The sequence below is a fragment of the uncultured Castellaniella sp. genome (assembly GCF_937988725.1).
Taxonomy (GTDB): domain Bacteria; phylum Pseudomonadota; class Gammaproteobacteria; order Burkholderiales; family Burkholderiaceae_B; genus Castellaniella.
The window spans coordinates 1355035-1410614 of sequence record NZ_CALKHS010000010.1 but is presented as its reverse complement, the minus strand read 5'-3'; the positions used below and the strand labels follow the sequence as shown (position 1 = coordinate 1410614).

Here is a 55580-nt window from a genome sequence, read left to right as displayed (position 1 = left end):
CCGCCGTCCCGGCGACGATGCTCAGCAGAGTCTGGCGGGTGCGCCACTGCAGCAGCGCGACGAGCGCCACGGCGAAGATCTCCTGCCACGGCCCGTAAGGGTTGCCGCGCGCCTGGCCGGCCACGGTGTCGACCAGCAGCAGCACCATGATGGACAGCGGCAAGGTGTCGCCCAGCTTGTGCACCAGCGGATGGCGGCGCAGCCAGTGCCCGCCGATGAAGGGCAGCGCCCGCAGGCCCGCGGTGATGGCGGCCATGACGCCGATGACGGTCAGGACGTAACCGGTATCGGTCATGATGCGTCCTGCCTGCTTGAAGCTGCCGGGGGAGCCGCCCGTGCGGGGCGCAGGGCCGCCGCCAGCAGGCTCAGGGCGATGGCCAGCGCCAGCGCCTGAGCGGGCAGCGCCAGCAGCGCCGCAGCGTAGGCGGCCAGGGCGATCCAGATGGGCAGCACGTCGCGTCGCGCCCGCCATTGTTCGACGGCCAGCACGGCGAACAGGGCGGCCAGCACGAAATCCAGCCCCGTCAGGCCGATCTGGACCTGGGCGCCCAGCGCGACCCCCAGCACCGTCCCCAGCACCCACCAGCCCTGGTTCAGGGCGCAGACCAGCGCCAGGCGCCGGGCGCGGGCCTGGGCGGGCAGGGCGGTCAGCACGGAATAGCTTTCGTCGGTCAGGGCGAAGATGCCGTACCAGCGCTGCCAGCGGGAGGCCGGCATGTGGTTCAGCAGAGAGAGCCCGTAGAACACGTGGCGCAGGTTCAGCACCAGGGTGGCCAGGGCGATGGCGCCGACGGGCAGCCCGGCCGCCAGCATGGGCACCATCATGAATTGCGCGGCGCCCGCGTAGATCAGCAGGCTGGAGGCGATGGCCAGCCAGGCGTCGCCGCCCGCCTGGACGAACAGGAAACCGAAGACCGCGCCCAGCGGGATGTAGCCCATGGCGACCGGCGCGGTGAGGCTGGGGATGGAAAGCGAGGCGGACGTGGAAGACTGTGGCATGAAGGGCGTCGTGGCGGCCTGCGCCGCTGCGCAGGTCCGCTCATTATACGAATCGAAAACCCGCGTCCGGGGCCGCTCAGGCCAGGCGCAGCAGCGCGGCCCCCAGCACCAGGATGCCGGCGCCCAGCAGGCGCTGGCGCGTCAGCTTCTCGTGCAGCACCAGCCCCGAAATCAGCATGCCGAACAGGATGGACGTTTCCCGCAGCGCGGCCACGACGGGAATGGGCGCCAGGGTCATGGCCCAGAGGGCAGTGCCGTACGAGATCAGCGATCCCGCCCCGCCCAGCAGGCCGGATCCCCAGCGGGCCGGCAGCGCGCGCAGCAGGCCGGGGCCGCGCGCGGACAGGCCCAGGCCAACCATGACCAGCCCCTGCGTGACGAATATCCACAGGGTATAGGCGGCGGGCGCCTGGGACAGCCGCACGCCGAAGCCGTCCACCAGGGTGTAGCTGGCGATGACAGCGGCGTTCAGCAGGGCCAGTTTCAAGCCGCCCGCGCCGGCCGCCTGCTGCGTCAGGCGGCGCGCGGGCAGGCCGATGCAGAGAATGCCGGCGCAGATGGCAAGGATGCCGCCCAGCGCCCAGGGTCCCAGGTCTTCGTGCAGGAACAGCACGGACACCGTGGCGACCAGCAGCGGCGCGGTGCCGCGCATGACGGGGTAGCCGACGCTCATGTCGGTCACCTTGTAGACGCGGGCCACCAGCCGCATGTAGCTCACCTGCAACACCAGCGACGTCAGGAGGAAGGGCCAGCTGGCGGCGTCGGGCTGCGGCAGCCAGGGCAATATGCAGACGGCCAGGATGCCGGACCAGGCCGTGATGTTAATGGCGCTCAGCCAGGTGTCGTCGCTGCCTTTGACCAGGGCGTTCCAGACCGCGTGCATCAGGGCGCCGGCCAGGACGGCGGCGTAGACCAGGTCAAAGTGGATGTTCATGGGGGAAATGTGGCTGGGATGTGCTCAAGCCCTATATCATAGTGACTTGATACAGATTGTGAGTGTTGGCGTGTGACGCTTTGCCGTGACTTGCCTGCAATTCTTGAAAGGGCGAGTCTCTGATGGTGAATTTCGATCCGCGGACTATGCTGGTTGTCGCGGCCTTCGTCCTGTTTCTGACCGGCGGCCTGACCTTCCTGGCCGCGTTCCAGGTGAAGCGCGACCGGACCCTGCTGTGGACGGCTGCGGGGATGTGGCTGGCGTGCCTGGGGTTCCTGCTGGGCGTGACGCGCGGGCATGCGGATCTGCTGGTCTTGTCCGTCATCTTCGCCAACATGCTCATGATCACCGGGCACGCCTGCCTGTGGACCAGCTTGCGCGTCTTCGCCGGCCGGCCCGTGTCCTGGCGCTGGCTGGCGGCCGGGGCCGCCGTCTGGCTGATGCTGGCCCAGTGGCCCAGGTTCATGGCCGATGCCGATCTGCGCGTGGCGATCTATTCGGTCCTGTGTCTGGGCTACATCGGCGCGGCGCTGACGGAAATCTGGGCCGAATGGCGGCAGTACCCCAGGGCGGCGTCTCCCCTGATGGCGTTCCTGATCATCCATGGCCTGTTCTATGCGTACCGGATTCCGCCGGCGCCTCCTAAGCAGGTCGTGTGGCAGCACTGGCCGGATTTCGCGCTCGTCATGTTCGAGGGCCTGTTCTTCGCGATCTGCCTGTCCTTCGGCGTTCTGATGATGGTGCGGGCGCGGGCCGAGCAGAATTACCGCCATGCCGCCTTGCATGACGCCCTGACAGGCCTGCCCAATCGCAGGGCGCTGTTCGAGCGGGGCCAGGCCCTGCTGGCGCAGGCGCGCGCGTCGGGGGCCGATATCGCCGTGCTGATGTGCGATCTGGACTGGTTCAAGCAGGTCAACGACCGCTTCGGCCATGAAGCCGGCGACCGTGTGCTGGTGTGCTTCGCCCAGGTCCTGCGGCAGGTGGCCGGCGAGCAGACCCTGCATGCCCGCCTGGGCGGCGAGGAATTCGTCGTCGTGGCCGCCAACCTGGGGCCCCTGGGGGCGCAGGCCCTGGCGGCTCGTCTGCGCAGCCACCTGTCCGCTCAGGCCGGCGTCCTGCCCTGCCGGCTGACGGTCAGTGTCGGCGTCGCCTGCTCGCGCCACGTCGGCTACGACCTGGACCGTCTGCTGGCGCGGGCCGACCAGGCCCTGTATGCGGCCAAGACCGCGGGGCGCGACTGCATCCGCGTGTGGCCGGCGGCCGGAACGGAATCCGGATCTTCAGCCGCCATATCCCGCAGCGGCCGCAGGGGACTTGGCGAGCATCCAGTCGATGCCTGATTCCCCCTGGGACTGCAGCCATTCGTTGGCCTGCCGGAAATGGCCGCAACCGATGAAGGGGCGCGGCGGGCGCAGGGCCGACAAAGGCGACGGGTGATTGGACATCAGCACCTGGACGGGGCCCGCGGGGGCCTGCAGTTCCAGCAGCTGGCGGCGGGCCTGGGCGTGCGAACCCCACAACAGCAGCACCTTGGGGCGCGGTTCGCGCAGCACCCGCATGATCAGGGCGTCCGTGATGTGCTCCCAGCCTTTCTTCGCGTGGGACGCGGGCTGGTGCGCCTCCACCGTCAGCGATGTGTTCAGCAGCAGCGTTCCTTGCCGCGCCCAGCGCACCAGGCTGTTGCGCGGCGGCTGGTCGGGCGTCCCGTATTCCAGGGACAGTTCCTTGAACATGTTGCGCAGGCTGGGCGGCGTGGGACAGAAGTCCGGCACGGAGAAGGCCAGGCCCTGGGCCTGGTTGGGGCCGTGGTAGGGGTCCTGCCCCACGATGACCACCTGCACGGCTTCCGGAGGAACTTCGATCAGGGCGCGAAACGGCCGCAGGGGAAAGATCTGCGCGCCGGCCGCCAGCCGTTCGGCCAGCATGGCGTCCAGCCGCGCCAGGATGCCCTGCAGGTGCGGGGTTTCCAGCGTGGAGCGCCAGGCGGGCGGCAGGGCTTCGACCTGCGCGCGCAGGGTGCCCGTGAAAGCGTTGAGGACTTCGGTGGAATGCGGATCGTTCATGGTCGATATGGCCGTGGCATGAAAGAAGGAGGTTCGGCGATGTCCGCAGTATGCGCCATGCGCCCGGCCTGATCCATCAGGGCCGTCAGCAGGCCGGGCAGGCGGGGGTCGTCCATCTGCGACACATTGAAGCGCAGCATGTCGGCCGCGGTCTGGGACCGGCTGAAGACGTTGCCGGGCGCCAGGACCAGGCCCTGCTGCAGGCCCAGCGACGCCAGCCGGGTGCCGTCCAGGCCGTCGGGCAGGCGGCACCACAGGAACATGCCGCCGGGCGGCACGTGCCAGGGCTCCAGCCCCAGGCCTTGCAGCAGCGGCGCGGCGCGGCCCATGGCCTGGGCCAGGCGCTGGCGCAGCAGGCCGATGTGGCGGGGCCAGGCGGGGTCGCGCAGCACGTGGCTGACGATGGCCTGGGTCAGCCACGCGCCGGAGAAAGTCGTGGCCGTGCGCAGATCGGCCAGCGCGTCGATCCAGTCCGCGCGCACCACCAGGTAGCCGCAGCGCAGGCTGGCCGACAGCGTCTTGGAGAAGCTGCCGATCTGGATCACGCGGTCCAGCCCGTCCAGGCCGGCCAGATGCGCGGACGGCGCCGGTTCGAAGGCGCTGAAGATGTCGTCTTCCACCAGGATCAGGTCATGGGCCCGGGCCAGCTCCAGGATCCGCTGCGCCTTGTGGCGCGACAGGCTGGCGCCGGTGGGGTTGTGCAGGCCGGAATTGGTCAGGTACAGCCGGGGCCGGTGCTGGCTCAGTGTGTGCTGGAAGCTGTCCATGTCCGGGCCGTCCGGCTGGTAGGGGACGCTGACGATGCGGGCCTGGTGGGCGCGCAGCAGGGCCAGGAAGTTGTAATAGCAGGGATCGTCCACCAGGACGGTGTCTCCCGGGCGGATCAGGAAGCGGCACAGCAGATCGATGGCCTGGGTGCCCGAATCCGTCACCAGCACCTGCCGGGGATCCGCCGCCTGGCCGCGCTGCGACAGTTGCTGCGCGATGGCGGTCCGCAGCGCGGGCAGGCCCAGGGCGGCCGCGTAGTCCGTCAGCAGCGCGTCCGGTTCCCGCGCGGCCTGCCGCAAGGCGTTGCGGATGAGCTGCGTGGGCATCCAGTCGGCGGGCAGCCAGCCGCAGCCGGGCTTCAGCGCCTGGGCGCCCATGTCCAGCGACTGCCGGGCGACCCAGAGCGGATCGACCTGCCGGTCCAGGCGCGGGCCGATTTCCGCCAGCGACAGAGGCGCCAGCGGGCCGGCGACGTAGAAGCCCGATCCGGCCTGCGGGCGGATCGCGCCGTTGGCCACCAGCCGTTCGTAGGCTTCGACGACTGTGGATTTGGACACCCCCTGGTGGCGGGCCATGGACCGCAGGGACGGCAGGCGCGTGCCGGGCTGCCATTCGCGGGCCGCGATGCGCTGGCGCACATATTGCACGACGTGGGCGGTGCGGCCGGGCTTGGCGGTGGGAAGGGGCATGTCGGATAAAACCAGTACAGTTCCGCGATACTGTACCAGACTGTATCTGGCGAGGACAAGGCGCGGCCGGCATAGTGTCCGCTCGGTGGACACACATTGAAGAAGCGGGACGTTTCATGCAGGCAAGCACACGGGGATGGATCAACGGCGCGATCGGCGTGGCGATTTTCAGCGGTTCGCTGCCGGCCACGCGGGTGGCGGTGCTGGGGCTGGACCCCCTGTTCGTCACGGCGGGGCGCTCCGCCCTGGCTGGGCTGCTGGCGCTGGCCCTGATCCTGGCCGGACGCGACCGGCGTCCCGCCGGCGCCGAATGGCGCACGCTCGTCCTGGTGGCGCTGGGCGTGGTGCTCGGCTTTCCGTTGTGCACCGCGCTGGCGCTGCGCACCATCACCTCGGCGCACTCGCTGGTCTTCATCGGCTTGCTGCCGCTGGCGACGGCTCTCTTTGGCACCTGGCTGGGCAACGAGCGCCCGTCCCGCGCCTTCTGGGCGTTCGCCGTGCTGGGCGCCGCGTCCGTGGCGGGATTCGCCTTCAGCCAGGACGGCTCCGGGTCCCTGGGCGCCGACGCCCTGATGATGGCGGCGGTGCTGTCGTGCGGCTACGGCTACGCCGAGGGCGGGCGCCTGGCCCGCAGCCTGGGGGGCTGGCAGGTGATCTGCTGGGTGCTGGTCCTGTCATTGCCGCTCAGCCTGCCGCTGATGGCGCTGCTGTGGCCGGCCGATGCGGCGGGAGTGTCCCTGTCCGCCTGGCTGGGCCTGGCCTACGTCGCCATCTTCAGCATGCTGGTGGGATTCATCTTCTGGTATCGGGGGCTGGCCCTGGGCGGCATCGCGGCCGTGGGCCAGCTGCAGCTGCTGCAGCCCTTCCTGGGCCTGCTGCTGTCGGCCTGGCTGCTGGGCGAATCCGTCACGACGACGATGATCGCCGTCACCGCCTTCGTGGTGGCCTGCGTGGCGGGCGCCAAATACACGGCGGCGGCTCCGGCGCCCGCGACGGGGGCGTCTTCCTGACCCGCCGGTTCGCGTTCGTCGCGGATCGCGCGATCCTGACGGCCGCGCGGCGCCGGACGCCGATGGCGCATCGGACGATGCGGTTCAGCCCTGCAGCGTGACCACGAAGCGCTGCGTCCTGGGGTCCTTCGGGTGCTGGAACAGGTCTTGCGACGGCCCCGACTCGACGACGGCGCCGTCTTCCAGGAATACCGTCTGCCGGGCGATCTGGGCGGCCAGCCGCAGGTCGTGGGTGGCCATCAGCATGGTCATGCCTTCATGGGCCAGGGCGCCCAGCACGGCCACGACTTCCGCCGCCAGTCCCGGATCCAGGGCGGACGTCGGTTCGTCGCACAGCAGCACGCGCGGTTCGGGCGCCAGGGCGCGGGCGATGGCCACGCGTTGCTGCTGCCCGCCCGACAGGCTGGCGGGCCAGGCATCGGCCTTGTCGCGCAGGCCGACCTTGGTCAGCAATTCGCAGGCGCGCGCATAGGCCCGGTCGCGCGACCAGCGCTTGACGGTGATCAGGCCTTCCATCACGTTCTGGATGGCCGTCTGGTGCGGAAACAGCTGGAAGTTCTGGAACACCATGCCGGTCTGCTGGCGGATGCGCTGCACGGCGGGCCGGTCCGGGTGCTGTCCGGGCTGGAAGCGGATGGTTTCCGCGCCGATGGCGAGCGCGCCTTCGTCAGGCGTTTCCAGCAGGTTCACGCAGCGCAGCAGCGTGCTCTTGCCGCTGCCCGACGGGCCGATCAGCGCCGTGACCTGGCCTTCGGGGATGGCGACGCTGACGGTCTTCAGGACTTCGTGTCCGCCGAAGGATTTGCGGATGCCTTGCAGCTGGATCATCGCTGGCCCTCGGAAAAGATGGCGTGCTGGCCGAAATGGCGTTCCAGGCGCGTCTGCGCGGCCGACAGGAAAGTGCACAGCACCAGATAGATCAGGGCGGCTTCCGTGTACAGGATCAGCGGTTCGTAGGTGACGGACGCGATGCGCTGCGCCGCCTGGAAGATTTCCGGCACCGTGATGACGGCCGCCAGGGACGTGTCCTTGACCAGCGCGATGAAGGAATTGGACAGCGGCGGCACGGCCACCCGGGCGGCCTGCGGCAGGATCGTGCGGCGCAGCGCCTGGGCGCGGGTCATGCTCAGGGAATAGGCGGCGTCCCACTGGCCCCGGGGAATGGCTTCGATGGCCCCCCGGATGACTTCCGCGTTGTAGGCGCCGACGTTCAGCGAGAAGCCGATCAGCGCGGCCGGTAGCGGATCCAGGACGAAGCCGATGCTGGGCAGGCCGTAGAAGATCACGAAGAGCTGCACCAGCAGGGGCGTGCCCCGGATCAGCCAGATGTAGAAGCGCACCAGGGCGACCAGCGGCGCGGGTCCGAACAGCCGCGCGATGGCCGCCAGGAACGCCAGCGCCAGCCCTATCAGGAAGGACAGGATCGCCAGCGGCACGGTGAATTGAATCCCCCCGACCAGCAGCGGCCAGAGGGAATTTGCCATCAGATGCAACCAGTCCGGCACGTTCGGGAGCTCCTTGCAGATCGTGTCGCAGTATAGAACACCGGTCCTACTTCACCCGGGAAGACAGGTCGGCGCCGAAGTAGCGTTCCGAGATGGCCTTGTACGTGCCGTCGGCTCGGATCGCGTCCAGCGCCTTGTCCACGGCGGCCTTCAGGGCCGGCTGATCCTTGCGCAGCAGCACGCCCGACTGGCTGAATTCCGTGCTGGTGTCCGTGGCCACGACCTTGACCTTGGCGGCGGGCTGCTGCTTCTTGAAGTCCAGGAAGGACAGTTCGTCGTTGACCGTGGCGTCCACGCGGCCGGAGGTCAGCAGCGCGATGGCGTCGTTGAAGCCCTGCACCGGCACGACTTCCGCTCCGTGTTGCTGGGCCAGCTTGCCGAAATTGCTGGTGATGGTGTTGGCCGAGCGCTTGCCCTTCAGGTCTTTGAAGGCATGGATCGAGGTGTTGTCGTCCCGCACGATCAGGGCGGCGGCGGAGGAAATGTACGGCTTGGAGAAATCGTACTTGGCCTGGCGTTCCGGCGTGATGCCGACCTGGTTGATGACCGCGTCGTAGCGGTTGACGTTCAGCCCGGCGATCAGGCCGTCCCATTTGCCCTCGACGAATTCCGCCTTGACGCCCAGTTGCTTGGCGATGGCGCGGCCGATGTCCACGTCAAAACCGACCAGCGCGTTGTCCTTGCGGTCGTGGAAGGAGAACGGGGCGTAGGTGCCCTCGGTGCCGATACGGATGACGCCGGCCTTCTGGATGGCGGCCAGATCGTCGGTCGCCGCCTGGGCGGCGGGCGCCGCCGATAGCAGGGGCAGGGCGAAAGCCAGGACGAGCGCGGAAAGTTTTTTCATGAACAGGCCTCGATAGTAGAAACCCCGCCGCCCGGAAGGATGGGACGGCGGGGGTTTAATCAGTGCCGTTATATCAACGGCATTCCTTATGGGTTTTAATTCTATCCAGGCCGATTGGCCGCTGCAAAGCTTTTCAGTCTTTAAGCATATGGCAAGGGGTTATTTGAGTTCTTCGGCGGGCAGGACCACGACCCGGTTGTTGGCGAACAGGTAGTAGAGGATGCCGGCCAGCGGCGCGCCGATGAACCAGCCGAAGTCCTTGATTTCGGAGAAGGCCGGCAGCAGCGCCACGCTCAGCGACACGATGGCCGACGGAATCAGGGCGTACAGGGCGTAGCGGCTGACCCCCTTGTTGAAGTAGTAGATCGATTCCGGCTTGGGCAGGTACATGTGGCGGATGCTGAATTTCTGCTTGCGGACCAGGTAGTAGTCCACGGCCAGGATGCCGAAGAAGGGGCCGAGCAGGGCGCCCAGGCTGCCCAGGAAGTAGCCCACGATCACCGGGTTGTTGAAGTAGTTCCAGGGGGTGACGATGATCGAGACGATGGCGGTGATCAGGCCGCCCGTGCGGAAGCTGATCCGGCGCGGGTTGATGTTGGAAATGTCGAAGGCCGCCGAGACGAAATTGGCCACGATGTTGACGCCGATGGTGGCGAAGACGAAGGCCGTCGTGAAGACGTAGAACATGACGGAATTGTCCACGTGTTCCAGCAGGATGCCGGGGTCCTTGATCTGGCTGATGTCGGCGTTCAGGACCTGCGCGGCGGCGGCCGTCGTCACCACGGAGGTGATGGCGAAGGCCGTCCAGTTGATCGGCAGGCCCCAGGCGCAGCCCGCCACGATGGATTTCCGGTCGGGGGAATACCGGGCGAAGTCCGAGAAGTTCAGCATCAGGGTCGCCAGCGTCCCGACGGTCTGCGCCATGGTGATCATGATGTTGCGCATCTGCGCGTCACCCGAGACCTTGGTGCCGTTGGGGCCGGTGAACCAGTCGAACGACCAGTTCGCCTTGGACAGGAAGTAGAACATCAGGACCAGCATGACGACCCAGATCACGGGGCCGGCCAGGCCCTGGAAGTGGCGGACGGCCTCCATGCCCTTGCGCACGATGACCAGCTGGATGATGGAGAGCGCCAGGAAGCAGATCCAGCCGCCGAGGGACAGGTTCAGGAAGCTGGCGGACGTGTCCAGGCTGAGTTCCCGGAAGCCCGGGATGGCCCGGGACAGCAGGGCGTTCAGGGCGATGGAGGCCAGGTAGGTCTGCACGCCGTACCAGGCGATGGCCACGATGCCCCGCACGACGGCCGGGATGTTGGCGCCCCAGATCCCCCAGGTGATGCGGCTGATGACCGGGTAGGGGGTGCCGGTGGCCTGGCCCATGAAACCCGACAGGCAGCAGCCGGCCAGGATGATCAGGGAGCCCAGGAAGATGCCCAGGGTGATGTCGAAGGCCGACATGCCCAGGCCGACGAACAGGCCGGCCGCCCAGGTGTAGTTCCCGGCGTTGTGGGCGTCGTTCATCCACAGGGAAAAGAGCTGGTAGCCGTTCCATTTGCGGTGGGTCGGGTGGGCCGGGGCGAGGTCCTCGTTATAGAGCCGGCCGGTGGGATCCTGCGCGGCCAGTTCCTCGTTGGAGACGGTGTGTGCGATTTGCTGGGACATGGTGGCGTTCTCGCTGGTTTGTCCGGTCCGAGGGGGAGGCGGTCCGGGTTTTCGAATGGGCGGGCCCGCTTCGGCCGGGCGCCGCCCAGGAAATCATGGAAGGGGCCAGCCGGCGATCTTCTTGGGACGCGCCGGCGCGTAGGTGCGGATCTTGGAGGTGCTCAGCTTCATGCGCACGAGCCCTTCGGCCAGCGTGACGGCGGACGCGACCCCGTCGACGACCGGGGCGCCGGTCGCGGCCGCGACGGCCTCGTCCAGGCCGGCCATGCCGCCGCAACCCAGGCAGATGACTTCCACGCCATGGTTCGCGACGATGTCCTTCGCCTTGGCGACGATGGCCGCCACGGTCCGGTCATGATCTTCTTCGAGTTCCAGCACGCTCATGCCGCTGGCGACGACGGCGGCGCAGCGGCGGTCCAGGCCCGCCAGCAGCAGTCGGTCTTCGATGAGCGGGACGGTGCGGTCCAGCGTGGTGACCACGCCGAATTTGTGGCCCAGCAGGCCGGCCATGACGGCCGCCGCTTCCGTGATGTCCACGACCGGCACGTCCAGCGCTTCCTGCAGGCCTTCGCGGCCATGCTCGCCGAATCCGGCCTGGATCACGGCGTCGAAGGGGTGCGGATATTTCAGGACCTGGTCGAGCACGCCGATGGCGGCGAGATAGCTTTCCACGTTGCCTTCGCAGGAGTCGGCGCCGAAGGTCGGCGTCAGGCCGACGATCTCGGTTCCGGGGGATGCGGCGGCCCGGGCCGAGGCCGCGATCGAGGCCGTCATGGAGGCCGTGGTATTGACGTTGACGACGAGAATGCGCATTGCTGTTCCTGAGTGAGAAGAGTCGGTCTTTTCGCGGAAGGCAGCCGGGCTTGCCGAGTCGTGTCGGCCATACACCCGTAACTTAGGCCGGTTCAGCGAAAGATGCCAGAAATTTCAATTGACATTTCACTATATATTCAAGTTGATATTTTTCGTATAATATATCCGCATAAAACCAGAGAAAACATGGGACTTACCCTGCATCCCCATTCGCGACAAGGAGCGAGACAATGAAGAAGTTCTGCGGTTCATTATTCGGGCAGGTGGTCATCGCCCTCATCCTCGGGATCGGCGTCGGGGTCTTCTGGCCCGACTTCGCCGTGTCGCTGAAACCGTTCGGCGACGGCTTCATCAAGCTGATCAAGATGATCATCGCCCCGCTGGTGTTCTGCGTGGTGGTGCACGGCATCTGCGGGACCAGCGACATCCGCAAGGTGGGTCGCGTGGGGGTCAAGGCGCTGGTCTACTTCGAGGTCGTGACGACCTTCGCCCTGGCGCTGGGGATCGCGCTGGCCTATCTGTTCACGCCGGGACACGGCATGCACGTGGATCCCAGTTCGCTGGATGCCAGCGCGCTGTCCGCCTACACGTCCAGGGTCGGCGGCGCGACGGACACGGTCGGGTTCCTGATGCGCATCATCCCCACAACCTTCGTGGATGCCTTCGCGTCGGGCGACATCCTGCAGGTCCTGCTGATCTCCATCCTGTTCGGCGTGGCGGTGGCGCTGATGGGCGAACGGGGCAAGCCGGTGGCGAAGCTGGTCGACGGCCTGTCCCACGTTTTCTTCAAGATCATCGGCTTCATCGTCAAGCTGGCGCCGCTGGGCGTGCTGGGCGCCATCGCCTTCACGGTGGGCAAGTACGGCGTGGGCACCCTGGGGTCGCTGGGCCTGCTGGTGGCGCTGTTCTACGTCACCTGCTTTATCTTCGTGCTGGTCGTGCTGGGCATCATCCTGCGCCTGGCGGGCTTCAACATCTTCAAGCTGCTGCGCTACCTGCGTGAAGAGCTGCTGGTGGTCCTGGGCACGGCCTCGTCCGATGCCGTGCTGCCGCAGGTCATGCGCAAGCTGGAACTGATGGGGGTCCGGGGCTCGACGGTCGGCCTGGTGGTGCCCACCGGGTATTCCTTCAACCTGGACGGTTTTTCCATCTATCTGACCCTGGCGGCCATCTTCATCGCCCAGGCGACCGACACGCCGCTCGAATTCTCGCACCTGCTGCTGATCCTGGGCGTGTCCCTGCTGACCTCCAAGGGGGCCCATGGCGTGCCGGGCTCGGCGATCGTCATCCTGGCCGCGACCCTCAGCGTCATTCCGGACATTCCCGCCATCGGCCTGGTGCTGGTGCTGTCCGTCGACTGGTTCATGGGCATGGCGCGCGCGCTGACGAACATGATCGGCAATTGCGTCGGGACGGTGGTGGTCGGGGCCTGGGAAGGCGACGTGGACCGCCAGCGCGCCCGCGACGTGCTGGACGGCCGCATCCAGGTCGACTTGAGCGACGAGGCGGCGAACGCCGCCGCGGAGGGCGTCTGACCATGACGGACATGCTGCTTGCCGATCAGGCCTTCGGGGCATTGAAGGGCTTGCTGTTCGACGGGGCCGTGCGCGCGGGCCAGATGGTGTCGATCGCCGAACTGGTCGAGCGGTCCGGCTTTCCCCTGGCGCCGGTGCGCGAGGCCGTCAAGCGCGCCGAGGTGGTCGGCCTGGTGCAGATCCTGCCCAAGCGCGGGGTGCTGGTCATCGAACCGACGCCGGATACGATCCAGGCCTGCTTCCATCTGCGCTGCCTGATGGATCAGGAAGGCGCCCGGGTGCTGGCGGCCCGGGCGGGGCGGGACGGGCTGGACGCCTTGCGCGACGAGCACGCGGAAGTCCGCCTCCAGGCCGGCCGGGGCATCACCCCGGAACTGCAGCGGCGGGCGATGGAGGTCGACTGGAAGCTGCATCTGGCCATGGCCGGCGCCCTGGGCAATCCCCTGGCGGCCCGCGTCTATGCCAGCAATCATGACCGCATCACCGTGCTGCAGCTGTCGCGCCGCCTGCTGCCGGAACGCATCATTCCGGCGATGGACGAACATCTGCAGATCCTGGATGCCATCCTGCAGGGGCGGGAAGACGCCGCCATGCTGGCGGTCCGCCAGCATCTGGCGGGCACACTGCGCTGGTGGGGCGTGGACCTGCCGGAACTCTCGGCGGTCTGAAGCTCCGGCGCGCAGGCGGCATGAAAACGGCGATGGCCTCCTGGCGGGGCCATTGCCGTTTTCGCGGGCGCGGGGAAGGTCAGGCGGCGCGCGCGTAGGGATGCTTCATGGCGGGGAGTCTGCAGAGCGCCAGATAGACGCCCGCGCCGATGATGACGCCGAAGAACCAGCCGTAGATGCCCCACCAGGACGGCAGCCAGTCGGTCAGGTGGGGCAGGATGCTGGAGAACAGCCCGCCGATCACCGTGGCGATCACGGCGGCGATGTTCCAGCCCTTGTGGAACTGATAGCGGCCGTTTTCCCGATACAGGTCGGCGACGTCGATCCGGCCTTTCGCGATCAGGTAGTAGTCTGCCACGATGATGCCCAGCAGCGGTCCCATGACCGCGCCGATGGCGCCCACGAAGGTCGCGGCGTTGCCGTCCCACGGAGAGAACGGATACAGGCACAGGGCGATCACCGCGGTGATGTAGCCGCCGCCCTTGAAGCTGATCTTGTGGGGAAATGCGTTGGAAATGTCGAAGGCCGGGGAGACGAAGTTGGCGACCACGTTGATGCCCAGCGTCGCCACGGCGAAGGTGAGGGCGGCCAGCAGGGCCAGGAACCAGCTGTCGAACTTGGCGGAGATCTGTTCCGGGTGCAGCAGGACTTCGCCGTACACCTGGAAGGCGGCGATGGTGGTGACGCCGGCCACCAGCGAGAACAGGATCAGGTTGATCGGCAGTCCCCAGACATTGCCCTTGCGCACCACGGACTTGTCCGGGGCGTAGCGGGCGAAGTCGCAGAAGTTCAGGTACAGCGCGGCGAAATAGGTGATCCAGGTGGCGGCGACGGCCATCAGGGCCGAGAGCGAACCGGGCTCTCCGGGCACCCCCGCGTCGCGGGTCTTTTCCAGCAGGACGTCCAGGGGGATTCCGTGCTCCAGGGAGAAGCCGCCGGCCTTGATCGTCAGGCCCACCGCCAGCACCAGCATGGCGATCCAGACGGCGGGGCCCGCCCAGTCCTGGAACCGGCGCACGGTTTCCATGCCGTTCTGGATGATCAGCAGCTGCAGGGCCCAGACCACGACGAAGCAGATCACTTCCAGGCCGGAGTGGCCGAACAGATGCGTCGTCTGGTGGAAGTGCATCAGCGCCTCGTTGCGCGTCAGCAGGGCGACGATGGCCCAGGACGCGGCGGCCGTCTGCGCGCCGTACCAGAAGCAGGCCACCACCGCCCGCACCAGCGCCGGCAGGTTGGCTCCCCAGACGCCGAACGACGCCCGGGCCAGCACGGGGTAGGGCACGCCGGTCTTGACGCCGGCATAGCCCAGCATGTTCATGATCGCGAAGATGACCAGGGAGCCCAGGCCGATCGCCAGCAGGAAATTGACGAAGCTGCCGCACAGCAGGAACAGGCTGGCGGCCAGGTAGTAGCCCCACAGGCTGTGCACATCCGAGGTCCAGACGTTGAAGATGCTGAAGGCGCCCCAGTTGCGTTCCCTGGCGGGGGCCAGGTCTTCGTTGTAGAGGCCGCGGCAGACGTCCGTGTTCAGCTCCGGGCTCCAGCACGTGGGGGATGCGTCTTGCGGCGGCGCGGCGGAAGGCGCGAGAGGGCCGGCTTCGCCGTTCGGGTGTTCGCTTGCGATTGCCATGGGAGTCTCCGATTTTGAAATGCTATCTAACATTTCATGTTATATGTCAGATGGGATACGACGAATCATAAAACTGAATATCGGGTTCATGACCTGGGAATTTCCCTGATGCATGGATCCGGCCGGATTTCCATGGTTCAATCGTGGTCGCCCGGCGCGCCGGACGCCAGGGAAACGAGCGGCTTGCCACTGGCGAGAGCTCCCCGGTACATTGGCGCATGACCTACAAGTAGCCGATATGTGGATACACCCCAGCTATCAGGCGGATGCGCGCCGCGCCATCCGTTCTGTCAGTGTATTGATGGTGCTGCTGATTCTGGTCAGCGGCCTGGCGTTCCCTGCGCCGTTTCATCAGATCGCCGCGTATCTGCCGTTGCACAACCTGGCCGAAGCCGTCTCCATCCTGATGGCCTCGCTGATTTTCGCGGTGCTCTGGACCAGCCGCCACGAAGCCCTGCCCGGCAATCTGGTCCTGCTGGGCAGCGCCTTCCTGGGGGTGGCGCTACTGGATTTCCTGCACTTGCTGGCCTATCCGGGCATGCCGGATTTCATCACGCCCAACGACGAGGGGAAGGCGATCTACTTCTGGTTGCTGGCGCGCCTGTTCGGTGCGGCGGGCCTGCTGGCGGTCGCCGCCCTGGCCTGGAAGGGGCGCGCCATCCGCGTGCCCCTGTGGCTGCAGGTGACCTGCGTGGTCGCGCTGGTGGCGGGCCTTACGGCGCTGTATTTCCGATGGCCGGACAAAATACCGCAGACCTTCGTCCCCGGCCGGGGGCTGACCACCTTCAAGATCCTCGCGGAATACGGCCTCATCGCCCTGTACCTGGTGGCGGCGCTGCTGCTCTGGCTGCGCATGCGACGCCCCCGGCGCTACAACATCGGCGACCTGTTCGTCTCGGCCTGCGTGATGGCGCAAGGCGAATTCTTCCTGACCTTGTACTCCGGGGTGACGGACATCTACATGCTGTTCGGCCACCTCTACAAGGTCATCGCCTACGTCTTCCTGTACCGGGCCGCCTTCGTCGAGGCGGTGCGGCACCCCTATGCGCTGCTGCAGGATTCCCAGGACAAGCTGCAGGCGACGCTGGACGCCATGCCGGATCTGGTCTTCGACATGGACATCGAAGGACGCTATCTCTCGGTCCATACCAGCCGGCCTTCGGATCTGTCCGCCCCCGCGGACCAGCTGCTGGGCCGCGCCGTGGGCGACGTCCTGTCGCCCAGGGCCGCCCGGATCGTGCTGGGCGCCCTGCAGGAAGCCGCCGCGAGGGGCCAGTCCCGGGGAAAGCTCATCACGCTCGACGACGTGGATGGCAAGCCGCGCGAATTCGAGCTTTCCGTCGCCCGCAAGTCCATGCCGCCGGGGCACCCGCCCCAGTTCGTGGTGGTCTCGCGCGATGTCACGGCCCGGCTGAAGAACGAACAGGCCTTGCGCACGCTGTCCACCGCCGTGGTGCAAAGCCCCGTCTCGATCATCATCACCGACCGGCATGCGCGGGTCGAGTTCGTCAACGAAGCCTTCACGCGCATCAGCGGCTATGCGGCTTCCGAGGTCCTCGGGCGCAATCTGCGCCGCCTGAAGCCGGCCCGCACGCCCGCCACCACGTTCCGGTCCATGTGGGCGCAGCTGGCGCAGGGCAAGGCGTGGCGCGGCGAATGGAACAATCTCAGCAAGAGCGGCCGGGAATACACCGAGTCCGTGCTGATCTACCCGGTGCGCGACGCCCAGGGGCGGGTCACCAACTATCTGGCCCACAACGAGGACGTCACGGAAAAGCGTCAGGCGGCCGAACGCATCCGGCGGCTGTCGCAGTTCGATCAGCTCACCGGCCTGCCCAATCGCAACCAGCTGCGCGAGCAGTGCCGCGACGCCATGGAGCGCGGCGGCCGGCTGGCCGCCCTGTGGATGGACCTGGATCATTTCAAGGCCGTCAACGATTCGCTGGGTCATCACATGGGCGACGCGCTGTTGCAGGAAATGGCGCAGCGCCTGCGGTCCCGGCTGCCGGGCGCGGCCTTCCTGTCCCGGTATTCGGGGGACGACTTCGTCGCCGTGCTGCCCGGCGCCACCCGGCAGCAGGCGCAGGCGCGGGCGCGCGACCTGCTGCAGGCGGTGGCCTTGCCGCTGCGGCTGGCCGATCAGGACATCTTCAGTTCCGTCACGATCGGCGTGGCGCTGTATCCCGACGACGCGGCCGAATTCGATACTCTGCTGAAAAGCGCGGAAACCGCCATGTACCGCGCAAAGAGCGACGGGCGCCGCCGGGTCGGGATGTTCACGCCCGAAATGCAGGCTCACGTCAGCCGCGAACTGATGCTGAGCAATGCGCTCAAGCAGGCCTTGTCCAATCGCGAACTGTTCCTGGCCTACCAGCCGCAGCTGGCCCTCAAGGACGGCGCCATCCTGGGCGCCGAGGCGCTGCTGCGCTGGGAGTCCCCGCAATGGGGGCGCGTGCCGCCGTCCGAATTCATTCCCATCGCCGAGGCCAACGGCCTGATCGTCCCCATCGGCGAATGGGTGCTGCGCACCGCGATGCGGCAGTTGCGCCAGTGGCTGGACCAGGGGCTGCCTTTGCTGCGCATCGCCGTGAACCTGTCGGCCGTGCAGTTCAACCAGCCGGACCTGCCGGGCCGGATCAAGGGGATCCTGGCCGATGCCAACGTGCCGGCCAGCCTGCTGGAACTGGAACTGACGGAAGCCGTGGCCATGAAGGCGCCCGAGGCGGCGGCGCGGCGCATGGAAGAGCTGTCGCGCGCCGGGGTCCAGTTTGCCATCGACGACTTCGGCACCGGGTATTCGTCGCTCAGTTACCTGAAGCGCTTCAATCTGCACAAGCTGAAGATCGACCAGTCCTTCGTCCGCGACATCAACGTCGATCCGGACGACCAGGCCATCGCCATGGCCGTCATCCAGCTGTCGCGCAGCCTGGGCCTGCGCACCATCGCCGAAGGCGTCGAAACTTTCGAACAGCAGGAATTCCTGAAGGCCAACGGCTGCGAGGAGGCGCAGGGCTATTACTACAGCCGGCCGCTGACGGCGGCGGCCTTCGCCGCCTTCGTGCGGGAACGCCGGTCGAGGCTGGCGTCCTGAAGCGCCGCCCCCATCCGTCGTCGGGATGTGGGCGGCGGGGCGGGGCGGGACGGGCGGCTAGCGCCTTTCCCAGATCGTCATTTCCGACAGCGTGTGCTGGAACTTGCGCCGGGTCTCGCGGATCACGAAGGGCACGTCGGTGGGGCCGGACACCAGCCGGAAATGGGCGCCCAGGTGATCCCGCAGGCCATCCAGGGTGGTGTAGTTCTCGGCGTCCTTCTTGAACCCGCCGATCCAGGCCTGGCGCGGCGTGTGTTCTTCCAGCCAGGTATAGGGCGAGGCGATCACCAGCAGGCCGCCGGAGACGATGCGCTCGTGGATCTGGTCCAGGAAGCGGGCCGGATCGTACAGCCGGTCGATCAGATTGGCCGCCAGGACCAGGTCGTACCGGCTGAACTGGGGTTTCAGATTGCAGGCGTCGCCCTGGTAGAACTCGACCCGGGAGACCGTGTCCTGCAGATCCAGGTCGGCCAGGCTGCGGGCCTTGTAGGACACCAGATCGCCTTCGTCGGCCAGGGTGTAGCGCAGCTGGCCGGTCTGGATCAGCTGCACGCCCTGGTTGATGAAGCGCGCCGAGAAGTCCACCCCCGTGACCTGATCGAAGGCGCGGGCCAGTTCGAAGGTCGCGCGCCCCGATGCGCAGCCCAGGTCCAGGGCGCGGCGGCGCGGGCGTTCGCCCATGGCGGCGATGGCATGCCGGGCCAGCGCCTGCGAGAAGTTCGGCACGTCGAAGTAGGTGTCGCCGTAGTGGAACTCGGCGTATTCCGACATCAGCTTGTCGGTTTCGTAGTAGGCGGCGGGGGCTTCGGCCGGCGCATGGGAAATCACGTAGCGGAACCCCGCGTGCTGGAAGAAGTGCCGCCGGAAGGCGTAGCGCGAGGCGCGCACGGCTTCGTTGCCGCAGGCGATCCAGGACCCGCCTTTCATCAGGTTGTGCCGGCCGTCGAAGGTCGGCGTGGTGAAATCGTCGTAGATCGGGTGGACATCGAAACCGTTGAACGGGTAGGTGGGGGTTTCCGTCCATTGCCAGACGTTGCCCACCACGTCGAACCAGTCGCCGTGGGCATGGCGGTCGACCGGGCAGGACGAAGCCCCGTGATCCAGGTGCAGGTTGGCGGCGCAGGGCTGGTCGTCGGGATCGCGCAGGCCGGCGGCATCGTACAGGCGGTACCACTCGTCCTCGGTGGGCAGGCGCACCGGCTGGCCGGTCTCGGCGGCCTTCCAGTTGCAGAAGGCCTTGGCTTCCAGGTAGTTGACTTCCACCGGCCAGGACCAGGGCATCGGAATTTCGCCGGTCATCAGGCGCAGCGCCCAGCCCTGGGTCTTTTTCACCCAGAACGTGGGGTGTTCGGCCTGGCTGAAGGCCAGCCATTGGCGGCCTTCCTCGGTCCAGTCGCGATGGTTGCGGTAGCCGCCCGCCTCGACGAAGGCCAGGAATTCCTGGTTGCTGACCAGGTAGCGGCTGGCCTGGAAGGATTCGATTTCGGCGGTGTGGCTGCCGTATTCGTTGTCCCATCCGTATTGGGGATCGGTGTAGGCCTTGCCCACCCGGACCGTCCCGCCGGGCACGCGGACCGGCTCGTTGTCCGGAGCGGCGGCGCCCGCATCGGACTGGGGTTCCCAGCCGGCGGCCGGCCGCACGTACTTCAGGGCGTGCTGGCGGATCAGGACGGAGGAGGTTTCCAGGTGGATGCGTTCGTGCTCGATCCCCATGATGATGGCCCACCAGGGGTTCTGCCAGTCGATGGGGGACTGCAGCGGCGCGTGGTCGATCAGATCACAGACCAGCTGGCGCACCTTGTTGCGGTAGGCCTGGACTTCGGCGACGGTCGGCCAGTCGTAGTTCCGTTCGTCCAGGTCGTCCCAGCTCATTTCATCCACGCCGACGGCGAAGATCGACTCCAGGCGCTGGTCCAGGCGCTGGTCGATCATGCGGGTCAGCAGCAGCTTGTTGACGAAGAACGTGGCGGTGTGGCCGAAATAGAAGATCAGCGGGTGGCGCAGCGCAATGGGCTTGACGAAATAGGCCTCGTCGTTGGCCAGGCACTGGAACAGCGATTCGTAGCGATCGCTGGTTTCCAGGAAGTACTGGCGCAGCGATGCCCGCAGTCGGTCCGTGTCCGGCTCGGCCAGATTCGGCGTGCGCATGAATCGCGTCGGCCGCAGGGGGGCCGGGGCGGAAGAGAGCGGAGTGGCGGTGGAAGGCATGGAAATGTCCGGACAGAATGAAGGCGCATGAACACTTTAGGCTAACACGGCGGCCCAAAAAGTCGCGTGACCTTGTTGCTTCACATGCATAATGTACTGATGCAGCATAACCCTGATACGTTTCGTGGGGGGCCCGAAGGGGCATGGAATGTCGGCATGGGCGGAAGGTCATCCGGAAGACATGCGCGTCGCAAGTCAGCGGACGCGCGGACCTGGCATGGCTGATCGCGCGGGCGCTGCTGGGCGTCTGGCTGCTGTGCGCCGGCCCGGCCGCCGTGGCGTCGCCGCCCCTGAGCGCCCTGTGCCCGACCCGGACCCTGTCGGTGCTGCAGCCGGACATCCCGTCGCTGGCCGATGTCTGTTTCGTGCAGGATGACCGGCAGGCGCTGGGGCCGGAGGAAGTGCTCAGCGGCCGCTGGCCCGTCCAGCGCCGCAATGCCGATCGGCTGGTGTTCACTCATACCCGGGCGGCGTACTGGGTGTACGTGCCGCTGCGCAATCCCGATTCGGTCGGACGCGCCTGGTTCCTGCGGCTGGACTACCCCCTGCTCGATGAGGTGGACTTCTGGGTCTACGACCTGGATCCCGCCCGCGCCGGCGCCGCGCCCGTCCTGCTGAAGACGGAACACATGGGGGACGCGCGGCCCTTCGGGGTCCGCCCGGTGCGCCATCGCCTGTTCCTGCTGCCGCTGGATTTCAGACCGGGGCAGTCCCTGGGGGTGGTGATCCGGGTGCGCAGCAGCGGCGCCATCAACATTCCCCTGTCGCTGCGCACGGCGGCATCCGCCCTGTCCAGCACGCAGAATCACAGCCTGGCGGAAGGGATGTTCATGGGGGCGATGGGCTTGCTGGCCATCTTCAACCTGGCCCTGTTCCTGCGCCTGCGCATCCCGCAATCCCTGTACAACGCGGCATACATCCTGTGCGCGGGCCTGTTCCTGGCTTCGATGTCGGGGCTCAGCTTCCAGTATCTGTGGCCGGACTCCCCCTGGCTGGCCAATATGGCGGTTCCTCTGACGGAGGTGCTGGCGGTGCTCAGCCTGCTGCTGTTCACGCGGGCGTTCCTGGGCATTCACGCCAGCCGCCGGCCGCGCCATGCGCGGCTGATCCGGATCCTGTTCGGCATCGGCGTGGCGCTGTTCGCGGCCAGTTTCCTGGCGCCGTATTCGCTCATCATCAAGGTCGATACCGTGTATGCCCTGGTCAGCATGCTGTGCATGTTCGGCATCGGGGCGCGGCATGCGCAGGCGGGCGACCGCGCCGCCGTCTGGTATGTCGCCTCCTGGCTGATCTTTTATGCAGGCTTCCTGTTCTACGGCCTGGCCGCCTTCGGCTACGCGCCCGGCTTCATGGCCCAGGAACGCTGGATGCAGACGGCGCTGGGCAGCCAGATCTTTCTGCTGACCTATGCCGAAGTCATGCAGGTGCGCGATCTGCTGGACCGCGCCCTGCGGATCGAATCGGCGGCCCGCAGTTCCCTGCAGAACGAGGTCCAGGCGCGCACCGCCGATCTGCGGACCGCCATGGGGGCTCTGCAGCAGGCCAACCAGCAACTGCGCGAGCTGACCCTGCACGATCCCCTGACCGGCCTGCTGAACCGGCGCGGCCTGGACGAATCCCTGGAGCAGGCGCTGGCGCGGGCGGCGGAGCGTCCGGATTCGGCGGAACCCCGCATGGCGCTGGCCGTCTTCGACCTGGACCGTTTCAAGCGTGTCAATGACGATTATGGCCATGATGCGGGCGATCATGTCCTGAAATGGGTGGCCGAAGTCCTGCGCAATCTGCTGCGGCGCCGGTCCGACGTGCTGGCCCGGTTCGGCGGAGAGGAATTCGTCGTCCTCCTGTCCGGCACGGCGGCGCGGGATGCCGCTGCGCTGGTCGAGCGGGTGCTGGATCACGTGCGCCGGCATCCGGTGGACCTGGATGACGGCCGGCGCCTGTCGCTGACGCTCAGCGCGGGCGCCGCGGCCTGGCGGCCGGGGGACACGGCCCAGTCCCTGTTCCGGCGGGCCGACGCCTGCCTGTATCGCGCCAAGGACGCCGGGCGCGACCGCCTGGTGATGGATGGGGACGGTCTTCCGGCCTGAGTCGGGGGGAAATCCGGTCGCGTGGGATATAAGCATATGCCGCCGGGCCGGGGATACTTGTGAAACCGGACGTTTTTGACCCTGTTTTCATTAGGGATGACCCTGACGCGCACTCAGAAATATCGCACAATGGTCATTTATCAATGCTTGAGAAGGATCAAGATGGCACGCATCGTTCTGTTCGAAAACATCCATGCCAGCGCCAAGGAAGTCTTCGTCGCCGCCGGGTTTGACGAGGTCGTCACCTATCCGGGCGCGCTCACGGGAGACGCCCTGCGCGAAGCCCTGCAGGGAGTGCATGTCGTCGGGATCCGCTCCCGGACCCATCTCGATCAGAGCGTGCTGTCCGAACTGCCGGACTTGCGGGCCATCGGCTGCTTTTGCATCGGCACCAACCAGGTGGACCTGGAAACGGCCGCCCTGCGCGGCGTCCCGGTGTTCAACGCGCCGTTCTCCAACACCCGCTCCGTGGCCGAACTGGTGCTGGGCGAGGCCATCCTGCTGCTGCGCCGGATTCCGGAAAAGAACGCGCGGGTCCACGAAGGCTTCTGGGACAAGACCGCCGACGGCGCCTACGAGGCCCGCGGCAAGACCCTGGGCATCGTCGGCTACGGCAATATCGGGTCCCAGGTCGGCATCCTGGCCGAATCCTTCGGCATGCGGGTCCTGTATCACGACATCGAAGCCAAGCTGCCGCTGGGCAACGCCCACGCCACCAGCTCGCTGAAGAAGTTCCTGGCCCAGGCGGACGTGGTCACGCTGCATGTGCCGGGCGGCAAGGACACCGCCAACCTGATCGACGCCGACGCCATCGCGGCCATGAAGCCGGGCAGCATCCTGATCAATGCCTCGCGCGGCACGGTGGTGGACATCCCGGCGCTGCAGCGCGCCCTGAAGTCCGGCCATCTGTCGGGCGCCGCCATCGACGTCTTCCCGACCGAACCCAAGAGCCGCGATGAAGCCCTGGACAGCCCGCTGCGCGGCCTGCACAACGTGATCCTGACCCCGCACATCGGCGGCAGCACGCAGGAATCCCAGGAAAACATCGGCCGCGAGGTCGCGGAAAAGCTGAAGCGCTTCATCACCAGCGGCACGACCAAGGGCACGGTGAACTTCCCGGAGATCTCCTACCACGAGCAGGCCGGCGCGGTCCGCATCATCCACATCCACCAGAACGTGCCCGGCGCCATGGGGGCGCTCAGCAACCTGATGGGCGAATTCGGCCTGAACATCGTCAGCCAGCAGCTGCAGACGCGCGGCAAGATCGGCTACGCCATCACCGACGTCGATGGCGAAGTCACCGACCAGGTGATCGAAGGCCTGCGCCGCCACCCCATCACCATCCGCTGCGATCGCGTCTGACCGCCGCCCGCGCCGCGCCGGCGGCCGGGCCGCCCCTCGAAAACCGCATCCCCTCCAGATGCGGTTTTTTGTCCCCGGGCCGCGCAGCGTGGGGGCTTTTCCCCCTGTAGCCTTTGTCCGTCCGGACACTTATACTGGGCCCATTCCGTCAGATCATGGGACCCGTAGCTTCCACGCGGTCTGGGCAATCTTCCGGACGCAGTCCGCTCCTCCAGGCGCAGGGACGCCTGCCGGAAACTCCGGTGGCTTTGATCCAGATCAGCATCCCTGTTCGTCGTGGGGTCTATCGTACGGGGTCCCTATCACAGGAGTCCTTGCATGAGCACTGTGCCTGATGATGCTTCCAGACGCCGGCGCGGCCGTTTGCTGACCGTCTGGACCCCGGAAGACAAGGCGTTCTGGGCGCACGAAGGTCGCGCCATCGCCAACGTCAATCTGTGGATCTCGATTCCCGCGCTGTTCCTGGCCTTCGCCGTCTGGCAGATGTGGAGTGTCGTAGCCGTCAATCTGCCCAACCTGGGCTTCAAATACACGGAAAACCAGCTGTTCTGGCTGGCGGCGCTGCCGGCGCTGTCGGGCGCCACGCTGCGGATCTTCTATTCCTTCATGGTGCCGGTCTTCGGCGGGCGGCGCTGGACCGCGCTGACGACCGCCAGCCTGCTGCTGCCCACCATCGGGGTGGGGCTGGCCGTCCAGGACCCGACCACGCCGTATTCCACGATGCTGCTGCTGGCGCTGCTGTGCGGCCTGGGGGGCGGCAATTTTTCCTCCTCCATGTCCAACATCAGCTTTTTCTTCCCCAAGGAACGCAAGGGTTCGGCCCTGGGGCTGAACGCGGGCCTGGGCAACCTGGGGGTGTCTTCGGTGCAGTTCCTGGCGCCGCTGGTGATCACCCTGGGCATCCTCGGCCCCTGGGCCGGCGATCCCCAGATGGCCAAGCTGTCCGGCGCCCACGGCGTGGCCGAGGTCTGGGCGCAGAACGCCGCCTTCATCTGGGTGCCTTTCATCATCATTGTCTCCATGATGGCCTGGGTGGGCATGCACGACATCGCGGACGCCCGGGCATCCTTCAGCGAACAGGCGGTCATCTTCAAGCGCAAGCACAACTGGATCATGTGCTTCCTGTACCTGGGCACCTTCGGCTCCTTCATCGGCTTTTCGGCGGGCTTCCCGCTGCTGATCAAGTATCTGTACCCCGACATCCGGCCCCTGCAGTACGCCTGGCTGGGCCCCCTGGTCGGCGCCATGGCGCGGCCCTTCGGCGGCTGGCTGTCCGACAAGCTGGGCGGAGCGCGGGTGACGTTCTGGACGTTCTTCTGGATGGTGCTGGGCGTGCTGGGCGTCATGGCGTCGCTGCCGGGCTCCGGATCGCCGGGCAGCTTCACCGGCTTTCTGCTGGCCTTCCTGTTCCTGTTCTTCCTGACCGGCATCGGCAACGGGTCCACCTTCGCCATGATTCCCGCCATCTTCAATACCCTGGCGCTGCGCCGCAACGCGGCGGGCTCCCCGGCGCAGGCGGAATCCGAAGGGGCCAAGGAATCCGCCGCCGTGCTGGGCTTCAGCGGCGCCATGGGCGCGTACGGCGGCTTCTTCATTCCCAAGAGTTTCGGCACGTCCTTCGACCTGACGGGCACCCCGGACGCGGCGCTCATGTTCTTCGTCGTGTTCTATGCCGCCTCCATCGCCGTCACCTGGTGGTATTACTCGCGGCGCGGCGCGGAAATTCCGTGCTGAGGCCCCGCCGGTTCCGATCCGGCGGCCGTGCCGCCGCCGATCGGTGTTTAGTCGAACGCTTTCCAACGGAGCAATCATCGTGAGCCATTTCATTGATCGCCTGAAGTACTTTTCCCGTCCGAAAGAGCCTTTTTCCAATGGCCATGGAAATGTCGTCCACGAGGACCGCACCTGGGAAGACGCCTACCGCAATCGCTGGCAGCACGACAAGATCGTCCGTTCCACGCACGGCGTGAACTGCACCGGGTCCTGTTCCTGGAAAATCTACGTGAAGGGCGGCATCGTCACCTGGGAAACCCAGCAGACGGACTATCCGCGCACCCGGCCCGACATGCCCAATCACGAACCGCGCGGCTGTCCCCGGGGCGCGACGTTCTCCTGGTACCTGTACAGCGCCAACCGGGTGAAATATCCCATGCTGCGCGGCCGCCTGGCGCGGATGTGGCGCGAACAGCGCAAATCCATGGACGCCGTGCAGGCCTGGGAAGCCATCGTCACCGACCCCGAAAAGGCCAAGGCCTACAAATCCGTGCGCGGCCTGGGCGGTTTCGTGCGCTCCACCTGGGACGAGGTCAACGAGATCATCGCCGCCGCCAACATCCACACCATCAAGTGCCACGGCCCGGACCGCATCGCCGGTTTCTCGCCGATTCCCGCCATGTCCATGGTGTCGTATGCCTCGGGCAGCCGCTATCTGTCGCTGCTGGGCGGCTCGCTGCTCAGCTTCTACGACTGGTACTGCGACCTGCCGCCGTCCAGCCCCCAGACCTGGGGCGAACAGACCGACGTCAGCGAGTCGGCGGACTGGTACAACTCCACCTTCATCATGCTGTGGGGCTCCAACGTGCCGCAGACGCGCACGCCCGACGCCCACTTCATGGTCGAGGCCCGCTATCGCGGCGCCAAGGTCGTTTCCGTCTTCCCGGACTACGCCGAGGGCGCCAAATTCGGCGATCTGTGGATCCACCCGAAGCAGGGCACCGATGCCGCCCTGGCCTTGGCCATGGGCCACGTGGTGCTGAAGGAATTCCACCTGGCGGGCAAGAGCGCTTATTTCGACCGCTACTGCCGCCAGTACACCGACATGCCGTTCCTGGTGCGCCTGGTGCGCCAGGGCGACCGCTACGTGCCGGACCGCAAGCTGCGGGCCGCCGATTTCACCGACCGCCTGGGGCAGCAGAACAATCCCGAATGGAAGACCGTCGCCTGCGACGAACAGACCGGTGAATTCATCGTCCCGCAAGGGTCCATCGGTTTCCGCTGGGGCCAGAAGGAAGGCGAGGACGCCGGCAAATGGAATCTGGAACTGAAGGACGCCCGGGGACAGAACGTCAGCCCGCGCCTGTCCCTGATCGATTCCCACGACGAAGTCGTGCCGGTGGCCTTCCCGTATTTCGGCGGGGTGCATCACGATTACTTCAAGGGCACGGAACACGACGAGGTCCTGCTGCGCAACCTGCCGGTCAAGCGCGTGCAGACGGCCGAAGGCGAGGTCCTGGTCGCCACGGTCTTCGACCTGTTCGTGGCCAATTACGGCATCGACCGCGGCCTGGGCGGCGACAACGTCGCCGCGTCCTACGATGACGACGTCCCCTATACCCCGGCCTGGCAGGAGCGCATCACGGGCGTGCCGCGCGAACAGGTCATCACGGTGGCCCGCCAGTTCGCCGACAATGCCGACAAGACCGAGGGCAAGTCCATGGTCATCCTGGGGGCCGGCCTGAATCACTGGTACCACATGGACATGTCGTATCGCGGCATCATCAACCTGGTGTCGATGTGCGGCTGCGTGGGCCAGTCGGGCGGCGGCTGGTGCCACTACGTGGGCCAGGAAAAACTGCGCCCGCAGACCGGCTGGACCATGCTGACCTTCGCGCTGGACTGGCTGCGTCCGCCGCGCCACATGAACGGCACCTCGTTCTTCTACGCGCATACGGACCAGTGGCGCTACGAAAAACTGCAGGTGTCCGAACTGCTGTCGCCGCTGGCCGACGCCTCGAAATACCAGGGCAGCCTGATCGACATGAACGTGCGGGCAGAGCGCATGGGCTGGCTGCCCACGGCGCCGCAACTGCAGACCAATCCGCTGCAGGTGGTGCGCGACGCCCAGTCGGCCGGCATGGACCCCAAGGAATACGCGGTGCGGGGCCTGCGCGACGGCAAGCTGAAGTTCGCCTGCGAGGACCCCGACAATCCGGACAATTTCCCGCGCAACCTGTTCATCTGGCGCTCCAACATCCTGGGCTCGTCGGGCAAGGGGCATGAATATTTCCTCAAGCACCTGCTGGGTACCCAGCATGGCGTGCAGGGCAAGGACCTGGGCGAAATGGGCGCGGGCAAGCCGCTGGAAGTCAACTGGCATGACGAGGCGCCCCAGGGCAAGCTCGACCTGCTGGTGACGCTGGACTTCCGCATGTCCACCACCTGCGTGTATTCGGACATCGTGCTGCCCACGGCCACCTGGTATGAAAAGAACGACCTGAACACGTCCGACATGCACCCCTTCATCCACCCGCTGTCGGCGGCCGTGGACCCGATCTGGGAATCGCGCAGCGACTGGGAAATCTACAAGAACCTGGCGAAGAAGTTCTCCGAACTGGCCGCCGACGCCGACCTGCCCGACGAAGACCTGGTGCTGCAGCCCATGCAGCACGACTCGCCGGGCGAACTCACCGACCCCTATGCCGTGCGTGATTGGCGCAAGGGCGAATGCGACCTGATCCCCGGCAGGACCATGCCCAACCTGATGGTGGTGAATCGGGATTACAAGAACATCTACAAACGCTTCACGACGCTGGGGCCGCTGGCCGAAAAGCTGGGCAACGGCGGCAAGGGCATCTCCTGGGACACCAAGGAAGAGGTCGAATTCCTGGGCAAGCTGAACTACCGCGAGCGCGAACCCGGGGTCGGGCACGGCCAGCCGCGCATCTTCACGGACATCGATGCCTGCGAGACCGTGCTGACCCTGGCGCCGGAAACCAACGGGCACGTGGCCATGAAGGCCTGGCAGGCGCTGTCGAAGATCACGGGGCGCGACCATACGCACCTGATCCGTTCCAGCGAACACGAAAAGATCCGCTTCCGCGACATCCAGGCGCAGCCGCGCAAGATCCTGACCTCGCCCACATGGTCGGGCATCGAATCCGACAAGGTCAGCTACAGCGCGGGCTACACCAACGTGCACGAGCTGATCCCCTGGCGCACGCTGACCGGCCGCCAGGAGCTCTACCAGGATCATCCCTGGATGCGCGATTTCGGCGAGGCGCTGTGCGTGTACCGGCCGCCGGTGGATACCAAGACCATCAAGCCCATGCTGGACAAGCAGTTCAGCAACGGCGAGCCGCACGTGGTCCTGAACTTCATCACGCCGCACCAGAAGTGGGGCATCCACTCCACGTATTCCGACAACCTGATCATGCTGACGCTGTCGCGCGGCGGCCCCATCGTCTGGATGTCGGAAATCGACGCGGCCAAGGCCGGCATCGTGGACAACGACTGGATCGAGGTCTTCAACGTCAACGGCGCCCTGGTGGCCCGGGCGGTGGTCAGCCAGCGGGTGCCCGAGGGCATGACCATGATGTATCACGCCCAGGAGAAGATCGTGAACGTGCCGGGATCCCAGCTCACCGGCAAGCGCGGCGGCATCCACAATTCCGTGACGCGCACGGTCCTCAAGCCCACCCACATGATCGGCGGCTATGCCCACCTGGCCTATGGCTTCAATTACTACGGCACTGTGGGCTCGAACCGGGATGAATTCGTGGTGGTCCGCAAACTGACGAAAATCGACTGGATGGACGAAACGCACGAAGTGTCCGCCCAGACACAGGCCTAAGGAGACGCATCCATGAAAATCCGCGCACAAGTCGCCATGGTCCTGAATCTGGACAAATGCATCGGCTGTCACACCTGTTCGATCACCTGCAAGAATGTCTGGACGTCCCGCGAAGGCATGGAATATGCCTGGTTCAACAACGTGGAAACCAAGCCCGGCGTCGGCTACCCCAAGGAATGGGAAAACCAGGACCGCTGGAACGGCGGCTGGCGCCGCAAGGCCAACGGCCGCATCGAACCGCGCCAGGGCGGCAAGCTGAAGCTGCTGTCGCGCATCTTCGCCAACCCCAACCTGCCGCAGATCGACGACTACTACGAGCCCTTCACCTACGATTACGACTATCTGCAGAAGGCCCCGGAACGCACGACGCCGCCCGTGGCCCGGCCGCGTTCGCTGATCACCGGCCAGCGCATGGAAAAGATCGAATGGGGGCCCAACTGGGAAGAGATCCTGGGCGGCGAATTCGCCAAGCGGTCCAAGGACTACAACTTCGAGGCCGTGCAGAAGGACATCTACGGGCAGTTCGAGAACACCTTCATGATGTATCTGCCGCGGCTGTGCGAGCACTGCCTCAATCCGACCTGCGTCGCCAGTTGTCCGTCGGGGTCCATCTACAAGCGCGCCGAAGACGGCATCGTCCTGATCGACCAGGACAAATGCCGGGGCTGGCGCATGTGCATTTCGGGCTGTCCCTACAAGAAGATCTACTACAACTGGAAGTCCGGCAAGGCGGAAAAGTGCATCTTCTGCTACCCACGCATCGAGGCCGGTCAGCCCACGGTCTGTTCCGAAACCTGCGTCGGGCGCATCCGCTATCTGGGGGTGCTGCTGTACGACGCCGACGGCATCGAGGCCGCCGCCAGCATGCCCAATGAAAAGGACCTCTACCAGGCCCAGCTGGACCTGTTCCTGGATCCGCACGATCCCGAGGTCCGCCGCCAGGCCCTGGCCGACGGCATCCCCGAAAACTGGCTGGATGCGGCCTGCAATTCGCCGGTCTACAAGATGGCGGTCGAATGGAAGATCGCCTTCCCGCTGCACCCCGAATACCGCACCCTGCCCATGGTCTGGTACGTGCCGCCGCTCTCGCCCATCCAGTCGGCGGCCAACAGCGGCCAGATCGGCGCCTTCGGCGAAATCCCCGACGTCAAGTCCCTGCGCATCCCGCTACGCTACCTGGCCAACCTGCTGACGGCGGGCGACGAGGCCCCCGTGGCGGTGGCGCTGGAGCGCATGCTGGCCATGCGCGCCTTCATGCGGGCGCGGTCCGTGGACCGCCAGGAACGGCAGGACATCCTGGACCAGGTGGGCCTGTCGCTGCACCAGGTCGAGGACATGCACCGCTACCTGGCCATCGCCAACTACGAGGACCGCTTCGTGATCCCCACCGCGCATCGGGAAAATGCCGAGAACGCCTTCGAGATCCGGGGCGGCTGCGGCTTCACCTTCGGCAACGGCTGCTCGGGCGGCAGTTCCGAAGGTTCGCTGTTCGGCAAGCCGCGCAACAGGCGCAAACCGTCCGTGGTCTTCCTGGACCCGGCCAGGACCGCGTAAGGAAGCCCGCCATGACGCATACCTTGACTGCCCAGGACTCTCCTGTCTTTTCCGTCCTGTCGGTGCTGCTGGGCTATCCCGAGCAGGACTGGCTGGACGCGCTGCCGGAATTGTCCGATGCGCTGCCGGCCCCCGCGCGGGAACGCCTGGACCCGCTGTTCGTCTTCCTGCGCGGTTTCGACGACGTGATCGATCTGCAGGAAGCCTATGTCGCCACCTTCGACCGGCGGGCGGCGCATTCCCTGCATCTGTTCGAGCACGTGCATGGCGAGTCCCGCGACCGGGGCCAGGCCATGGTCGATCTGCAGCAGGAATATCTCAAGCACGGCCTGGAGCCCGCCACCACCGAATTGCCGGATTACGTGCCGCTGTTCCTGGAATTCCTGGGGCAGGTGCCGCCCCCGGCCGCCGAAGATCTGCTGGGCGACGCCATCCACGTGCTGGCCCGCCTGGGCGACAAGCTGGCGGAATCGGACAGCCCCTACGCCTGCGTGTTCGCGCAATTGCGCGCCATGACGGCGGTGCAGCCCGAAGTCCTGCCCGATCCCCCGGAAGGCGACATGGAGGAAACCATGATCACCTTCGGGCCCCAGGCGGACGGCACCGAACCCCTGTTGATGCGCCGCCCGGGCGACGGCGCCCAGCCCCTTGTGTTCCACCCGCCGCGCGCGCGGGCCGGCCATCCGGACGGCAGCCCCACCTGAGGAGACCATCATGAAAGACACACTCGACCTGTTCTTTTTCGGGGTGTATCCCTACATTGCCCTGACCGTGTTCTTCCTGGGCAGCCTGGTGCGCTTCGAGCGCGAACAGTACACCTGGAAAAGCGATTCCAGCCAGCTGCTGCGCTCCGGGTCGCTGCGCTGGGGCAGCAATCTGTTCCACATCGGCATCATCTCACTGTTCTTCACGCATCTGGTGGGGCTGCTGACTCCGCCGTGGGTGTATCACGCCTTCGGCGTCACCACGCAGTTCAAGCAGTTGATGGCCATCGTCGTGGGGGCCATCCTGGGGGTGATCTGCCTGATCGGCCTGGTATTGCTGATCCATCGCCGCTGGTCGGAAATCCGCCTGCATCACAACACCAACGTGTCGGACTGGGTGACGCTGCTGTGGATCCTGCTGGTGCTGGGCCTGGGGCTGGCGTCGCTGTTCACGTCGGTGCATCACACGGACGGCGCGGTCATGGTGCAGCTGGGCGACTGGGCGCAGCGCATCGTGACTTTCCGCGCCGGCGCGGCGGGCGCCCTGGCGGGCGTGCCGGAAATCTACCGCATCCACATGGTGCTGGGCATGACGCTGTTCGTGATCTTTCCCTTCACCCGGCTGGTGCACGTGTGGTCGGGTTTCGCCTCCGTCACCTATCTGGCGCGGCCGTGGCAACTGGTGCGTCCGCGCCGCTGATGGGGAAGCCGCATGATCACCGTGAATGATGTCGTCATCGCCGAGGCCGCCATCCTGGCCGAGGTGTCGAACCATGAACAGGAAGCCAATCCGCGCCTGGCGGCCGGCCAGGAACTGGTGCTGCGCGAGCTGATCCGCCAGCGGGGGGCCGAACTGGAGCTGAACGCCGACGGCGACGAAGCCCTGCTGGCGGCGGTGCTGGCCGAGGACGTCCGCACCCCGCAGGCCGACGAGGCCAGCTGCCGGCGCTATTACGAGCAGCATCCGGACGAATTCCGCGAAGGGGACCTGATCGAGGTCTGGCACATTCTGTTCCAGGCCACGTCCGGCCTGGACGTGCAGAAGCTGCGGTCCCGCGCCAACCTGCACCTGGCGGAACTGCATCGCAAGGGCGTGGGCCAGTTCGCCGCCTTCGCCCGCGAATATTCCAACTGCCCGTCGGGGGCCGAGGGCGGGGCCCTGGGCGAGCTGAGCCGGGGCGAGATGGTGCCGGAATTCGAAAAGGCCGTCTTCGCCCTGCCGGAATACACCCTGGCGGGCGAACTGGTCGAGACGCGCTTCGGTTTTCACATCGTGCGCACCGGCCGCAAGGTCGAGGGCCGCCTTGTGTCTTTCGAAGACGCGCGCGACCGCCTGGCCGCCTGGCTGGAGGAATCCAGCTATCGCCGCGCCGTGCATCAGTATCTGCAGCAGCTGGTGGGCGCGGCGCGGATCCAGGGAATCCCCATGCAGGGGGCGGATTCGCCGCTGGTGCAGTAGGCCGGCAGGCCCCGCGTTCAGCGCGCGCTGGCGATCTTGCGGATCGGTATCGCGGTCCCGGGGGTGGTCGTGAGGGGAGCCGGCGGCAGTACGTCAGCCAGGGTGCGGGCGTCCAGGTAGTCCATGAACGCCTGCAGCGCCCCGGCGATTACGGGCTTCAGGCCGCAGTGGCCGGTCAGGATGCAGTGGTTGCCGGGACCCATGCATTCGACCAGGGCCAGGTCGTTTTCCATGTCGCGGATCAGGGCGCCCAGGGAAATGTCGCCGGGCTCGTGGGCCAGCTCCATGCCGCCGTTCTTGCCGCGCACCGTGCGGATCCAGCCATGTTGGGCCAGCCGGTGCGTGATCTTCATCAGGTGCGGTTCGGAAATCCCGTAGAACTGGGCGATTTCGGCGATGGTGCACAGCCGGTCGCGATGGCCGCTGAGATACATCAGCAGCCGGACCGCGTAGTCGCTCATGTTGGTCAATCGCATGATGGGCGTCCGGTGATCAGCGGGCCCGGGCCGGCTGGATCGTCGCCGGTTTGGGGGCGGCCGCCGGGACGGGCTTGTCCGGCCGCGGGCGGATCAGCATGGGCACGAAGCGCCACAGGTACAGCCCCAGCGACAGGATCCAGGCCAGCGCGGCCAGGTGCAGCAGATGCAGGCTGGCGGCCGAGGGCCAGAGCGCGGCCAGACGCAGGAGGGCGGCCAGCACCATCAGCCAGTGGCCCGCCAGCATGCTGCGGTCCAGCGCCAGGGGGCGCCCAAGGTGGCCCAAGGCGGTGCGCGTCAGCATGCCGATGATCAGGATGCAGAAGCCCGCCAGGCCGATCAGGTGCACGTGGGTGGCGCTGCGGGCCAGCACGCCGTTGAGGATGGCCGGGTCGAACAGGTTGCTGAATTTCCAGGCGGCGGCCAGCAGGCCGATGCCGATGAAGGCGTAGCCCAGATACAGGATCCACAGCATGGGCTTGCGCAGCACCGCCTGCGGCTTCCAGCAGGCCAGCTGCACCAGGCTGATCAGCCCCGTGACGCCCAGGCTGGCCGCCATGATCAGGGGCAGGGCGTGGGGGCCGCTGCCCGGGGCCATGGGAGCGCCCGTGATCTGCGCCAGCACGCCCGCCGCCAGCGCCAGGACGCTGAAGACCATCTGCGCATGCCCCGAGCGGACCAGCATGGGAATCTGCAGGCCCGGCACCATGCGCATGGCGAAAAACGGAATGACGCGGCGGGCGATCAGCAGGGCCACGACCGCCATGCCGATCAGGCCCAGGTCGAAGCGTTCCATCAGCACCAGATAGTTGCCTTGCAGGGCCGCCAGCAGGTACAGCAGATCCGCCACGCCCAGGGCCAGGATCAGGGCGGGAATGCCGTAGTTGCGGCGGCTGCGGCCCTTGAACATGACGCGGGCCAGGGCGGCCGAGGTTCCCAGGAAGAACAGCAGTTCGGCGGCGGTCGCGATCCAGAAGGCGGTCAGGCCGCCCGCCAGGAAACCGATGCGGGCGACGCACCACAGGATGCACAGAGCGGCCAGGGGCCGGCCTTGCAGCGGGTTGAATCCCGTCCAGGTGGCGCTGGCCGTCAGCAGGAAGCCGACGGCGATGGTGATGATGAAGCCCCACAGCATTTCGTGCGCATGCCAGGCCACCAGCGTGAGCGGTTCGCCCAGCAGCTGCGGCGCGAAGATCCACAGGGCGATGGAAATCACCGCCCAGCCGGCGCCGGCGATGTACAGCGGGCGAAAGCCCAGGGCAAGGAAGGCCGCCATGGACGGGCTGGCCGGGACGGCCCGGGCGGGGGTTTCTTCAACGTTCAGCAGACGGGACATGGTCGTCGAATTCGGTCATGGGTTGATCGGGATGGTGGCTGATCTGGTAGCCGTACCACAGGCTGCGGGCGATGCGATGGGCGAAATCCTGGGCCTGGGCGACGAAGGCCGGATTGTCGAATTCGCCCAGGGTCTCGCGAAACAGGTCCAGCCAGCGGATGAACATGGGGCCTTCCAGGCCGGGCAGGGCCACGTGGCGCGGCATGGGCGTGCCGCTGTAGGTGCCGGTGCGGCGCAGCAGCGACGACCAGAAGCGCACCATGCGTTCCAGATGTTCGTCCCAGTCGTCGATGTGCGCGTCGAAAATCGGCCCCAGCACCTCGTCCTGGCGCACGCGCCGGTAGAAGTGGTGAACGAGGGTGACGATTTCGTCTTCCGTACAGACAAAGGGGTCGTCCATGCGAAGTTTCCGGTGGGTGGGTTTTAAAGGTTCCTATTATAGGTATCTTTATGGTTGAACGTAAAGAGCGGCAGGCGATGCGGAAAACCGCTTTGTGGATGGCCGGCCCGCCCGCCCTTCAGTTATCATCAACGTCTTGTCGGTAAGCCCCCCGAAATCCGCCTTCTGCCGCCCGCTGGTATCCATGTCCGAGCCCGTGTTTCTGTCGTGTGTCGTCCCGTGCCTGAACGAACAGGCCAATCTGGGCATCTTGCTGCCCGAACTGCTGGCGACTCTGGAATCCCAGGTGGATGCGCTGGAAATCATCGTCGTCGACGACGGCAGCACGGACGGCACGCCGGACCTGATGCGGCACTGGTGCAGCTTGCATCCGCAGATCGTCTATCTGCGCCTGTCGCGCAATTTCGGCAAGGAATCCGCCCTGACCGCCGGCCTGGAGGCCGCCCGCGGCACGGTCGTGGCCTGTCTGGACGCCGACATGCAGCATCCGCCGCAGATGATTCCCGCCATGCTGGACCGTTGGCGCGAGGGCGTGCAGATGGTCTATGCAGTGCGCGCCACGCGTCAGGACGAAAGCCCCTTCAAACGGCTGGGCTCGCGCCTGTTCTATGCCTTGATGCGCACGTCCGACGGCCGCACCGTGCCGCCCAACGCCGGGGATTTCCGCCTGATGGACCGCATCGTGGTCGATGCCTTGCTCAGCCTGCCGGAACGCGACCGTTTCATGAAAGGCCTGTTCGCCTGGGTGGGCTTCCAGGCCGAGGCCATGCCCTACACGCCGCCGCAGCGCCGGCATGGGGTCAGCCGCTTCCATCCGCTGAAGCTCCTGCGCTTCGCCGTGGACGGCCTGACCGCTTTCACCACCTGGCCGCTGCGCCTGCTCAGCCTGCTGGGCGCCTGCCTGTCGCTGGCGGCCTTCGTCTATGGCCTGCTGATCGTGATCACGCATTTCTTCATTGGCGATCCGGTGCGCGGCTGGGCCACGCTCATCACGGTCGTCCTGTTCTTTTCCGGCGTCAACCTGATGTCGCTGGGGGTGGTGGGCGAATACATCGCGCGCATCTTCACCGAGGTCAAGGGCCGTCCGGTCTACCTGCTGCGTGAAAGGGTCGGGGGCGGGGCGCCGCCCTGGTCCGGGGAACGCCAGGGCGGTCCGTCGCCGCGTTCCGGCCAGCCGGCGCGAGCCGGCGGCGCCGACAGCGACGCCGGCCGTTCGGGGGATATCGACGCATGAACCTGTCCGGTTTCCGTCGCGCTGCTCATCGCCTGGTCGATGCCGCCGAGTCCGCCTGGCAAGGCATGCAGGAACGCGCCGCCTGGGGCTGGGTGGCGGCGCTCACCTTCGTCTGGCTGGCCGCCACGACCTGGGCGTACCCCCTGTTGCTGCCCGACGAAGGCCGCTACGTAGGAGTGGCCTGGCACATGCTGATGTCGGGCGACTACCTGACGCCGCGCCTGGACGGCATGCCCTTTTTCCACAAGCCGCCCCTGTTCTACTGGCTGACGGCCGGCGCCCTGGCGGTGTTCGGCGACAATGCCTGGGCGAGCCGCCTGGTGTCGGTGCTGGCGGCCACGGCGATGGTCACGGTGTTCTATCTTTTCCTGCGCCGCTACGCGAGGCTGTCCGTCGCCGGCCGCGCGGTCCTGATCCTGGCGGTGCAGCCCTTTCTGTTCGGGGCCGCCCATTACGCCAATCTGGACATGCTGGTGGCCGCCCTGATCAGCCTGACGGTCATGGCCGGGGCCGACGCGGTGTTCCGCCGCGAACAACAGCGCCCCGATCGCGCGGCGATCCTGGGCATGTACGTGCTGGCGGCGGCCGGTTTCCTGGCGAAGGGCCTGATCGGCGTCGTCCTGCCGGGCGGCGTGCTGTTCTTCTGGCTGCTGGGCCGGCGCCGGTACCGGGCGATGGGCCGCCTGTTGTGGTGGCCCGGCATCCTGCTGTTCCTGGCGCTCATCCTGCCGTGGATGGCGGCCATGCAGGCACGCTACCCCGGGTTCTTCGACTATTACATCGTCTATCAGCATTTCCAGCGCTTCCTGGAAACGGGCTTCAACAATCCGCACCCCTTCTGGTTCTATGTCCCCGTCGTCCTGGGGCTGACCCTGCCCTGGTCGATCCAGCTGTGGCGCTGGCTCTATCTGCACGGACCCCTGCAGGCGGATTTCGTGCCGCCCGCCAATCGCCCCGAACAGGTGGATCGCGGGGTCCTGCGCGGCCTGATGCTGTCCTGGCTGGCCGTGGTGCTGGTGTTCTTTTCGATTCCCACATCCAAGCTGGTCGGCTACGTGATCGCCGTCCTGCCGCCGCTGGCCTGGTTCATCCAGGAAACCTTCGAACAGCGCAAGGCGGAAACCGCCCCGAGCGTGCGCCGCAGCCTGGTGCGCCACGCCCTGATCGCCATGGGCGTCTGTCTGCTGGCCGTGGCGGTCCTGCTGGCCTTTCCGCAACGCAGCTCGAAATCCCTGGCCCAGGTGCTGGCGCAGTCCGCCGCGCCGGGCGACCGCCTGGTGATGTTCGATCAGTTCGCCTACGACGTGCCGATGTATGCCGACTGGCGGTCTCCCGTCGTGGTGGTGACGGACTGGAACGATCCCGGCATCTTCCGGGGAGACGACTGGCGCCGCGAACTGGCCGAAGCCGCCTCGTTCGCGCCGGATCATGGGACGGATGTCCTGTGGCTGCCGTCGCGTCTGCAGGATTTCCTGTGCCGCTCCGATCGCCCGGCCGTCTGGCTGATGGCCTGGCTGGACGAGGCCGACCGCCTGCCGGCGCTGGCGGGGCGGGCGCCCGTGGCCCAGTCGCGCAAGATGGGGCTGTGGCGGATCGCCGCCGGGGATGCCGTCAGCGGCTGTGGCGAAACGCCCAGTAGCGCCCCAGAATGAAGGTCATGCCGGCGATTCCGATCAGGACCAGCGCCAGCAGGATGTCGTAGCGGATCGGGGTGATGCGCAGCAGCGTGGCGTAGGCGGCTTCGTTCACGGCGAAACCCAGGGCGGACACCAGGAAGAATCGCAGGGCCGCCTGCAGCAGGGGGGCCTGCTGGTGGCGGAACGTCAGCCGGTAGTGGCCGGTGAAGGACACGCCGAACGCCACCAGCCATCCCGCCACGTTGGCCAGCAGAGGCGCCAGCCCCGCCCAGGCCACGCAGGCGACGGCGACCGCCCAGTGGGTGGCGGCCGCCGCGCAGCCTACAATGACGAACCAGCCGATCTGGGTGTAGAGTTTTTTGAACATGAATCCTGACCGCCCGCGCGCCAGCTCCGATTCCGAATACCGCCGCATTGTAGTGTGCGCCGACGACTTCGGGATGAACGACGCCGTCGATGCCGGCATCCTGCGCCTGGCGGAGCTGGGCCGCCTGTCGGCCACCAGCCTGCTGGTCGACGGCCCCTCGGCGTCGCGGAACCTGCCGGCCCTGCTCGACACCCGGCTGCAGATCGGCCTGCACCTGAACCTGACGGAATCCTTCGGCCAGCCCGGCGTATGTCTGCCCCTGAAGTCGCTGATCCAGGCCGCTTACCTGCGCCGTTTGCCGCAGGATCAGGTGCGCGACAGCGTCGCCCGGCAACTGGGCCTCTTCCGGACGCTGACCGGCCGCTCGCCGGACTACGTGGACGGCCACCAGCACGTGCACCAGCTGCCGGGGGTGCGCGACGCGCTGCTGTCCATCCTGGGAGCCGATGCGGCCGCCGGGCTCTGGATCCGCGATACGGGCCGTCCCCGCCTGGCGGGCTTGCCCTGGCGCCTGCGCGCCAAGGCGCGGGTCATCGCCGGCCTGGGGGCCGCGGGGCTGCGCCGCCGCGCGCGGGCGGCCGGATTTGCACAGAACGCGGGGTTCCTGGGCGTGTATGATTTCAAGGGAGGCATCCCGGCCTACGAGGCCTGGATGTCCCGCTGGCTGGCCCAGGCCCGGGACGGCGACGTGTTGATGTGCCACCCCGCATGGGGCGGCGATCCGCAGGATGCCCTGGCCGCCCAGCGCCAGGCCGAATACGCCGTGCTGGCCGGCGCGCCGATGGCGCGCTGGCTGGCCGATCATCGTTTGGAGATCGCGGGGACGGAACCCCGCAAGGAGCCCTCATGACCGTATCCTATCAACCCCTGGCCCCCGATTTCGCCGTCACGGGGCAATTGCAGCCCGCCGACATGCAGGCCCTGGCCGACGCCGGCTTCAAGTCCGTCATCATCAATCGTCCGGACGGCGAAGGCGGCCCCGACCAGCCTCTGTCGGCCGACGTGCTGAGCGCGGCGCGGGCGGCGGGCCTGCAGGCGCGCTACCAGCCCGTGGTCAGCGGCGCCATGACGGCGGCCGACGTGGCCGATTTTTCCCGCTTGCTGCAGGAACTTCCCGGCCCGGTGCTGGCGTTCTGCCGTTCGGGCGGACGTTGCACCAAATTGTTTCAGGCCGCCCAGGAATCTGCGTCACATCAATCCCAGGGCTGATCCGACTGTTATTTCGGCTGTTCAGCAGGTATGCTGAAGTCTCTATTCAGCTTTTTGGATGATCCGCGCATGTTCAAGAAAATCCTGATCCCTACGGACGGCTCCAAACTCTCGGCCCAGGCCGCCAACAAGGGTGTCTGCTTTGCCCGTACCATCGGGGCCGAAATCGTCGCGCTGCATGTCACGCAGCCTTTCGCCGCCACGGTCGGATTCGACGGCATGGCCGCCGCCTATGCCATCACGGATGAAGACTACGACCGCACGGCGGCCGAACAGGCGCAGAAGTACCTGCAGCAGGTGCTCGATCGCGCCGCGACCGCCGGGGTCAAGGCCAGCGGCAAGGCCGTGTCCAATTTCAACGTGGCCGACGGCATCGTGCACGCCGCGAAGGAAGAAGACTGCGACCTGATCTTCATCGGCAGCCACGGCCGCAGCGGCCTGTCCCGCCTGCTGCTGGGCAGCGTCACGGTCAAGGTCCTGGGTCTGGCGAAGGTCGCCACCCTGGTCTATCGCGTCAAGGAAAACGACTGATCGCGGCCATCCCATGAGCCGCGTCATCTTCCATCGGCCCGAAGACCGGCATCGCCCGGCGCCCGCCCTGGCGCCGGGCGATGCCGTGCGCGACGTTTATGGGCGGCCCCTGCGCGATCTGCGCATTTCCGTCACGGACCGCTGCAATTTCCGCTGCACCTACTGCATGCCGCGCGAGGTCTTCGGGTCCGATCACGCATTCCTGCCGCACAGCGCCTTGCTCACCTTCGAGGAAATCACCCGGGTGGCGGCCGTGGCGGTTTCCCAGGGCGTGCGGAAAATCCGCCTGACCGGCGGCGAACCGCTCCTGCGCAAGCAGATCGAAGTCCTGGTCGCCATGCTGGCGCAATTGCGCGGGCCAGACGGCCAGGCGCCCGAACTGACCCTGACGACCAATGGCACGCTGCTGGCGAAAAAGGCGGACGCCCTGGCACGGGCCGGGCTGAACCGCGTCACGGTCAGCCTGGATGCTCTGGACGACGCCCTGTTCGAACGCATGAGCGACAGCGGCGTGGCCGTCGCCACGGTGCTGGCGGGGATCGATGCCGCCGCCCGCGCCGGGCTGGCGCCCGTCAAGGTCAACATGGTCGTGCGCCGGGGCATGAACGATGCCCAGATTCTGCCCATGGCCCGCCATTTCCGGGGCTCGGGCCACGTGCTGCGCTTCATCGAATACATGGACGTCGGCAACAGCAACGGCTGGCGCATGGACGAAGTCGTCACGGGCGCGGACATCGTGCGCCTGGTCAACGACGAATTCCCCCTGCGGCCGGCCCAGGCGCAGTATCGCGGCGAGGTCGCCAGCCGCTGGGCCTACGCCGACGGGGCGGGTGAAATCGGCCTGATCACCAGCGTATCCCAGCCGTTCTGCGGCGATTGCACGCGCTTGCGCCTGTCGCCCGAAGGCCGCCTCTTCACCTGTCTGTTCGCCGAACAGGGCCACGATCTGCGGGCCCTGCTGCGTTCCGGCGCCGGCGACCAGGCCCTGCGCGACCGCCTGGCCGGCGTCTGGCAGGCCCGCGGCGACCGCTATTCCGAACGGCGCGGCCAGGCTCATCGCGACCACAAGATCGAAATGAGCTACATCGGGGGCTGATCGTGCCGGGCCCCGCGCCGATCGACGGCCCCGCATCCTCCGGACATCCGGGCGCCGCGCTCGGCGAAGCGGGCCGCGAGCCCGTCGACGGCCTGATCCTGGCGGGTGGCCGGTCGCGGCGCATGCGGACCCCCGCCGAACCCGATATCGACAAAGGACTGCGCGATTGGCAGGGAGAGCCGCTGGTCGCGCACGCCTGCCGGTTCATGCGGGAGCAGGGCGTCGAGCGGATCCATATCAGCGCCAACCGCAACGCGCAGGCCTATGCCGCGTATGGCGCGGTCGTGGCCGATGCCGCCGGGCACCGGGACTGCGGGCCGCTGGCCGGCGTGCTGGCGGGCCTGGGCCGGGCGCAATCCGCCTGGCTGTTCGTCCTGCCCGTGGATGTGGTGCGCTGGCCGGCGGACCTGCTGTCGCGGCTGGCCGCCGCCGCCAGTCCGGAGCATCCCGCCTACGCCCGCACCCCCGACGGCCCGCATCCTTTGTGCGTGCTGCTGCATCGCCGGCAGCGCGCGGCGCTGCAGGACTTCGTGGAATCGGGCGGGCGCCAGGTGCAGGCCTGGCTGCAGGGCCGCCAGGCCAGGGCGGTGGACTTCGCCGGCCCCGACTGCCTGGTCAATCTGAACACGCCCCGGGACTGGGATCTCTGGGACCGGCGGAAAGCCGGCGCGGCCTGATCGGGCGCGGCTTCGCGCATGCGCCCGGCGCCGTATGCGCCGGATCTTCGCGGGACGTCAGCGCAGCCAGTCCGGCAGCGCGTACCAGGTGACCTCGGCGCCGGACGACAGCAGGCTGCCCGCCGGAATCCGCGCCAGCCCGTCCGCCCAGGCCAGACTGCTCAGGGCCCCGGAGCTTTGCTGCGCGTGGGGCGTCAGCACCGTCGTGCCGGAAGGCGTCAGGGCGGCCTGGACGCGGATGAAATCATCCCGATCCCCGCCCAGGGGGCGGTCCGTTTCCAGGATGCCGTGCCGCGTGGGCGGCAGGATCCGGCCGCGGCCCTGCAGTCCCCGGATCAGGGGACTGACCAGCAGGGTGAAGACCGCGAAGGCCGAGACCGGATTGCCGGGCAGGCACGCCACGGGGCGGCCGTTCAGGTCCGCCAGGGCGACCGGCTTGCCCGGCTTCATGCGCACCCGCCAGAGGTCGAGCGCGCCGCCCAGGGATTCGATGGCTGGCTTGACCAGGTCTTTTTCCCCGACCGAGGCCCCGCCCACGCTGAGCACCAGGTCGCAGGCCCCGGTCAGTTCTTCCAGGGCGGCCTCGATGGCGCGGGCGTCGTCGCGGGCGTGGCGCAGCAGCGCGGGCGCCGTGCCCAGGCCCTGGCACAGGCCGGCCAGCATGGGAGCGTTGGAATTGTAGATGGCGGCGGGCGGCAGCGGATCGCCGGGCGCGACCAGTTCGTCGCCGGTGGTCAGGATGCCGACCTTCAGCGGCGCGTAGACGGATGCCTGCGCGAACCCCTGGGCCGCCAGGATGGCGATCTCGCCGGCGCCCAGGAGGGCGCCCCGGACCAGGATGCGGCTGCCCTGGCGCATGTCCTCGCCCCGGCGGCGGATGTGCCGGCCCGGGGACGCGGGCGCCTGGAAGGCGACGCCGGATTCGTCTTCCTGGCAGTCCTCCTGCATGACGACGGTGTCGGCGCCGGCCGGAATGACGCTGCCGGTGAACAGGCGGATCGCCTGTCCGGGCCGCAGGGCTTCGGGCGCCTGTCCGGCGAAACAGCGCTGCTGGACCGGCAGGGTGACCGGCGCGGCGGCGGTGTCGGCCGCGCGGACGGCATAGCCGTCCATGGCGCTGTTGTCGGCGGGGGGCAGGTCCAGCGCCGCCACGACGTCGTGGGCCAGCACGCGGCCGTACAGGGCGGCCAGCGGCAGGGTTTCCTGCTGCTCGGGGGGGCGGGCGCGGGCGGCCAGGCGGGCCTGCGCGGTATCGAAATCCAGCATGATCAGTCGGGGGTCCGGGCGCGGTAGGCGCTGGCGAAATTGCAGGGGGGCTGGCGGCTGTCCAGCTGCGGCTGGAGGATCTTTTCCCAGGCCAGCCGGCAGGCGCCGGTGGATCCCGGCAGGCAGAACACCAGGGTGTCGTTGGCCATGCCGCCCAGGGCGTCGGACTGCAGGGACGAGGCCCCGATGTCCAGCCAGGACAGATGGCGGAACAGTTCGCCGAAGCCCGGCACGATCTGGTCCAGCAGAGGGGTGACGGCGGCGATGGTGGATTTGCGGTGGGTGAAGCCGGTGCCGCCGTTGCACAGGACGACCTGGATGTCCGGGTCGGCGATCCAGTCGCTCAGGACCTTGCGGATCTGGTAGCGATCGTCCGGGCACAGGGCGCGGGCCCGCACCGTGTGGCCGGCGTCCCGCAGGGCCTGGTCCAGGTAGTCGCCGCTGGTGTCGTCCCGCGCCTGCCGGCGGCTGGAGACGGTCAGCACGGCGCACCGCAACTGCACGGGGGCTTGGGTCGGATCGGCTTTCATGATTCGGAGGGGGCGTCCCATTGTTCGGTTTTCAAGGCGTCCGCGTCCTTTTGCTGCACCCAGAAGGCCTGGCCGTCCGCCAGGGTTTCGCGTTTCCAGAAGGGCGCCCGGGTCTTGAGGGCGTCGATGATGTATTCACAGGCGCGGAAGGCTTCGCCGCGATGGGCGCTGGCGACCCCCACGAAGACGATGGGGTCGCCCAGGGGCAGTTCGCCCACGCGGTGCACCACCAGCGTATCCAGGATGTCCCAGCGCTGTCTTGCGCGATCGCAAAGCGCCTGGATTTCCCGTTCGCACATGCCGGGATAGTGTTCCAGGAACAGGCTGCGCGACCCGGAATCCGGGCTGTAGTCGCGCACGGTGCCCAGGAAATGCACCAGGGCGCCGGCCCGGCCCGCCGTGCGGGCCTGCAGTCGTTCGATCAGCGCTCCGACGTCGAAGCGCTCCGTCTGGATCAGGACCATGTCGTTCATTCGCATGCGGGGCCGCGCGGGCCGTCAGCCCCCGGTCACGGGTTCGAAGACGGCGACTTCGTCGCCCGGCCGGATGGTGTCCTGGCGCCCGGCATGTTCCTGGTTGATGGCCAGCTTCAGGCGGGCGGAGGGGCCCAGGGCCGGGCAGCGCGCCGTCAGCGCGTCCAGCCAGTCGCCGGCCGGGATCGGGGCGTCCAGGGCCTGGGTTTCCTGGCGGATGCCCAGATGTTCGGCGACCTGGGCGAAGTACAGGACGTTAATCGTTGCGCCATTCACCGCTTTTACCTCCGGATTTGTAGACCAGCCGGACCTGCTCGATCACGATGCCCTTGTCGGCGGCCTTGCACATGTCGTAGACGGTCAGGGCCGCCACTGTGCAGGCGGTCATGGCTTCCATTTCGACGCCGGTCTGGTGACTGGTGCGGCAGGTGCTGCGGATCGTTAGAGTATGGCGGGCGTCGTCGGCGCTGAAATCCACCCCCGCGAAGCTGAGCGGCAGGCTGTGGCACAGGGGGATCAGTTCGGCGCAGCGCTTGGCGGCCAGGATCCCGGCGATACGGGCGGTGTTCAGGACTTCGCCCTTGGCGTTGGCCTGGGCGGACAGGAGCTTCCAGGCATGCGGGCTGAGCCGAACCCGGCCCTCGGCGATGGCGGTGCGGGCCGTGGCGGCCTTGGCGCCGACGTCGACCATGCGGACCTGGCCGTTTTCGTCCAGATGCGTCAGACTGGGAGAAACTTCGGTTTCGTTCATCGTTCTATCATATCGGATATTTCACCCAGGCTGCCGCCGGGATGCGGCGCGGCTCTGACCGGATTTTTCCATGGCCAAGACGATCGGCGCCTTCTTTTCCCTGTACCTGGCAACCCTGATTCTGCTGCTCAGTTCGGGCTTGTTCAATACCTACCTGGGCCTGCGGCTGACGGCGCAGTCGGTGTCCGAGGTCTGGGTGGGGGCCATGATCGCCTCCTATTACCTGGGGCTGGTCCTGGGGGCGCGCTTCGGCTATCGCCTGATCATCCAGGTCGGCCATATCCGCACCTATGCGGCCTGCGCGGCCCTGACCACGATCACCATCCTGATCATGATCCTGGTCCACGACCTGTGGCTCTGGCTGGCGGTGCGCTTCGTGGCGGGGGTGGCCATGGTGTGCCTGTTCGTGGCCATCGAAAGCTGGCTCAACGAACAGACGGAAAACGCCGCCCGGGGCACGGTGTTCGCCTTCTACATGGTGGCGACCTGTACCGGCACGGTGCTGGGCCAGCTGACCCTGGGCCTGTTTCCGGACCTGGACTACAAGCCCCTGGTGTTCGTGGCGATCTGCAGCGTGCTCAGCCTGATTCCGATCACGCTGACGCGGCGCCTGCACCCGGCCCTGCAGGTCCCGGCGCCGCTGGCCCTGCGCTATTACCTGGCCCGCGTGCCCATGTCCATGACGGTGCTGTTCGTCGCCGGCATGCTCAACGGCGCCTTCTACGGCCTCGCGCCGGTGTACGGCCTGCAGCATGGCATGGACAATCACCAGGTGGGGGTGTTCCTGGCGGCGTCCCTGGCCGCGGGCCTGATCTTCCAGTGGCCGCTGGGCTGGCTGGCGGACCGCACCAGCCGGGTGAAGCTGATCCGCCTGGGGGCTCTGGTCCTGGTGCTCCTGGGCATCCCGCTGTGGGGCTGGCTGCAGTTCCCCTATCCGGCGCTGGTGGCGTTCTCCGTCATCCTGGGCATCGTGCAGTTCACGCTCTACCCCATGGGCACGTCCTTCGCCAACGACAACGTCGATCCCGAACGGCGCGTGGGCCTCAGCGCCCTGCTGTACATGGTCTACGGCGTGGGCGCCTGCCTGGGGCCGCTGCTGGCCGGGCTGCTGATGCGCACCTGGGGCAGCGACGTCTACTTCGTCTTCGTGTCCGCCTGTTCCGCCGTGCTGGTGCTGTTCATCCGGAAACAGCGGGTCAAGGGCACCCACGTCAGCCCGGACGCCCCCACGCAGTTCGTGCCCATGGCCGATACCCTGCAGAACGCCCACGTCATGGCGGTGCTCGATCCCCGGGTCGATATCGAGCACGACATCTCCCATGATCCCGTCGTGGACGATACCGTGCCGCCGGCCGCGGACGAGGCCGCCGCCGGTTCAGCGGGGGAAGAGCAGCACGATGGCGGCCAGGGCCAGGGCGATGCCGACCGCGTTGGTCCGGCTTAGCCGTTCGCGGAACAGGCCCGCGCCGACCAGGGTGCCGATGGAAATCACGCCGATGTTCATGGCGGCGAAGACCAGCGTCGGATTGTCCGGGTAGGTCTGGTGGGCGCGGATGTAGAAGTAGATGTTGCTGAAGTTCAGCGCGCCCAGCAGGATGCCCGAGGCCAGGCTGCGGGCGTGCCAGCGCGTGCGGCGGATCAGCAGCCACAAGCCCATCAGGACGGCCGCCAGGGCGAAGCTCAGCAACAGCGTGCTGGTGAAGCCGGATCCGGTGCGGGCCATCTGCTTGAACAGGATGTCGATCGTGCCGTAGCCCGCCCAGACGCCCAGCAGCGTCAGCCAGGCCAGGCGGCCCTTGAGGTCCGATGCGCCGGTCGCGTTTCCGTCGGCTGAAGCGATGCCGCCGGCCGGGGCGTCGGACTGAGCCGATGCGCCGGCGGGGCGGCGCAGCAGGCAGGCCAGCGCCCCCAGAGCCAGCAGGATGCCCAGGCCCTTCTGGCCGGAGAGGGCTTCGTGGAACACCAGGAAGGCCGCCAGGATCGGGATGATCAGGGACAGGCGCTGGGCGGTGTCGCTCAGCACGATGCCGGCCTGGCGCACCGCGGCCGCCATGATCAGGAAGACGGTGGGCAGCAGCACGCCCAGCAGGCCCAGCAGCGCCCAGCCGGCCGGCGTCTGCCGCCCCAGCGACTCCAGCGGCGGGCGCAGCAGCCACAGGCACAGCGCGCAGGCGGTGACGTAGTTCATGGCGATGGCCTGTTCGATGCGCACCTGGCAGCGCCGGGCGAGCTTCAGGAACACGGACACCATCACGCTGAAGGTGATGCTCAGAATCAGGGTATGCATGGCGGCTCAGTTAGGGGAAGCTTCGGTGGAAGCGGGCATGGGCGTCAGGCCCAGCCGCTGGAACAGGCTGGCGTCGGCCGCCGTCTGTGGATTGGGAGTGGTCAGCAGCTGTTCGCCGTAGAAGATCGAATTGGCGCCGGCCATGAAGCACAGCGCCTGGGTGCTGTCGTGCATGGATTCCCGGCCTGCCGACAGGCGCACCACGGTTTCGGGCATCACGATGCGGGTCACCGCGATCGTGCGGACGAACTCCAGCGGGTCCAGGTCGGGGGCGTCCGCCAGCGGGGTGCCGGGGACCTTGACCAACTGGTTGATGGGCACGGATTCAGGATAGGGCGCCAGGCTGGCCAGCGCGGCGATCAGGCCGGCGCGGATCTCGCGCGATTCCCCCAGGCCGACGATGCCGCCGCAGCAGACCTTCAGGCCCGCGTCGCGGACCCGTTGCAGCGTCTGCAGGCGGTCGTCGTAGGTCCGGGTATGAATGATCTCGCCGTAGTATTCGGGCGAAGTGTCCAGATTGTGGTTGTAATAATCCAGGCCGGCGGCCTTCAGGCGTTCCGCCTGGCCGGGCTTGAGCATGCCCAGCGTCACGCAGGTCTCCATGCCCAGGGCCTTGACCGCCTGCACGTGTTCGATCACGTCGTCCAGCTGCTTCTCGGTGGGCGAGCGCCAGGCCGCGCCCATGCAGAACCGCTGCGCGCCGGCGTCGCGGGCGCGGCGGGCCGCCGCCAGGACCTGGGGCAGCGGCATCAGCGGCGTCTGTTCGAGGTCGGTCGCGTAGCGCGAGGACTGCGGGCAGTAGGCGCAGTCCTCGGGACAGGCGCCCGTCTTGATCGACAGCAGGCTGGAGCGCTGGACCGCGTTGGCCGGGTGGTGCCGGCGGTGCACCGTCTGCGCCCGCAGCAGCAGATCCATGAAGGGCAGATCGAACAGCTCCAGGATGGCGGAAACCGGCCAGGCCTGAGACAGCGTTTCGTGGCGAATGAGGGTGTCCATGAAAGAATCCGCTTGATCAGTGGGAACAGCACGGATAGTAGGGGCCAGCCTCGTTCGTGGCAAACGCGAAAGCCGCTTGAAAATCAAGGATTTTCGCGGTGTTTGGCGGATCTGGCGCCAAGCTGCAGGCATCGCTCACGCCACCCTCGCCATATGGCGGGCAGGACCCCCGGGCTGCCGATTTGCATCAATTTGTAATTATAAAGGGGTCGACTTGCACACGTCGAAAAACTCATGCATAATCTCGCTTCTTCGTTAACGAAGACCTTGTTTGGGGGTATAGCTCAGCTGGGAGAGCGCTTGCATGGCATGCAAGAGGTCAGCGGTTCGATCCCGCTTACCTCCACCAAACTTCTTTGATGAATGTACTGTCCCCTTCGTCTAGAGGCCTAGGACATCACCCTTTCACGGTGAGTACAGGGGTTCGAATCCCCTAGGGGACGCCAGTTTTCTGGCATCGCTGCGGAGCGGTAGTTCAGTTGGTTAGAATACCGGCCTGTCACGCCGGGGGTCGCGGGTTCGAGTCCCGTCCGCTCCGCCAAAGATCAAAAAAGCCCGATAGTTTAACAGCTATCGGGCTTTTGTCTTTTGCGGCTGCCGCACAGTGCGCTGGGCGCGGGCTGGCCATGCGCGCTAGCCAGCGGCTCGCTGTGACAATCGCCCCGACGAGATAGTCAAAATAGTTCGTCGCCGCGCTCAAAGTCCGAAAATCGTTGCATAGCGCTCGGGCTTGAAACCGACTTCAACGCCATGCGGCGTCGTCAGCACCGGGCGCTTGATCATCGTCGGCTCCGCGACCATCAGGTCGATCGCTCTGGCTTCATCCAGACCGTCGCGTACCGCTTCAGGCAGGGCACGGAACGTCTTGCTCGCCTTGTTCAGCACTTTGTCGAGCCCTGCTTCGGCAACCCACGCCGCGACTTCGGCGCGGGTGATGCCCGCGACGCGATAATCGTGGAATGTGAAATCAACGCCTTGCGCACCAAGCCACGTGAAGGCCTTCTTCATTGTGTCGCAGTTCTTGATGCCGTAGATGGTAACCGTCATGTCGGATTGCTCATTCGTGTCGGAGGGCTCCTGTCCTGGGTGTGGGCCTTTTCTTGGGCGGCTTGCGGAGGCGGCGAGCCTAGTGCGTGACGATACTCGATGGGACTGCATGCGCACAGTAGAAATGCATGAAATCCGAGCCGGCAGGGGAAGACCCGGGGTGAGAAGATCATAGCCCAGCCGGACCCGACTGCCGCCCCCAACCCTCCCAAAAGCTTGATCTCCCGCCAGGAATCGGCCTTTTGCGGGATTGTCTTTGCAGGCATATCCGGTAACATTGCTGAAGGCGGCACGAGAACACCCTCACAGCGGGACGAGGCTGCCGGCACCTTGACCATCAGGATCGCATGCGCCCACGATTTTCCACACCAGCAGGGCCCGCTGCCCGCGCATTGCTCGGGCTGCGGTCCGTGTCGGCCGTGTTCTACGGCCTGATGCTGGTCTTCGCACTGGGCAATGCCGTTCTGGTGTATTCGCTGATGTCGCGCTACGACTCGGCGCTGGATCAATCCGTCACGCTGGGCGGCATGCGCGCGTTCAGCCAGCAACTGGCGGTGCGGGCGATGCGGCTGGCCGACGGCGGCCTGGTGCAGACGGGGCAGATCAGCAAGGAAATCGATGCCATGGACCTGGCGCTGCAGGCGCTGGACCGGGGCGGGGTGGTGGGCGACCGCGAGATCGCAGCTCTGGATCAGTCTTCCGTGCGCGTGTTCCTGCCCAAGATCCGCTACGAATGGGTTGCGTTGCGCGGGCGCCTGCAGGCGGTGATGCTGGATTCCTATTCGCGCGGAGACGCTTCGGCCGCCGAAGGACGCGACCTGCCGCACGTGGTGCAGCGGCAATGGATCGCCGATGATGCGGCGGCGCTGCTCGGCACGCTGAACGCGGCGCTGGACGCCCTGATGCCCCTGCTGCACCAGTCCAAGGACCAGGCCTTCAATTGGCTGGTGATCCTGGTGCTGCTGGACATCGTCGTGTTGGTGGGGACGTTCCTGCTGGTGCGCCGGGGCGTCGTGCTGCCCCTGCTGGCGCTGCGCCATGCCACGCGCGCCATGATGCAGGGCAACTACACCACGAAGCTGGCGCCGTCGGGCGCGGCGGAAATCGTCGATATCGCCCGGGCCTACAACGCCGGGTGCCAGCAGATCCATGAATTGCTGACCCAGATGCGGGCGGACCGCGCCGGCCTGCAGCGCTCCGAGATCATCTTCCAGGGGCTGGCGTCCAATGCCCTGGTGGGTATCTTCCTGATCGCCCACGACCGCTTCAGCTTCGTCAGCCAGAAAATGGCGGACATCTTCGGCTATCAGCCCGACGAGATGATCGGGCATCTGTCGCTGCTGTCGATCATTGCGCCGCGCGAACGCTATCTGGTGGACGAGGCCCTGAAATCGGGCCGCAGCCAGAAGACCTCCACCTTGCGGTTCGAGCGCCACGGCCGGCGCAAGGACGGTTCCCTGTTCGACATCGAGACCTTCATCACGCTGGTGGGCTCGGGGGACGACGCCGCCCTCATCGGCCTGGTCCAGGACATCACCGAAAGCAAGCAGGCGGAATCCTCCGCCCAACTGGCGGCCATCGCCTATGAAAACAGCAGCGAGGCCATCGCCATCACCGATGCCACGGGCGTCATCATCGACGTCAACCCGGCCTATTCCCGCATGACCGGCTACTGGCCCGACGAAGTGGCCGGCGAATTGCTGCCCCTGTTGCGGCCGGGCCGCCACAATCGGGATTTCTACGACCAGATGTGGCACGCCATCAATACCAAGGGCCGCTGGGAAGGCGAATACTGGCTGCAGCGCAAGTCCGGCGAGGAATACGCCCAGCGCGTCGTGCTGGATACCGCCTGGAATCATGATGGCTCGGTCAATTGCCGGGTCGTGATGCTCAGCGACGTCACGCAGAAGAAACAGGTCGAGACCGCGATCTGGAATCAGGCGCACCACGATCCGCTCACCGGTCTGCCCAACCGCCAGTATTTCAACGAGCACCTGAAGGGCTCGGTGGACGAGGCCGACCGCCAGACGCAGTCCATGGCGCTGCTGTTCCTGGATCTGGACCTCTTCAAGGAGGTCAACGATTCCATGGGGCACGAGATGGGCGACCGCCTGCTGGTCGAGGTCGCCGACCGCCTGCGCCGCTGCCGCGGCGACCAGGAGAACCAGTTCATCGCCCGCCTGGGCGGCGATGAATTCGTGATTCTGGCGACGGACGTGTCCGGCAGGCCGCAGCTCGACGCCCTGTGCCAGCGTCTGCTGGGCTTCATCGCCGAACCTTATCTGCTGATGGGCAATGAGGTCCGGATCTCCGCCAGCCTGGGGGTCGCCCTGTATCCGGAAGATGCGGACAACGCCGAAATGCTGATGCGCCACGTGGACATGGCCATGTACCAGGCCAAGGCGGCGGGGCGCAACGGCTATCGGTATTTCGACCAGTCCATGCAGGAACGCGCCCGCATGCAGCATGATCTGCTGGTGACCCTGCCCGAAGCCATCGGCGCGGGCCAGTTCTTTCTGCTGTACCAGCCCATCTACGCCTTCGACACCCGGCGCATCATCAAGGCCGAAGCGCTGCTGCGCTGGCGGCATCCGGAATTCGGGGTCATCGCCCCCATGGATTTCATCCCGTTCGCCGAAGAACGCCAGCTCATCAAGCCTCTGGGCGACTGGGTGTTCCGCGAAGCCATCCGCCAGCTGAGCCGCTGGCGCCAGACGCTGGCACCGGACCTGCGTCTGACGGTGAACGTGTCGTCGGGCCAACTGGGCCTGGACCAGTCGGGGCTGGATACGGTCGTCGGCCTGCTCGACGCCCTGGCGCTGCCCGCGGGCAGCCTGTCGCTGGAATTCAACGAACACCTGCTGCCGGACCTCTGCCCGCTGGTGCGGGAACGCCTGAACCGCCTGCACAGGGCGGGCATGAGGTTCAGCGTGGGGGCGGTTTCCGTCGGCATGCCCGCCTTGCTGGCGTCCCGCGACATGTCCTTCGAAACGCTGAAGCTCGAGCGCGAGATGACGGAACAGCTGCCGGGCAGCGATGCGGCCCGCATGGTCTGCGAATCCGTCGTCGTCCTGGCCCACCGGCTGGGCATGCGGGTGATCGCCGAGGGCATCACCAACCAGGCCCAGTACGACGTGCTGCGGGACATCGGCTGCGACGCCGGGCAGGGCTTCTGGCTGGGAGAGCCCCTGGATCAGCTCAGTTTCGAACAGCGCCTGCTGGATTCAAAGGCCGAGCCCCTGGAACATTAAGACGCGCGTCGGGGGCGGCGATACCGCCAGGCCAGCAGCAGCCCCAGCAGCACCCAGACCAGGATCGGCCCGTTGCCCCAGCGCACGTAGGGTGTCAGGCCCTGAGCGCCCTGGATCTCCACGTCCAGCACCCCCGGGATGGCCGGGTCCAGCTGGCCGCGGACCTGTCCGTCGGGGTCGATGGCGGCCGTCGTGCCGGTGTTGGTGGCGCGGATGACCGGCCGCGCGGTTTCCAGCGCCCGCATGCGGGAAATCCACAGATGCTGGCGCAGGGCCCAGGTGTCGCCGAACCAGGCCAGATTGCTCAGGTTCACCAGAATGCTGGCGCCGGGAGAACCGTCGTCGCCCGGCGCGACGGCGGCGGCGATTTCCTCGCCGAAGGCGTCTTCATAGCAGATGTTCACCGCCAGGGCCTGCCCGGCCAGCATCAGGGGCGGCTGGCGCTCGGACCCCCGGTCGAAATCGCCCAGGGGAATCTGCAGCGCGCGGACGAACCAGTGGAACCCGGGGGGGATGAATTCCCCGAACGGCACCAGATGGCGCTTGTCGTAGCGCCATTGTCCGGCATACAGCGGCGGCTGGCGGTCGTCTGGCCGGATCACGGTGGCGCCGTTGGTGTAGCGATCGCCATCCGGCGTGCGTTCGTGCAGCGGCAGCCCCAGCAGCAGGCCGGCGTCCATGCGCCGCGCCAGGTCCAGCCAGGGCTGCCAGAGGGCCGGCGGCACCTGGTCCTGGAAGATCGGCATGACGGTTTCGGGCAGGACGATCAGCCCGGGCCGATCCTGGGGGGTCTTGGCCGCCAGCCCCGCCAGCTGACGGGTGCGGTCCTGGATCGCCGGGAAGCGGGCGGGGTCGAATTTTTCCGATTGCGGCGTGGCCGGCTGCACCAGGCGCACCAGCATCGGCTGGCCGTGGGGCTGCGCCCACTGGATGTGCGCCAGGCTGATGCCCGCCAGGCCGGTCAGCAGCGTCAGCGCGATGGTGGCGGCGGCGCTGCGGTCGTATGGGGTGTCCTTGGCCCGGGCCATCAGGGCGATGGAACCGGCGGCGAAGGCCGACAGCCAGGCCAGGCCGTAGACCCCGACCAGCGGCGCCCAGGCGGCGAACATGCCTTCGGCGTGGGCATAGCCGACGTTCAGCCAGGTGAAGCCGGTGAACAGCGTGCCTCGCAGCCATTCGAACAAGGTCCAGGCGCAGGCCCAGGCCGCCGCGTTCAGGATCTGGCGCCGGGCCGGTTGTTCCGGGTTTCCGTGTCCGGCGCACAGCCAGGCGCTCAGGGCGCAGGCCCCGGCCGCGTACGCCGCCATGGCGGCGGCGAACAGCAGCAGCGCCCCGATGGCCAGGGGCAGGGCCAAGCCGCCGAACTGATGCATGCTGATGGTGAGCCAGTACACCCCGATGGCGAACTGGCTCAGTCCGAACAGCCAGCCGTAGCCGGCCGCCTGGCGCGGCCCCGAGGCCCCCCAGGCGTAGGCCGCCAGGATCGCCAGGCTGGCGATCTGCACGAAGGGCAGGCTCCAGGCGGGCAGCGGGCCGGGAGCGAAGCACAGGGCCTGCACGGCGCCCGCCAGCAGCACCCAGAAACGCGTGCGCCAAGGGGATCCCGCCGCTGCGCGGGCGCGCCGGGCGGGCGCGGAGGTGTCGGTCGGCACGGAGTCGGACATCATGAGGGGAGTTGGCAGGGGGATTCAGGCATTCGGCGCGTCGGCGGCCGAGGAAGGTTCGGTGAGGCGCTGCACGTGCAGCCAGCGGGCGCGCTTGCCGTCGGCGCCCACCACGGTGAAGGCCAGCCCCTGGCCTTCGAAGCGTTCGCCGCGCCGGGGAATGTGGCCCAGTTCGGCGGCCAGCCAGCCGTTCAGGGTGTCGTAGTCCTCGTCGGGCAGGTCCACGTGGAAGGCTTCGTTGAAGTCTTCGATCTCGGTGGTGCCCATGGCCCGCCAGCTGTTGTCCCCGGTGCGGAAGATCGTCTTTTCGTCCGCGTCGTCGAATTCGTCCTCGATGTCGCCGACGATCTGTTCCAGGACGTCTTCCATGGTGACCAGGCCGCCGATGCCGCCGTGTTCGTCGATGACGATGGCCAGGTGGTTGCGGCTCATGCGGAATTCGTGCAGCAGTTCGTTCAGCCGCTTGGATTCGGGGATGAAGACGGGCGGGCGGATCAGCGCGCGGATGTCCAGGGCCTGGTCCGAGAGCGTCAGGAGCAGGTCCTTGGCCAGCAGCACGCCGATGATGTTGTCCCGGTCGCCTTCGTAGACGGGGAAGCGGGAATGGCCCGTTTCGGTGATGAACGGCATCAGTTCGGCCAGCGGCTGGGAAACGTCCAGCATATCCATGCGGGAACGCGACACCATGATGTCCAACACGGTCTTGTCGGCGACTTCCAGCGCCCCGGAAATCATGGCGTAGGATTCGCCATCCAGAATGGAGTGGTCGTGGGCGGCTTCCAGCACGGCCCGGATGCCTTCACGATCGGCGGGCGGGGACGGCCGCAGCAGGGCCTTGAGGCGGGAGAACAGGGAAGGGGAAGACGGCGACGCAGGTCGAGGTTCCGGGTCCGGTGAGTGAGGGTCTGGCATTGTCCGTAGGACGAGTTCGTGGATCTTCTAGCATAACCGATAACTCGGCGCGCTTAGGCGGCGCCGCGTCATCGGTAGGGGTCGGGGATTCCCTGGGCGGCCAGGATGGCGGTTTCCAGGGCTTCCATGCGCTCGGCCTCGTCGGCTTCGATGTGGTCGTATCCCAGGGCGTGCAGCACCCCGTGGGTGGTCAGGTGGGCGGCGTGGTGCAGCAGGGGTTTGCCCTGTTCCGCAGCCTCGCGTTCCAGCACCGGCAGGCACAGCACGATGTCGCCGCTGATCA

49 protein-coding genes and 3 tRNA genes (2 of these 52 only partly in view) are annotated in these 55580 nt (G+C 67.1%); 25 read left to right on the top strand and 27 right to left on the bottom strand.

Translation table 11 applies throughout. From position 1 onward, the window contains the following. From Q0263_RS17020 to Q0263_RS17010, 3 genes are all read right to left on the bottom strand, one after another. Positions 1 to 295: the 5' portion of an AzlD domain-containing protein gene (locus Q0263_RS17020; RefSeq protein ID WP_298018954.1), read on the bottom strand. Its footprint begins 26 nt before the window's first position; the window shows 295 of its 321 coding nt (coding positions 1-295); its start codon is at positions 293 to 295; its stop codon lies off the left edge, out of view. Then, positions 292 to 999 carry an AzlC family ABC transporter permease gene (locus Q0263_RS17015; RefSeq protein ID WP_298018951.1) on the bottom strand — a complete coding sequence of 236 codons (708 nt, stop codon included), beginning with the start codon at positions 997 to 999 and terminating at the stop codon, positions 292 to 294. Before Q0263_RS17015 ends, Q0263_RS17020 begins: the two co-directional genes overlap by 4 nt. 76 nt (positions 1000 to 1075) lie before the next feature. After that, entirely contained in the window at positions 1076 to 1933 is an 858-nt protein-coding gene (locus Q0263_RS17010) for an EamA family transporter (RefSeq protein WP_298018948.1), read from the bottom strand. Positions 1934 to 2079: 146 nt separating this feature from the next. Here Q0263_RS17010 and Q0263_RS17005 point away from each other — a divergent pair, with 146 nt between their 5' ends. Next, complete coding sequence (locus Q0263_RS17005; RefSeq protein ID WP_298018945.1) at positions 2080 to 3273, top strand: GGDEF domain-containing protein; 1194 nt, start codon at positions 2080 to 2082, stop codon at positions 3271 to 3273. On the opposite strand, the gene Q0263_RS17000 is transcribed toward Q0263_RS17005, so the two are convergent. Both Q0263_RS17000 and Q0263_RS16995 read right to left on the bottom strand, forming a co-directional pair. Continuing rightward, positions 3214 to 3996 carry a uracil-DNA glycosylase gene (locus tag Q0263_RS17000; RefSeq protein ID WP_298018942.1) on the bottom strand — a complete coding sequence of 261 codons (783 nt, stop codon included), beginning with the start codon at positions 3994 to 3996 and terminating at the stop codon, positions 3214 to 3216. The genes Q0263_RS17005 and Q0263_RS17000 overlap by 60 nt on opposite strands. Then, complete coding sequence (locus Q0263_RS16995; RefSeq protein WP_298018939.1) at positions 3993 to 5453, bottom strand: PLP-dependent aminotransferase family protein; 1461 nt, start codon at positions 5451 to 5453, stop codon at positions 3993 to 3995. The genes Q0263_RS17000 and Q0263_RS16995 overlap by 4 nt, the downstream gene beginning before the upstream one ends. A 116-nt stretch (positions 5454 to 5569) precedes the next feature. Here Q0263_RS16995 and Q0263_RS16990 point away from each other — a divergent pair, with 116 nt between their 5' ends. Then, entirely contained in the window at positions 5570 to 6463 is an 894-nt protein-coding gene (locus tag Q0263_RS16990; RefSeq protein ID WP_298018937.1) for a DMT family transporter, read from the top strand. Positions 6464 to 6547: 84 nt separating this feature from the next. Here the strand turns inward: Q0263_RS16990 and Q0263_RS16985 are convergent, their stop codons facing one another. The 5 genes from Q0263_RS16985 to Q0263_RS16965 all read right to left on the bottom strand — a co-directional run bounded on the left by Q0263_RS16985 (position 6548) and on the right by Q0263_RS16965 (position 11287). Then, positions 6548 to 7291: an amino acid ABC transporter ATP-binding protein gene (locus Q0263_RS16985; protein ID WP_298018935.1), complete on the bottom strand. Its 744-nt coding sequence runs from the start codon at positions 7289 to 7291 to the stop codon at positions 6548 to 6550. Then, the gene (locus Q0263_RS16980) at positions 7288 to 7968 is read right to left on the bottom strand and encodes an amino acid ABC transporter permease (RefSeq protein WP_298018932.1); all 681 of its coding nucleotides are present in this window, start codon (positions 7966 to 7968) and stop codon (positions 7288 to 7290) included. Before Q0263_RS16980 ends, Q0263_RS16985 begins: the two co-directional genes overlap by 4 nt. A gap of 46 nt (positions 7969 to 8014) precedes the next feature. Beyond that, positions 8015 to 8812 (bottom strand): amino acid ABC transporter substrate-binding protein, encoded by a 798-nt coding sequence (locus Q0263_RS16975; RefSeq protein WP_298018929.1) that lies wholly within the window; start codon positions 8810 to 8812, stop codon positions 8015 to 8017. Between the two features lie 159 nt (positions 8813 to 8971). Then, entirely contained in the window at positions 8972 to 10474 is a 1503-nt protein-coding gene (locus tag Q0263_RS16970) for an NCS1 family nucleobase:cation symporter-1 (protein ID WP_298018927.1), read from the bottom strand. Between the two features lie 93 nt (positions 10475 to 10567). Then, positions 10568 to 11287 (bottom strand): aspartate/glutamate racemase family protein, encoded by a 720-nt coding sequence (locus tag Q0263_RS16965; RefSeq protein WP_298018925.1) that lies wholly within the window; start codon positions 11285 to 11287, stop codon positions 10568 to 10570. Between the two features lie 230 nt (positions 11288 to 11517). Here Q0263_RS16965 and dctA point away from each other — a divergent pair, with 230 nt between their 5' ends. Together dctA and Q0263_RS16955 are read left to right on the top strand one after the other, a co-directional pair. After that, positions 11518 to 12822 carry a C4-dicarboxylate transporter DctA gene (dctA, locus tag Q0263_RS16960; RefSeq protein ID WP_298018923.1) on the top strand — a complete coding sequence of 435 codons (1305 nt, stop codon included), beginning with the start codon at positions 11518 to 11520 and terminating at the stop codon, positions 12820 to 12822. A gap of 2 nt (positions 12823 to 12824) precedes the next feature. After that, positions 12825 to 13490 (top strand): GntR family transcriptional regulator, encoded by a 666-nt coding sequence (locus tag Q0263_RS16955; RefSeq protein WP_298018920.1) that lies wholly within the window; start codon positions 12825 to 12827, stop codon positions 13488 to 13490. Positions 13491 to 13569: 79 nt separating this feature from the next. Here Q0263_RS16955 and Q0263_RS16950 read toward each other — a convergent pair whose 3' ends face one another. Beyond that, entirely contained in the window at positions 13570 to 15123 is a 1554-nt protein-coding gene (locus Q0263_RS16950) for an NCS1 family nucleobase:cation symporter-1 (RefSeq protein ID WP_298018917.1), read from the bottom strand. Between the two features lie 238 nt (positions 15124 to 15361). On the opposite strand from Q0263_RS16950, the gene Q0263_RS16945 reads away from it, so the two are divergent. Further along, entirely contained in the window at positions 15362 to 18214 is a 2853-nt protein-coding gene (locus Q0263_RS16945; RefSeq protein WP_298018914.1) for an EAL domain-containing protein, read from the top strand. A 57-nt stretch (positions 18215 to 18271) separates the two neighbouring features. Here Q0263_RS16945 and ovoA read toward each other — a convergent pair whose 3' ends face one another. Next, complete coding sequence (gene ovoA, locus Q0263_RS16940; RefSeq protein ID WP_298018911.1) at positions 18272 to 20422, bottom strand: 5-histidylcysteine sulfoxide synthase; 2151 nt, start codon at positions 20420 to 20422, stop codon at positions 18272 to 18274. 143 nt (positions 20423 to 20565) lie between these two features. Between ovoA and Q0263_RS16935 the strand changes: the two genes are divergently transcribed. The 8 genes from Q0263_RS16935 to Q0263_RS16900 all read left to right on the top strand — a co-directional run bounded on the left by Q0263_RS16935 (position 20566) and on the right by Q0263_RS16900 (position 33157). Further along, positions 20566 to 22509, top strand: a complete 1944-nt coding sequence (locus Q0263_RS16935) for a diguanylate cyclase (RefSeq protein ID WP_298018909.1) — start codon at positions 20566 to 20568, stop codon at positions 22507 to 22509. A gap of 162 nt (positions 22510 to 22671) precedes the next feature. Continuing rightward, entirely contained in the window at positions 22672 to 23871 is a 1200-nt protein-coding gene (serA, locus tag Q0263_RS16930; RefSeq protein ID WP_298018906.1) for a phosphoglycerate dehydrogenase, read from the top strand. A gap of 318 nt (positions 23872 to 24189) precedes the next feature. Continuing rightward, positions 24190 to 25605, top strand: a complete 1416-nt coding sequence (locus tag Q0263_RS16925) for a NarK family nitrate/nitrite MFS transporter (protein WP_298018903.1) — start codon at positions 24190 to 24192, stop codon at positions 25603 to 25605. A gap of 79 nt (positions 25606 to 25684) precedes the next feature. Continuing rightward, positions 25685 to 29440, top strand: a complete 3756-nt coding sequence (locus Q0263_RS16920) for a nitrate reductase subunit alpha (protein ID WP_298018900.1) — start codon at positions 25685 to 25687, stop codon at positions 29438 to 29440. Between the two features lie 12 nt (positions 29441 to 29452). Beyond that, positions 29453 to 30994: a nitrate reductase subunit beta gene (gene narH / locus Q0263_RS16915; RefSeq protein WP_298018897.1), complete on the top strand. Its 1542-nt coding sequence runs from the start codon at positions 29453 to 29455 to the stop codon at positions 30992 to 30994. An 11-nt stretch (positions 30995 to 31005) separates the two neighbouring features. Further along, positions 31006 to 31698, top strand: a complete 693-nt coding sequence (narJ, locus tag Q0263_RS16910; protein WP_298018895.1) for a nitrate reductase molybdenum cofactor assembly chaperone — start codon at positions 31006 to 31008, stop codon at positions 31696 to 31698. Positions 31699 to 31708: 10 nt separating this feature from the next. Next, positions 31709 to 32398, top strand: coding sequence for a respiratory nitrate reductase subunit gamma (gene narI, locus Q0263_RS16905; RefSeq protein ID WP_298018892.1), 690 nt, complete (start codon positions 31709 to 31711; stop codon positions 32396 to 32398). Positions 32399 to 32410: 12 nt separating this feature from the next. Further along, positions 32411 to 33157, top strand: a complete 747-nt coding sequence (locus Q0263_RS16900; RefSeq protein ID WP_298018889.1) for a peptidylprolyl isomerase — start codon at positions 32411 to 32413, stop codon at positions 33155 to 33157. 17 nt (positions 33158 to 33174) lie between these two features. Here Q0263_RS16900 and Q0263_RS16895 read toward each other — a convergent pair whose 3' ends face one another. The 3 genes from Q0263_RS16895 to Q0263_RS16885 are packed head-to-tail and all read right to left on the bottom strand — an operon-like array spanning position 33175 to position 35369. Beyond that, complete coding sequence (locus Q0263_RS16895; protein ID WP_298018886.1) at positions 33175 to 33633, bottom strand: Rrf2 family transcriptional regulator; 459 nt, start codon at positions 33631 to 33633, stop codon at positions 33175 to 33177. Positions 33634 to 33649: 16 nt separating this feature from the next. After that, positions 33650 to 34969 carry an NnrS family protein gene (locus Q0263_RS16890; protein ID WP_298018883.1) on the bottom strand — a complete coding sequence of 440 codons (1320 nt, stop codon included), beginning with the start codon at positions 34967 to 34969 and terminating at the stop codon, positions 33650 to 33652. After that, entirely contained in the window at positions 34947 to 35369 is a 423-nt protein-coding gene (locus Q0263_RS16885) for a group III truncated hemoglobin (protein WP_298018880.1), read from the bottom strand. Before Q0263_RS16885 ends, Q0263_RS16890 begins: the two co-directional genes overlap by 23 nt. Before the next feature lie 184 nt (positions 35370 to 35553). Here Q0263_RS16885 and Q0263_RS16880 point away from each other — a divergent pair, with 184 nt between their 5' ends. Together Q0263_RS16880 and Q0263_RS16875 are read left to right on the top strand one after the other, a co-directional pair. Further along, positions 35554 to 36603 (top strand): glycosyltransferase family 2 protein, encoded by a 1050-nt coding sequence (locus Q0263_RS16880; RefSeq protein WP_298018877.1) that lies wholly within the window; start codon positions 35554 to 35556, stop codon positions 36601 to 36603. Beyond that, complete coding sequence (locus tag Q0263_RS16875; RefSeq protein WP_298018874.1) at positions 36600 to 38255, top strand: glycosyltransferase family 39 protein; 1656 nt, start codon at positions 36600 to 36602, stop codon at positions 38253 to 38255. The genes Q0263_RS16880 and Q0263_RS16875 overlap by 4 nt, the downstream gene beginning before the upstream one ends. Here Q0263_RS16875 and Q0263_RS16870 read toward each other — a convergent pair. Further along, positions 38215 to 38607 carry a GtrA family protein gene (locus Q0263_RS16870; RefSeq protein ID WP_298018871.1) on the bottom strand — a complete coding sequence of 131 codons (393 nt, stop codon included), beginning with the start codon at positions 38605 to 38607 and terminating at the stop codon, positions 38215 to 38217. The genes Q0263_RS16875 and Q0263_RS16870 overlap by 41 nt on opposite strands. Here Q0263_RS16870 and Q0263_RS16865 point away from each other — a divergent pair. From Q0263_RS16865 to Q0263_RS16845, 5 genes are all read left to right on the top strand, one after another. After that, on the top strand, positions 38606 to 39457 hold the full coding sequence (locus Q0263_RS16865; RefSeq protein WP_298018867.1) for a ChbG/HpnK family deacetylase: 852 nt from the start codon (positions 38606 to 38608) through the stop codon (positions 39455 to 39457). The genes Q0263_RS16870 and Q0263_RS16865 overlap by 2 nt on opposite strands. Then, positions 39454 to 39816 (top strand): TIGR01244 family sulfur transferase, encoded by a 363-nt coding sequence (locus Q0263_RS16860; protein ID WP_298018864.1) that lies wholly within the window; start codon positions 39454 to 39456, stop codon positions 39814 to 39816. The genes Q0263_RS16865 and Q0263_RS16860 overlap by 4 nt, the downstream gene beginning before the upstream one ends. A gap of 69 nt (positions 39817 to 39885) precedes the next feature. Continuing rightward, positions 39886 to 40347, top strand: a complete 462-nt coding sequence (locus tag Q0263_RS16855; protein ID WP_298018860.1) for a universal stress protein — start codon at positions 39886 to 39888, stop codon at positions 40345 to 40347. A 13-nt stretch (positions 40348 to 40360) separates the two neighbouring features. Next, entirely contained in the window at positions 40361 to 41443 is a 1083-nt protein-coding gene (gene moaA / locus Q0263_RS16850; RefSeq protein ID WP_298018857.1) for a GTP 3',8-cyclase MoaA, read from the top strand. A 2-nt stretch (positions 41444 to 41445) separates the two neighbouring features. After that, positions 41446 to 42120 carry a molybdenum cofactor guanylyltransferase gene (locus Q0263_RS16845; RefSeq protein WP_298018854.1) on the top strand — a complete coding sequence of 225 codons (675 nt, stop codon included), beginning with the start codon at positions 41446 to 41448 and terminating at the stop codon, positions 42118 to 42120. A 57-nt stretch (positions 42121 to 42177) separates the two neighbouring features. On the opposite strand, the gene glp is transcribed toward Q0263_RS16845, so the two are convergent. Genes glp through moaC form a run of 5 tightly spaced genes read right to left on the bottom strand, consistent with a single transcriptional unit; the run spans position 42178 to position 45140 of the window. Further along, a complete protein-coding gene (gene glp / locus Q0263_RS16840) occupies positions 42178 to 43386 on the bottom strand; it encodes a gephyrin-like molybdotransferase Glp (RefSeq protein ID WP_298018852.1) in 1209 nt (402 codons plus the stop codon). A 2-nt stretch (positions 43387 to 43388) separates the two neighbouring features. Continuing rightward, a complete protein-coding gene (moaB, locus tag Q0263_RS16835) occupies positions 43389 to 43916 on the bottom strand; it encodes a molybdenum cofactor biosynthesis protein B (protein ID WP_298018849.1) in 528 nt (175 codons plus the stop codon). Then, positions 43913 to 44389, bottom strand: a complete 477-nt coding sequence (locus Q0263_RS16830) for a molybdenum cofactor biosynthesis protein MoaE (RefSeq protein ID WP_298018846.1) — start codon at positions 44387 to 44389, stop codon at positions 43913 to 43915. The genes moaB and Q0263_RS16830 overlap by 4 nt, the downstream gene beginning before the upstream one ends. A 24-nt stretch (positions 44390 to 44413) precedes the next feature. Next, positions 44414 to 44665 (bottom strand): MoaD/ThiS family protein, encoded by a 252-nt coding sequence (locus Q0263_RS16825; protein ID WP_298018843.1) that lies wholly within the window; start codon positions 44663 to 44665, stop codon positions 44414 to 44416. Further along, positions 44646 to 45140, bottom strand: coding sequence for a cyclic pyranopterin monophosphate synthase MoaC (gene moaC, locus Q0263_RS16820; protein WP_298018840.1), 495 nt, complete (start codon positions 45138 to 45140; stop codon positions 44646 to 44648). Before moaC ends, Q0263_RS16825 begins: the two co-directional genes overlap by 20 nt. Positions 45141 to 45210: 70 nt before the next feature. On the opposite strand from moaC, the gene Q0263_RS16815 reads away from it, so the two are divergent. After that, complete coding sequence (locus tag Q0263_RS16815) at positions 45211 to 46584, top strand: MFS transporter (RefSeq protein ID WP_298018837.1); 1374 nt, start codon at positions 45211 to 45213, stop codon at positions 46582 to 46584. On the opposite strand, the gene Q0263_RS16810 is transcribed toward Q0263_RS16815, so the two are convergent. Together Q0263_RS16810 and bioB are read right to left on the bottom strand one after the other, a co-directional pair. Beyond that, positions 46516 to 47427 (bottom strand): EamA/RhaT family transporter, encoded by a 912-nt coding sequence (locus tag Q0263_RS16810; RefSeq protein WP_298018834.1) that lies wholly within the window; start codon positions 47425 to 47427, stop codon positions 46516 to 46518. The two genes, Q0263_RS16815 and Q0263_RS16810, sit on opposite strands and share 69 nt — an antisense overlap. A gap of 6 nt (positions 47428 to 47433) precedes the next feature. Next, positions 47434 to 48423: a biotin synthase BioB gene (bioB, locus tag Q0263_RS16805; RefSeq protein ID WP_298018831.1), complete on the bottom strand. Its 990-nt coding sequence runs from the start codon at positions 48421 to 48423 to the stop codon at positions 47434 to 47436. Between the two features lie 273 nt (positions 48424 to 48696). On the opposite strand from bioB, the gene Q0263_RS16800 reads away from it, so the two are divergent. The 3 genes from Q0263_RS16800 (at position 48697) to Q0263_RS16790 (ending at position 48964) form a co-directional block, all read left to right on the top strand. Beyond that, a tRNA-Ala gene (locus tag Q0263_RS16800) sits at positions 48697 to 48772 on the top strand. Between the two features lie 21 nt (positions 48773 to 48793). Continuing rightward, positions 48794 to 48869, top strand: a tRNA-Glu gene (locus tag Q0263_RS16795). 18 nt (positions 48870 to 48887) lie between these two features. After that, positions 48888 to 48964, top strand: a tRNA-Asp gene (locus tag Q0263_RS16790). Between the two features lie 155 nt (positions 48965 to 49119). Here the strand turns inward: Q0263_RS16790 and Q0263_RS16785 are convergent. Beyond that, entirely contained in the window at positions 49120 to 49470 is a 351-nt protein-coding gene (locus Q0263_RS16785) for a Spx/MgsR family RNA polymerase-binding regulatory protein (protein WP_298018827.1), read from the bottom strand. Between the two features lie 347 nt (positions 49471 to 49817). Here Q0263_RS16785 and Q0263_RS16780 point away from each other — a divergent pair, with 347 nt between their 5' ends. Continuing rightward, on the top strand, positions 49818 to 52721 hold the full coding sequence (locus Q0263_RS16780; protein ID WP_298018824.1) for a bifunctional diguanylate cyclase/phosphodiesterase: 2904 nt from the start codon (positions 49818 to 49820) through the stop codon (positions 52719 to 52721). Here Q0263_RS16780 and lnt read toward each other — a convergent pair. The 3 genes from lnt to ybeY form a co-directional block, all read right to left on the bottom strand. Beyond that, complete coding sequence (gene lnt / locus Q0263_RS16775) at positions 52718 to 54388, bottom strand: apolipoprotein N-acyltransferase (protein WP_298018821.1); 1671 nt, start codon at positions 54386 to 54388, stop codon at positions 52718 to 52720. The two genes, Q0263_RS16780 and lnt, sit on opposite strands and share 4 nt — an antisense overlap. 21 nt (positions 54389 to 54409) lie before the next feature. Continuing rightward, positions 54410 to 55297 (bottom strand): transporter associated domain-containing protein, encoded by an 888-nt coding sequence (locus Q0263_RS16770; RefSeq protein WP_298018818.1) that lies wholly within the window; start codon positions 55295 to 55297, stop codon positions 54410 to 54412. A 68-nt stretch (positions 55298 to 55365) separates the two neighbouring features. Continuing rightward, positions 55366 to 55580, bottom strand: the 3' portion of a protein-coding gene (gene ybeY / locus Q0263_RS16765; RefSeq protein ID WP_298018816.1) for an rRNA maturation RNase YbeY. Its footprint extends 256 nt past the window's final position; the window shows 215 of its 471 coding nt (coding positions 257-471); its start codon lies beyond the right edge, outside the window — the gene reads right to left on this strand; it ends in the stop codon at positions 55366 to 55368.

Bases quoted from the DNA above. Each gene is read 5' to 3' on its own strand.
- Q0263_RS16925 (WP_298018903.1), top strand. From the start codon at position 24,190: ATGAGCACTGTGCCTGATGATGCTTCCAGACGCCGGCGCGGCCGTTTG.
- moaC (WP_298018840.1), bottom strand. From the start codon at position 45,140: ATGAACGAAACCGAAGTTTCTCCCAGTCTGACGCATCTGGACGAAAAC.
- Q0263_RS16990 (WP_298018937.1), top strand. From the start codon at position 5,570: ATGCAGGCAAGCACACGGGGATGGATCAACGGCGCGATCGGCGTGGCG.
- Q0263_RS16880 (WP_298018877.1), top strand. From the start codon at position 35,554: ATGTCCGAGCCCGTGTTTCTGTCGTGTGTCGTCCCGTGCCTGAACGAA.
- Q0263_RS16900 (WP_298018889.1), top strand. From the start codon at position 32,411: ATGATCACCGTGAATGATGTCGTCATCGCCGAGGCCGCCATCCTGGCC.
- Q0263_RS16875 (WP_298018874.1), top strand. From the start codon at position 36,600: ATGAACCTGTCCGGTTTCCGTCGCGCTGCTCATCGCCTGGTCGATGCC.
- Q0263_RS16870 (WP_298018871.1), bottom strand. From the start codon at position 38,607: ATGTTCAAAAAACTCTACACCCAGATCGGCTGGTTCGTCATTGTAGGC.
- lnt (WP_298018821.1), bottom strand. From the start codon at position 54,388: ATGATGTCCGACTCCGTGCCGACCGACACCTCCGCGCCCGCCCGGCGC.
- Q0263_RS16985 (WP_298018935.1), bottom strand. From the start codon at position 7,291: ATGATCCAGCTGCAAGGCATCCGCAAATCCTTCGGCGGACACGAAGTC.
- Q0263_RS16995 (WP_298018939.1), bottom strand. From the start codon at position 5,453: ATGCCCCTTCCCACCGCCAAGCCCGGCCGCACCGCCCACGTCGTGCAA.
- Q0263_RS16975 (WP_298018929.1), bottom strand. From the start codon at position 8,812: ATGAAAAAACTTTCCGCGCTCGTCCTGGCTTTCGCCCTGCCCCTGCTA.
- Q0263_RS16855 (WP_298018860.1), top strand. From the start codon at position 39,886: ATGTTCAAGAAAATCCTGATCCCTACGGACGGCTCCAAACTCTCGGCC.
- narI (WP_298018892.1), top strand. From the start codon at position 31,709: ATGAAAGACACACTCGACCTGTTCTTTTTCGGGGTGTATCCCTACATT.
- Q0263_RS17015 (WP_298018951.1), bottom strand. From the start codon at position 999: ATGCCACAGTCTTCCACGTCCGCCTCGCTTTCCATCCCCAGCCTCACC.
- Q0263_RS16955 (WP_298018920.1), top strand. From the start codon at position 12,825: ATGACGGACATGCTGCTTGCCGATCAGGCCTTCGGGGCATTGAAGGGC.
- Q0263_RS16890 (WP_298018883.1), bottom strand. From the start codon at position 34,969: ATGTCCCGTCTGCTGAACGTTGAAGAAACCCCCGCCCGGGCCGTCCCG.
- Q0263_RS16780 (WP_298018824.1), top strand. From the start codon at position 49,818: ATGCGCCCACGATTTTCCACACCAGCAGGGCCCGCTGCCCGCGCATTG.
- ovoA (WP_298018911.1), bottom strand. From the start codon at position 20,422: ATGCCTTCCACCGCCACTCCGCTCTCTTCCGCCCCGGCCCCCCTGCGG.
- Q0263_RS17010 (WP_298018948.1), bottom strand. From the start codon at position 1,933: ATGAACATCCACTTTGACCTGGTCTACGCCGCCGTCCTGGCCGGCGCC.
- Q0263_RS16770 (WP_298018818.1), bottom strand. From the start codon at position 55,297: ATGCCAGACCCTCACTCACCGGACCCGGAACCTCGACCTGCGTCGCCG.
- Q0263_RS16950 (WP_298018917.1), bottom strand. From the start codon at position 15,123: ATGGCAATCGCAAGCGAACACCCGAACGGCGAAGCCGGCCCTCTCGCG.
- bioB (WP_298018831.1), bottom strand. From the start codon at position 48,423: ATGGACACCCTCATTCGCCACGAAACGCTGTCTCAGGCCTGGCCGGTT.
- moaA (WP_298018857.1), top strand. From the start codon at position 40,361: ATGAGCCGCGTCATCTTCCATCGGCCCGAAGACCGGCATCGCCCGGCG.
- narH (WP_298018897.1), top strand. From the start codon at position 29,453: ATGAAAATCCGCGCACAAGTCGCCATGGTCCTGAATCTGGACAAATGC.
- Q0263_RS16885 (WP_298018880.1), bottom strand. From the start codon at position 35,369: ATGGACGACCCCTTTGTCTGTACGGAAGACGAAATCGTCACCCTCGTT.
- Q0263_RS16830 (WP_298018846.1), bottom strand. From the start codon at position 44,389: ATGAACGACATGGTCCTGATCCAGACGGAGCGCTTCGACGTCGGAGCG.
- serA (WP_298018906.1), top strand. From the start codon at position 22,672: ATGGCACGCATCGTTCTGTTCGAAAACATCCATGCCAGCGCCAAGGAA.
- Q0263_RS16785 (WP_298018827.1), bottom strand. From the start codon at position 49,470: ATGACGGTTACCATCTACGGCATCAAGAACTGCGACACAATGAAGAAG.
- moaB (WP_298018849.1), bottom strand. From the start codon at position 43,916: ATGAAAGCCGATCCGACCCAAGCCCCCGTGCAGTTGCGGTGCGCCGTG.
- Q0263_RS16815 (WP_298018837.1), top strand. From the start codon at position 45,211: ATGGCCAAGACGATCGGCGCCTTCTTTTCCCTGTACCTGGCAACCCTG.
- Q0263_RS16895 (WP_298018886.1), bottom strand. From the start codon at position 33,633: ATGCGATTGACCAACATGAGCGACTACGCGGTCCGGCTGCTGATGTAT.
- Q0263_RS16945 (WP_298018914.1), top strand. From the start codon at position 15,362: ATGTGGATACACCCCAGCTATCAGGCGGATGCGCGCCGCGCCATCCGT.
- Q0263_RS16865 (WP_298018867.1), top strand. From the start codon at position 38,606: ATGAATCCTGACCGCCCGCGCGCCAGCTCCGATTCCGAATACCGCCGC.
- Q0263_RS16970 (WP_298018927.1), bottom strand. From the start codon at position 10,474: ATGTCCCAGCAAATCGCACACACCGTCTCCAACGAGGAACTGGCCGCG.
- Q0263_RS17005 (WP_298018945.1), top strand. From the start codon at position 2,080: ATGCTGGTTGTCGCGGCCTTCGTCCTGTTTCTGACCGGCGGCCTGACC.
- Q0263_RS16810 (WP_298018834.1), bottom strand. From the start codon at position 47,427: ATGCATACCCTGATTCTGAGCATCACCTTCAGCGTGATGGTGTCCGTG.
- Q0263_RS17000 (WP_298018942.1), bottom strand. From the start codon at position 3,996: ATGAACGATCCGCATTCCACCGAAGTCCTCAACGCTTTCACGGGCACC.
- dctA (WP_298018923.1), top strand. From the start codon at position 11,518: ATGAAGAAGTTCTGCGGTTCATTATTCGGGCAGGTGGTCATCGCCCTC.
- glp (WP_298018852.1), bottom strand. From the start codon at position 43,386: ATGCTGGATTTCGATACCGCGCAGGCCCGCCTGGCCGCCCGCGCCCGC.
- Q0263_RS16860 (WP_298018864.1), top strand. From the start codon at position 39,454: ATGACCGTATCCTATCAACCCCTGGCCCCCGATTTCGCCGTCACGGGG.
- narJ (WP_298018895.1), top strand. From the start codon at position 31,006: ATGACGCATACCTTGACTGCCCAGGACTCTCCTGTCTTTTCCGTCCTG.
- Q0263_RS16935 (WP_298018909.1), top strand. From the start codon at position 20,566: ATGGAATGTCGGCATGGGCGGAAGGTCATCCGGAAGACATGCGCGTCG.
- Q0263_RS16965 (WP_298018925.1), bottom strand. From the start codon at position 11,287: ATGCGCATTCTCGTCGTCAACGTCAATACCACGGCCTCCATGACGGCC.